Annotated in this window: 50 protein-coding genes and 3 pseudogenes (1 of these 53 running past the window's edge); 37 read left to right on the top strand and 16 right to left on the bottom strand. The window is 66.3% G+C overall.

Annotated elements, in window-relative coordinates; translation table 11 throughout:
- Positions 1–338: 338 nt before the first annotated feature.
- Positions 339–1,460, bottom strand: coding sequence for a mechanosensitive ion channel family protein (locus BGI51_RS17880; protein ID WP_187979191.1), 1,122 nt, complete (start codon positions 1,458–1,460; stop codon positions 339–341).
- Between the two features lie 334 nt (positions 1,461–1,794).
- On the opposite strand from BGI51_RS17880, the gene BGI51_RS17885 reads away from it, so the two are divergent.
- Positions 1,795–2,166 (top strand): response regulator, encoded by a 372-nt coding sequence (locus BGI51_RS17885; RefSeq protein ID WP_027599241.1) that lies wholly within the window; start codon positions 1,795–1,797, stop codon positions 2,164–2,166.
- Between the two features lie 200 nt (positions 2,167–2,366).
- Here the strand turns inward: BGI51_RS17885 and BGI51_RS23800 are convergent, their stop codons facing one another.
- On the bottom strand, positions 2,367–2,501 hold the full coding sequence (locus BGI51_RS23800; RefSeq protein ID WP_256664572.1) for a hypothetical protein: 135 nt from the start codon (positions 2,499–2,501) through the stop codon (positions 2,367–2,369).
- A 102-nt stretch (positions 2,502–2,603) separates the two neighbouring features.
- The gene (locus BGI51_RS17890; RefSeq protein WP_187979192.1) at positions 2,604–3,827 is read right to left on the bottom strand and encodes an acyl-CoA dehydrogenase family protein; all 1,224 of its coding nucleotides are present in this window, start codon (positions 3,825–3,827) and stop codon (positions 2,604–2,606) included.
- 676 nt (positions 3,828–4,503) lie between these two features.
- Between BGI51_RS17890 and BGI51_RS17895 the strand changes: the two genes are divergently transcribed.
- The gene (locus tag BGI51_RS17895) at positions 4,504–5,499 is read left to right on the top strand and encodes a fatty acid desaturase (protein WP_187979193.1); all 996 of its coding nucleotides are present in this window, start codon (positions 4,504–4,506) and stop codon (positions 5,497–5,499) included.
- A 212-nt stretch (positions 5,500–5,711) separates the two neighbouring features.
- Here the strand turns inward: BGI51_RS17895 and BGI51_RS17900 are convergent, their stop codons facing one another.
- Positions 5,712–6,626 carry a LysR substrate-binding domain-containing protein gene (locus tag BGI51_RS17900; RefSeq protein ID WP_187979194.1) on the bottom strand — a complete coding sequence of 305 codons (915 nt, stop codon included), beginning with the start codon at positions 6,624–6,626 and terminating at the stop codon, positions 5,712–5,714.
- Between the two features lie 124 nt (positions 6,627–6,750).
- On the opposite strand from BGI51_RS17900, the gene BGI51_RS17905 reads away from it, so the two are divergent.
- The 9 genes from BGI51_RS17905 to solA all read left to right on the top strand — a co-directional run bounded on the left by BGI51_RS17905 (position 6,751) and on the right by solA (position 16,752).
- Positions 6,751–7,578, top strand: coding sequence for an FAS1-like dehydratase domain-containing protein (locus BGI51_RS17905; protein ID WP_187979195.1), 828 nt, complete (start codon positions 6,751–6,753; stop codon positions 7,576–7,578).
- A gap of 35 nt (positions 7,579–7,613) precedes the next feature.
- Complete coding sequence (locus BGI51_RS17910) at positions 7,614–8,777, top strand: acyl-CoA dehydrogenase family protein (protein ID WP_405046425.1); 1,164 nt, start codon at positions 7,614–7,616, stop codon at positions 8,775–8,777.
- Between the two features lie 10 nt (positions 8,778–8,787).
- Positions 8,788–10,137 (top strand): MmgE/PrpD family protein, encoded by a 1,350-nt coding sequence (locus tag BGI51_RS17915; protein ID WP_187979196.1) that lies wholly within the window; start codon positions 8,788–8,790, stop codon positions 10,135–10,137.
- 16 nt (positions 10,138–10,153) lie between these two features.
- The gene (locus BGI51_RS17920) at positions 10,154–11,353 is read left to right on the top strand and encodes a CaiB/BaiF CoA transferase family protein (RefSeq protein WP_187979197.1); all 1,200 of its coding nucleotides are present in this window, start codon (positions 10,154–10,156) and stop codon (positions 11,351–11,353) included.
- Positions 11,354–11,370: 17 nt separating this feature from the next.
- The gene (locus tag BGI51_RS17925) at positions 11,371–12,231 is read left to right on the top strand and encodes an HpcH/HpaI aldolase/citrate lyase family protein (RefSeq protein WP_187979198.1); all 861 of its coding nucleotides are present in this window, start codon (positions 11,371–11,373) and stop codon (positions 12,229–12,231) included.
- Between the two features lie 72 nt (positions 12,232–12,303).
- Positions 12,304–13,305 carry a TRAP transporter substrate-binding protein gene (locus BGI51_RS17930; RefSeq protein ID WP_187979199.1) on the top strand — a complete coding sequence of 334 codons (1,002 nt, stop codon included), beginning with the start codon at positions 12,304–12,306 and terminating at the stop codon, positions 13,303–13,305.
- Between the two features lie 56 nt (positions 13,306–13,361).
- The gene (locus BGI51_RS17935) at positions 13,362–14,003 is read left to right on the top strand and encodes a TRAP transporter small permease (RefSeq protein ID WP_187979200.1); all 642 of its coding nucleotides are present in this window, start codon (positions 13,362–13,364) and stop codon (positions 14,001–14,003) included.
- Entirely contained in the window at positions 14,000–15,283 is a 1,284-nt protein-coding gene (gene dctM, locus BGI51_RS17940; RefSeq protein ID WP_187979201.1) for a C4-dicarboxylate TRAP transporter large permease protein DctM, read from the top strand. Before BGI51_RS17935 ends, dctM begins: the two co-directional genes overlap by 4 nt.
- Positions 15,284–15,582: 299 nt before the next feature.
- The gene (gene solA, locus BGI51_RS17945) at positions 15,583–16,752 is read left to right on the top strand and encodes an N-methyl-L-tryptophan oxidase (RefSeq protein WP_187979202.1); all 1,170 of its coding nucleotides are present in this window, start codon (positions 15,583–15,585) and stop codon (positions 16,750–16,752) included.
- Here solA and BGI51_RS17950 read toward each other — a convergent pair.
- Together BGI51_RS17950 and BGI51_RS17955 are read right to left on the bottom strand one after the other, a co-directional pair.
- Complete coding sequence (locus BGI51_RS17950; protein ID WP_133861899.1) at positions 16,749–17,405, bottom strand: ion channel; 657 nt, start codon at positions 17,403–17,405, stop codon at positions 16,749–16,751. The two genes, solA and BGI51_RS17950, sit on opposite strands and share 4 nt — an antisense overlap.
- A gap of 89 nt (positions 17,406–17,494) precedes the next feature.
- Positions 17,495–18,727 carry an MFS transporter gene (locus BGI51_RS17955; RefSeq protein ID WP_411566975.1) on the bottom strand — a complete coding sequence of 411 codons (1,233 nt, stop codon included), beginning with the start codon at positions 18,725–18,727 and terminating at the stop codon, positions 17,495–17,497.
- A gap of 179 nt (positions 18,728–18,906) precedes the next feature.
- Here BGI51_RS17955 and BGI51_RS17960 point away from each other — a divergent pair.
- Together BGI51_RS17960 and BGI51_RS17965 are read left to right on the top strand one after the other, a co-directional pair.
- A pseudogene (locus tag BGI51_RS17960) lies at positions 18,907–19,358 on the top strand (MarR family winged helix-turn-helix transcriptional regulator).
- 50 nt (positions 19,359–19,408) lie between these two features.
- Positions 19,409–19,675 carry a hypothetical protein gene (locus tag BGI51_RS17965; protein WP_187979203.1) on the top strand — a complete coding sequence of 89 codons (267 nt, stop codon included), beginning with the start codon at positions 19,409–19,411 and terminating at the stop codon, positions 19,673–19,675.
- Here BGI51_RS17965 and BGI51_RS17970 read toward each other — a convergent pair.
- Positions 19,672–20,862 carry an MFS transporter gene (locus BGI51_RS17970; RefSeq protein ID WP_187979204.1) on the bottom strand — a complete coding sequence of 397 codons (1,191 nt, stop codon included), beginning with the start codon at positions 20,860–20,862 and terminating at the stop codon, positions 19,672–19,674. The two genes, BGI51_RS17965 and BGI51_RS17970, sit on opposite strands and share 4 nt — an antisense overlap.
- A gap of 162 nt (positions 20,863–21,024) precedes the next feature.
- On the opposite strand from BGI51_RS17970, the pseudogene BGI51_RS24130 reads away from it, so the two are divergent.
- Together BGI51_RS24130 and BGI51_RS24135 are read left to right on the top strand one after the other, a co-directional pair.
- Positions 21,025–21,840: pseudogene (locus BGI51_RS24130) on the top strand (MCP four helix bundle domain-containing protein); the annotation flags it as partial.
- A gap of 78 nt (positions 21,841–21,918) precedes the next feature.
- Entirely contained in the window at positions 21,919–22,695 is a 777-nt protein-coding gene (locus tag BGI51_RS24135) for a methyl-accepting chemotaxis protein (protein WP_405046471.1), read from the top strand.
- Positions 22,696–22,708: 13 nt separating this feature from the next.
- Here the strand turns inward: BGI51_RS24135 and BGI51_RS17980 are convergent, their stop codons facing one another.
- Both BGI51_RS17980 and BGI51_RS17985 read right to left on the bottom strand, forming a co-directional pair.
- Positions 22,709–23,740: a GGDEF domain-containing protein gene (locus BGI51_RS17980; RefSeq protein ID WP_187979206.1), complete on the bottom strand. Its 1,032-nt coding sequence runs from the start codon at positions 23,738–23,740 to the stop codon at positions 22,709–22,711.
- Positions 23,741–23,914: 174 nt separating this feature from the next.
- A complete protein-coding gene (locus BGI51_RS17985; RefSeq protein WP_187979207.1) occupies positions 23,915–24,688 on the bottom strand; it encodes an IclR family transcriptional regulator in 774 nt (257 codons plus the stop codon).
- A 129-nt stretch (positions 24,689–24,817) separates the two neighbouring features.
- Between BGI51_RS17985 and hmgA the strand changes: the two genes are divergently transcribed.
- The 7 genes from hmgA (at position 24,818) to BGI51_RS18020 (ending at position 32,272) form a co-directional block, all read left to right on the top strand.
- A complete protein-coding gene (gene hmgA, locus BGI51_RS17990; protein ID WP_187979208.1) occupies positions 24,818–26,110 on the top strand; it encodes a homogentisate 1,2-dioxygenase in 1,293 nt (430 codons plus the stop codon).
- On the top strand, positions 26,107–27,441 hold the full coding sequence (gene fahA, locus BGI51_RS17995; protein WP_187979209.1) for a fumarylacetoacetase: 1,335 nt from the start codon (positions 26,107–26,109) through the stop codon (positions 27,439–27,441). Before hmgA ends, fahA begins: the two co-directional genes overlap by 4 nt.
- A gap of 87 nt (positions 27,442–27,528) precedes the next feature.
- Complete coding sequence (maiA, locus tag BGI51_RS18000) at positions 27,529–28,167, top strand: maleylacetoacetate isomerase (RefSeq protein WP_187979210.1); 639 nt, start codon at positions 27,529–27,531, stop codon at positions 28,165–28,167.
- Positions 28,168–28,304: 137 nt separating this feature from the next.
- Positions 28,305–29,384, top strand: coding sequence for a 4-hydroxyphenylpyruvate dioxygenase (gene hppD, locus BGI51_RS18005; protein WP_187979211.1), 1,080 nt, complete (start codon positions 28,305–28,307; stop codon positions 29,382–29,384).
- Positions 29,385–29,478: 94 nt separating this feature from the next.
- On the top strand, positions 29,479–30,573 hold the full coding sequence (locus BGI51_RS18010) for a CdaR family transcriptional regulator (protein ID WP_187979212.1): 1,095 nt from the start codon (positions 29,479–29,481) through the stop codon (positions 30,571–30,573).
- An 81-nt stretch (positions 30,574–30,654) separates the two neighbouring features.
- Positions 30,655–31,791, top strand: a complete 1,137-nt coding sequence (locus tag BGI51_RS18015) for a glycerate kinase (protein WP_187979213.1) — start codon at positions 30,655–30,657, stop codon at positions 31,789–31,791.
- A gap of 76 nt (positions 31,792–31,867) precedes the next feature.
- Positions 31,868–32,272: a hypothetical protein gene (locus BGI51_RS18020; RefSeq protein WP_187979214.1), complete on the top strand. Its 405-nt coding sequence runs from the start codon at positions 31,868–31,870 to the stop codon at positions 32,270–32,272.
- A 94-nt stretch (positions 32,273–32,366) separates the two neighbouring features.
- Here BGI51_RS18020 and BGI51_RS18025 read toward each other — a convergent pair whose 3' ends face one another.
- Complete coding sequence (locus BGI51_RS18025) at positions 32,367–33,209, bottom strand: GNAT family N-acetyltransferase (RefSeq protein WP_187979215.1); 843 nt, start codon at positions 33,207–33,209, stop codon at positions 32,367–32,369.
- Between the two features lie 184 nt (positions 33,210–33,393).
- On the opposite strand from BGI51_RS18025, the gene BGI51_RS18030 reads away from it, so the two are divergent.
- The 11 genes from BGI51_RS18030 (at position 33,394) to argE (ending at position 47,055) form a co-directional block, all read left to right on the top strand.
- Positions 33,394–34,869 (top strand): aldehyde dehydrogenase family protein, encoded by a 1,476-nt coding sequence (locus tag BGI51_RS18030; protein WP_187979216.1) that lies wholly within the window; start codon positions 33,394–33,396, stop codon positions 34,867–34,869.
- 324 nt (positions 34,870–35,193) lie between these two features.
- On the top strand, positions 35,194–35,865 hold the full coding sequence (locus BGI51_RS18035) for a haloacid dehalogenase type II (protein ID WP_187979217.1): 672 nt from the start codon (positions 35,194–35,196) through the stop codon (positions 35,863–35,865).
- Positions 35,866–35,893: 28 nt separating this feature from the next.
- On the top strand, positions 35,894–37,186 hold the full coding sequence (locus tag BGI51_RS18040; protein WP_187979218.1) for an NAD(P)/FAD-dependent oxidoreductase: 1,293 nt from the start codon (positions 35,894–35,896) through the stop codon (positions 37,184–37,186).
- A gap of 450 nt (positions 37,187–37,636) precedes the next feature.
- Positions 37,637–39,274, top strand: a complete 1,638-nt coding sequence (locus BGI51_RS18045) for an ABC transporter substrate-binding protein (RefSeq protein ID WP_133861772.1) — start codon at positions 37,637–37,639, stop codon at positions 39,272–39,274.
- 72 nt (positions 39,275–39,346) lie between these two features.
- On the top strand, positions 39,347–40,303 hold the full coding sequence (locus tag BGI51_RS18050; RefSeq protein WP_187979219.1) for an ABC transporter permease: 957 nt from the start codon (positions 39,347–39,349) through the stop codon (positions 40,301–40,303).
- Positions 40,300–41,202, top strand: coding sequence for an ABC transporter permease (locus tag BGI51_RS18055; RefSeq protein ID WP_187979220.1), 903 nt, complete (start codon positions 40,300–40,302; stop codon positions 41,200–41,202). Before BGI51_RS18050 ends, BGI51_RS18055 begins: the two co-directional genes overlap by 4 nt.
- A gap of 1 nt (position 41,203) precedes the next feature.
- Positions 41,204–43,048: an ABC transporter ATP-binding protein gene (locus tag BGI51_RS18060; protein ID WP_187979221.1), complete on the top strand. Its 1,845-nt coding sequence runs from the start codon at positions 41,204–41,206 to the stop codon at positions 43,046–43,048.
- Positions 43,045–43,350: a (2Fe-2S)-binding protein gene (locus BGI51_RS18065; protein WP_133861768.1), complete on the top strand. Its 306-nt coding sequence runs from the start codon at positions 43,045–43,047 to the stop codon at positions 43,348–43,350. Before BGI51_RS18060 ends, BGI51_RS18065 begins: the two co-directional genes overlap by 4 nt.
- Positions 43,335–44,750 (top strand): NAD(P)/FAD-dependent oxidoreductase, encoded by a 1,416-nt coding sequence (locus BGI51_RS18070; protein ID WP_187979222.1) that lies wholly within the window; start codon positions 43,335–43,337, stop codon positions 44,748–44,750. Before BGI51_RS18065 ends, BGI51_RS18070 begins: the two co-directional genes overlap by 16 nt.
- Positions 44,747–45,907 (top strand): NAD(P)/FAD-dependent oxidoreductase, encoded by a 1,161-nt coding sequence (locus tag BGI51_RS18075; RefSeq protein ID WP_133861766.1) that lies wholly within the window; start codon positions 44,747–44,749, stop codon positions 45,905–45,907. The genes BGI51_RS18070 and BGI51_RS18075 overlap by 4 nt, the downstream gene beginning before the upstream one ends.
- Positions 45,904–47,055 (top strand): acetylornithine deacetylase, encoded by a 1,152-nt coding sequence (gene argE / locus BGI51_RS18080; protein WP_187979223.1) that lies wholly within the window; start codon positions 45,904–45,906, stop codon positions 47,053–47,055. Before BGI51_RS18075 ends, argE begins: the two co-directional genes overlap by 4 nt.
- 18 nt (positions 47,056–47,073) lie before the next feature.
- On the opposite strand, the gene BGI51_RS18085 is transcribed toward argE, so the two are convergent.
- A complete protein-coding gene (locus BGI51_RS18085) occupies positions 47,074–48,000 on the bottom strand; it encodes a 2-hydroxyacid dehydrogenase (RefSeq protein ID WP_187979224.1) in 927 nt (308 codons plus the stop codon).
- A gap of 232 nt (positions 48,001–48,232) precedes the next feature.
- Here BGI51_RS18085 and BGI51_RS18090 point away from each other — a divergent pair, with 232 nt between their 5' ends.
- Positions 48,233–48,946, top strand: a complete 714-nt coding sequence (locus BGI51_RS18090; RefSeq protein ID WP_187979225.1) for a cupin domain-containing protein — start codon at positions 48,233–48,235, stop codon at positions 48,944–48,946.
- 52 nt (positions 48,947–48,998) lie between these two features.
- Here the strand turns inward: BGI51_RS18090 and BGI51_RS18095 are convergent, their stop codons facing one another.
- From BGI51_RS18095 to BGI51_RS18115, 5 genes and pseudogenes are all read right to left on the bottom strand, one after another.
- Positions 48,999–49,490, bottom strand: a complete 492-nt coding sequence (locus BGI51_RS18095) for an Lrp/AsnC family transcriptional regulator (protein WP_007161776.1) — start codon at positions 49,488–49,490, stop codon at positions 48,999–49,001.
- Between the two features lie 29 nt (positions 49,491–49,519).
- Positions 49,520–50,209: a hypothetical protein gene (locus tag BGI51_RS18100; protein WP_187979226.1), complete on the bottom strand. Its 690-nt coding sequence runs from the start codon at positions 50,207–50,209 to the stop codon at positions 49,520–49,522.
- Between the two features lie 55 nt (positions 50,210–50,264).
- On the bottom strand, positions 50,265–51,554 hold the full coding sequence (gene gabT / locus BGI51_RS18105; protein WP_187979227.1) for a 4-aminobutyrate--2-oxoglutarate transaminase: 1,290 nt from the start codon (positions 51,552–51,554) through the stop codon (positions 50,265–50,267).
- Between the two features lie 302 nt (positions 51,555–51,856).
- A complete protein-coding gene (locus BGI51_RS18110) occupies positions 51,857–53,320 on the bottom strand; it encodes an NAD-dependent succinate-semialdehyde dehydrogenase (protein WP_187979228.1) in 1,464 nt (487 codons plus the stop codon).
- Positions 53,321–53,464: 144 nt separating this feature from the next.
- A pseudogene (locus BGI51_RS18115) lies at positions 53,465–54,372 on the bottom strand (LysR family transcriptional regulator).
- A gap of 95 nt (positions 54,373–54,467) precedes the next feature.
- Here BGI51_RS18115 and BGI51_RS18120 point away from each other — a divergent pair.
- The 3 genes in view from BGI51_RS18120 to BGI51_RS18130 are tightly spaced (at most 26 nt apart) and all read left to right on the top strand, a layout consistent with a single transcriptional unit that may run on beyond the window.
- Complete coding sequence (locus tag BGI51_RS18120; RefSeq protein ID WP_187979229.1) at positions 54,468–55,604, top strand: alanine racemase; 1,137 nt, start codon at positions 54,468–54,470, stop codon at positions 55,602–55,604.
- Positions 55,594–55,983 carry a RidA family protein gene (locus BGI51_RS18125; RefSeq protein ID WP_187979230.1) on the top strand — a complete coding sequence of 130 codons (390 nt, stop codon included), beginning with the start codon at positions 55,594–55,596 and terminating at the stop codon, positions 55,981–55,983. Before BGI51_RS18120 ends, BGI51_RS18125 begins: the two co-directional genes overlap by 11 nt.
- A gap of 26 nt (positions 55,984–56,009) precedes the next feature.
- A protein-coding gene (locus tag BGI51_RS18130; RefSeq protein ID WP_187979231.1) for a GNAT family N-acetyltransferase crosses the window boundary here: on the top strand, positions 56,010–56,565 show its 5' portion. The gene runs 293 nt beyond the window's last position; only the first 556 of its 849 coding nucleotides appear in the window; the start codon lies at positions 56,010–56,012; its stop codon lies beyond the right edge, outside the window.

The following is a 56,565-nucleotide window of genomic DNA, read 5'->3' on the forward strand; positions in this document are numbered from 1 at the left end:
CCCAATGCAGCAAGTTCGAGACTGAGGTTTACCTGATTGCTTCTTCCTGAAGCTCGATGCTCCTGGTTCAAAAACGCCTACAGCCGAGCTGCTACAGCCTTTTTGCCGGTCATCTCTTCTGAGATGTCTGGATTTGGGCGAGAACTGCTTCGCGGAATTCCAGATTGCTCTCGCACTGACTCTCGGACAACGTCACAAGTTTCCTGCTCGAATGTTGCGGTCCTGCTTCGTATTGCCAAATACATGCCCGAAAGCTGGCGCTCACTCTTGGTGCGCTAAGAAATAAGCTGCAGGTGAACCGCTTAATGGCTGCCTGATCGAGACAATTAGCCGATAAATCATACTTCTGGCTGGCGTACGACCGGGTCGTGCCTTTCGTCGGATTGTGGTGTGGGAAGCACATCGCGACGTCCCAGTTCGGTTCGCAGCTTGGGCAGGCAGAGGGGGAACTCACGATTGATGTAGGTGATCAGCCGTTCCCGCACGAAGCAGCGCAGGTCCCAGTTCTTCGAGGAATCGCCGGAGCTCACCAGCACCCGGATCTGGATCGAATCATGGGACGCATCGGTCACCTGCAGCACACAGACACGCTCGTCCCATAAATGGGGCACCTCGGCACAGGCGCGTTCCAATTCGGTGCGGATCGGCGCCAGGGGCAGGGAATAGTCAACCCATATGAAGACTGATCCGATCAGGCTGGAGGAGGAGCGCGTCCAGTTCTGGAAGGGGGTCTCGATGAAGTACTGCAGGGGAACCACCAGGCGACGGTCGTCCCAGATGCGGACCACCACATAGGTGCCGGTGATCTCTTCCACCCGGCCCCATTCCCCTTCGACGATGACCACGTCGTCGAGCCGGATCGGCTGCGTCACGGCGATCTGCAGACCGGCGATGAGATTGCCCAGTACCGGGCGTGCGGCGATACCCGCGACCAGGCCGGCGACACCAGCGGAGGCGAGCAGGCTCGCGCCCACCTGGCGAACCGCGGGAAAAGTCATCAGCATCAGGGCGATACCTACCAGCAGCACGACGAAGCTGAGGCTGCGTACCAGCACCCGATTCTGCGTCTGGATTCGCCGTGCCCGCAGGTTGTCCACCACATCCACGGGATTGCGCAGGGCGATGGTGGCTCCGACGGCCTTGACCGCCCTGAGACCCAGCCAGGTGAAGGCAGCGATGCTCAGCAGGCCGGTGAGATGCTGTACCGCACGCAACAGCGGCAGGGCATCGGGTGCGGAATTCCAGACACCTTGCAACACCACCAGAGGGACCGCCAGCCGCGCTGGCTTCTCGGCGTGCTTCACCAGGTTGCGCGCCAGCAAAAAGGGATTGGCCAGCCGGCGGATGGCCGCAAACGCCACTATCAGGAGGATGCTGCTGATCAGCAGGGCGACCCCCGCCGCGATCAGCGTGGTGATCCAGGGGGCGTTGAGCCAACCTGTCCAGTCGATGGCCGTCATACGCATTTCCTCAAGCAGACGGCTTCCCGGGATCCTGAAAAGCTGACGCGGAGGAATCGCGGGAAGCCTTTCGAGATACCTGTTTTCCGACTGAGGGGCTTCGCCACGGTTCCCCGAGGAAGCGGCAAAATACCCTGCCAATTAATACCACCCCTGTAGGAAAAAACCTGTTCCGCTCCCGGCAGGCTTTTCTGTCGATCAGTGGGGCAGGATGTCGCACCTCGCGTCTAAGCTTAGAGGAGAGTGCGCAGCGGACGCAGGATAGGAGTAGAATTCGCGCCCCAACGAGATACGTCCAGTCAGATGGCGGACCTGCGGAGATCGAGACGGATTTATGAAGCCAGTGGTAGTGGTTGTCGAAGACGAGAACATGTTGCTCGGGCTGATGGAAGAGGTGCTCGAAGGCGAAGGCTTTCAGGTGCACACCTTCGGTACCGCGGACCAAGCCTGGGAATACCTGTCGAGTGCGCGTCCGACGCCGGATCTGCTGATCACCGATGTCCGCATGCCGGGTGCCATCGACGGTCTGGAGCTGGCGCGTCGCGTCAAGCAGCAGCTGCCGGGTCTGCCCATCATCGTCTCCTCGGGTTATTTCGAAGAACTCCAGCCTGAACGCGCACCGGATATCTACTATCTGCCCAAGCCGTGGCGCTTCGATGATCTGCTGGCCGGCTGCTTCCGCTTCCTCAATCAGCGCAAAGGCTGATTGCTGTCCTCCGCGGCCTGGTTCCAGGCCGCTTTTCGCGCTTTTTGCAGTTCATACCTTCACCTGGCTTCCCGGCTCGCCAACCTGGCGCAAGGCCTCTGGCCCGGGAAAAGGATCCAGGTAATAGCCCCCACGGGCCGCGCCCCGCGCTGTGATGGCCCATCCCGTGGCAGGGATAGGCCAGCGTCTCAGCGTGGCGATCAGTTGCCCAGGACGTCGACCAACCCCAGGACGAAGAACAGCACGATGCACACCGCCGCCACGGCAACGGGGATGAAGCGCGGATCCTTGATAGCCTTCCATACGGCCTGACGATTGCTGCGCGACCTTTCCATGACACCGCTCCAGGAGGAAAGCCGGCGAGCTTAAAGCATCGCCGGGGGCGGCGAACAGCGGGGCAGGGCGGCTCTCGTCGGCATTTCCGGCGGCTTCGGCCCCTAGGCGACGCCGATCTTCCACTGCGGTGGGGGCGGCGTGCCGTTGACCGCGAAGTCGCCGACGATGCGATCCTTGTAGATGCGCGGATTATGGGAGGCGAGGGTACGGGCATTGCGCCAGAAGCGATCCAGTCCCTGCGGTCTCAGCGTGGCCGAGGCGCCCAGAGCGTCGAAGAGGCGTCCGGAGGCATCGATGATCAGGTCCGTAACCACATTGAGCGACTGGCAGACCTCCAGTTCGGCCAGTTCCACCGCGCGATCCTCGGCCGCCTGGTCATCCGCCTGCCTGAGGTCATGCACGCGCTGCAGCGCTTCGGCATTCTTCAGGGCGATCACCCCGGCGCAGTAGGCGGCGCTGCGCACCTGGCCTACCACTGCCAATACCTGTGGATCCTGGCTGACCCGGTCGGCATTACCAATGGTGAAGGTGCGGGTGCGAGCGGCGACCGCAGCCGCCACCTCGCTGCTCATGGCCCGCCCCATGCCCGCCAGGTTGGCGAGGTGGAAGACTTGGAAGAAGCCCGGCGAATAGCGGAAGCGCTCGCCTACCGTGACCACGTCCCCAGGCGCTACCCGCACGTTGGTAAAGGTGGCCGTGCCGCTGGCGGTCAGCGTCTGGCCGAAGCCATTCCAGTCATCCACCACCGCTACGCCGGGAGCGTCGCGGCGGATGGTCGCCATGACGCGATTGCCGGCGTCATCGGTGGCGCCCACGTCGATCCAGTCCGCATAGAGCGAACCCGTGGTATAGAACTTGGTGCCCGAAAGCAGCAGGGCGTCACCCTCCCGACGCACGCGGGTACTGAATTCGGCCCGCCGGGCATCGCCGACCTCGCTGGAGGCCGGACCCAGGGTTTCACCCGCGGCGATACGGGCGAACCAGCGGCTGCGGCGTGCCTGGTCATCGCTGTTGAGCAAGCCCTCGACAAAGCCCATGTGACCGCGCAACGCCTGCACCAGATTGGAATCGGCCTCGCCCAGTTCGATGAGCAGGGCAAACAATTCCGGCAGGGTGACGCCCGCACCGCCATGCTCGACCGGCAACCGCAAGGCGGTGAAACCGGCCGCCTTCAGCCAGGCCAATTCTTCGACCGGCAGTCGCCGCTGCACCTCGCGTTCTATGGCGCCCGCGCGAATACGCTGGAACAGCGGCAGAAAGCGGGCCGAGAGTTCGGCGTGACGCGCGGAAGGGCCGGCGCCCCAGCCTGCGGAAATGATGCTCATGGAAAAGAAAATCCTTCTGGTCGTGTCAGCAGAGAGTGGGGAAGCGCGAGCCCAAGACGAGCCAGCTCGGTATGGGCGGCTCGGGTGCAGCCGATCAGCACCATCGCCGCTACCAGTCGACGGCCGAGGGTGCCGACGAGGGATACCCGCGCTGTCGCACGGTATCGGATGCGCGTTGCCGCTTCGGCTCGATTCAGGGTCGGCAGCCGACGCAGCGGAGGGGGGCTGGACACGTCGCAGGCTGCCAGCTCGGCAACGAAATTCACCCTTGCAGTTCGCGCAGGCGCAGCAGGTAGAAGAGTTTTATCAGACAGCGGCATGGCAAACTTTGAAGTTCGTGAAAGTTGGCGGAAGTCTAGATGGGCGTTCAAGAGCGCCGCCAATCTTCAAAGCTGCTAAGGATATGTCTTTAACTGATTTTTAAATGCAGGTGTTGCTCACGAAACAGTTGAGCTGCCTGATCGGTTTTTGCTTATAAGCTTATGATTTTTTGAGCATTATGCTATGTAAGGTAAGACGTAAGAGATTGCTTAAACAAGGCGTTCAATCAGGCGAAGTTACAAGCAGCGAGGTGGTCGAATAACGTCTTTTCATGAGGTAATGCCTTAACGATATTTGGCTTCCCTCTTGTTTTTCCTTAGGGTCAGCGTTGATTTCTCGTTATCAGGACCCTGCGGTGACTGTCTATCTCGATGCGCGGCACCGCCGCCTGATCAAGCTGCTCCTGCATACCGCCACCGGTCGAAGTGAATGGCCAACCTGGGGGCTGATCGTCGGTGTCTACGCCGGCTGGCTGACGCTGGTCTGGGCGTGGCCGCTACTGGGTTTCTGGATCCTGCCGCCGCTGACGATCCTGGTGGTGCTGCATCAGTCCCTGCAACACGAGTTGATTCATGGACATCCAACTCGCTGGCCCGGGGTGAATGCCTTGCTCGCCTATCCGCCCCTCGGCCTCTGGTTTCCCTTTCCGCTCTATCGTGACAGCCACCTGGCGCACCATTGGCGCGAGAACCTCACCGATCCGACCCTCGATCCCGAGAGCCGTTATGTCGATGGCGAACTCTGGGAGCGGCGAGGGCAGGTCGGGCGTGCGTTGCTCTGGATGGACAAGACCCTGATCGGTCGGCTCCTGGTTGGCCCGATCCTGTCGCTTCACGGCATGCTCGATCTCGAAGTACGCCGCGGGTGGCGCGGGGAGCGGGGCGTGCTGCGCGTCTGGCTGATTCATCTGGCGCTGTGTGCAGGCTTGCTCCTGGCGATTCACTGGCTATCTGGCATGCCCCTGGAGGTCTATGTGCTGGGGGTAGCCTGGCCGGCGCTGGCCGTGGCGCTGATCCGATCTTTCTACGAGCATCGTCCGGCGCTGGACCCTGCGCAAAGATGCGTACTCAACGAAAGCGGTGGGGCGCTGCGCTGGCTATTTCTCAACAACACCCTGCACCTGGTTCACCACGATCTGCCGGGCTTGCCCTGGTATTTCATTCCGCGGGTCTATCGAGCCAGGCGCCGTGCCTACCAGGTTCGCAGTGGTGGTTTCCTGTTTTCCGGCTATCGCGACTTGGGCTGGCGTTTCGCCTGGCGACCCGTGGATGCGCCACTGCATCCTCAAGCGCAAGCAGCGGGTACGCCGGCTGGCAGACGGCCATGTGCCATAGTTCTTATCACTAAATAATACCACCCCTGTAAAGAGCTGATCAGTCTCCTTCGACTCCTCTGCTGCAGCACTCAACGGCGAAGGGACCAGCCACGATCGAGACGCCATGGTCGTCATGATTGAACCGAATACCGGCGTTGGACTGCAGACGAAGTGATGCGCAAATTGGGAGCGCTCCGGTTTCACTAGACAGGGGTGTAGTCGAAAGGATGACTTCCGGGATCGCCTCGTCAGGCGTGTTCCCGGTTTACTTCGCCTTTGGCTGATTGCTGCAACAGCCTGACCAAGGCACGGACGCTTTCCGGCAGCGCCTCCAGATCCCTGACCAGGATATTTCGCTCGCGCAGGGCCCAGGGCTCTTCGAGCCGTACCGTCTTGATGGCCATGCTTTTGCCGTGATGCTGGGCGGCGGATTCGGGCAGGATGCCGATGCCCACCTTGGCTTCGACCATGCGGCACACGGCCTCGAAACTGGAAAGCTGGATACGCAGATTCAGGGTGGCACCGAGACGCTCCACCTGATCCCGCAGGAAATTCAGCAGGCTGGTGCCCTCGCGCAGACAGATGTGCTGGTAGTCCAGGGTTTCACGCAAGGTGACCTGGGGCTCGCTCGCCAAGGCATGATCGGTCGGTACTACCAGCGTCAGGCGGTCCATGCTGTAGGGCAGGATCTGCAGATTGCTGGCCTCGATCAGCCCGGCGGTGATGCCCAGATCCGCTGCCCCGTCGATGACCCCCCTGACAATGTCACGATTGAGGCGCTCCTGCAGATCCACCGTCACGCCGGGGCGATCGGCGAGATAGCCGGCCAGCAGCCCCGGGAGGAACTCGGTAACCGCCGTGGTGTTGGCGAAGATACGGATATGCCCGCTGGCATCGCTGCGGTACTCGGTGAATTCACCTTTGAGAAAGTCGACTTGGCGCATAACCAGGCGGGCATGTTGCAGTAGACGCTGACCCGCTGGCGTGAGCTCTACGCCGCGGCTGTCACGGTATAGCAAGCGGATGCCGAATTGGCTTTCGAGGGCCTTTATCCGGGCGCTGGCAGCTGCCGGAGAGAGTGCGGCCCGGCGTGCGCCCTGGGTCAGGCTGGGCGATTCGGCGATATGGATGAAAAGCCGCAGGTCAGGCAGGTCGAAATGCATGCTCTTGTACTCGGTACGTCTTTCGGCGTTCAGCCTAGCCGAATGCCGGCTTACGCAAATGTAAATTCACAGAACGAAACAACTCCCCTCAAGCTGGTTGAGAGCCTAATGACGGGAGCCAGACATGAACACTACGCCGGCCGAAGCCTGGGTGGGGCGAACGCTCGAAACCCACGAGTTCCTGGGTCAACGCCAAGTCGCGCGTATCGCCCATACCTTCGACGAATCGCCGTTGGCTGCAGGCGAGGCGCTGCCGCCGCTCTGGCACTGGGCCTTCTTCGATAATCCCGTGGCAGGTGCCCAGCTCGGGCCCGATGGTCACGCGGCGCGGGGCACCTTCCTGCCGCCGGCGGAAGGGCGTAATCGCATGTGGGCAGGCGGACGCCTGGAGTTTCTCGGCGAACTGCGCGTTGACGAGCAGGCTCGTTGCCTTTCGACCCTGCTACGCGTCGAGGAGAAGGCGGGCCGCAGCGGCAGCCTGCTGTTCGTGACCGTCGAGCATCGCTATTTCCAGCGCGACGAACTGGTACTGTGCGAAGAGCAGGACCTGGTCTATCGCGAGCCCGGAGCGCCCAAGGCCGGCAGCGGCGAAGCCATCGCTCTCGGTGGCTGGGCGGAGTCGGTGGTGCCCGAGCCTACGTTGCTGTTTCGCTATTCGGCGGTGACCTTCAACGGTCATCGCATCCACTACGACTGGCCCTACGCGACCCAACAGGAAGGCTATGCCGGTCTGGTCGTCCATGGCCCGCTCATCGCGACCCTGTTGCTGCGCAGCTTTCGTCGCGCCCATCCCAACGCGCGGATACGGCAATTCAGTTATCGCGGCGTTCGTCCGCTGATCGCACCCGCTCCCTTCACGCTCAGTGGTCAGGTCATCGCGCCCGGGGAGGCGGAGCTGTGGGCCGGAAATGGCGCCGGTGTCGCCCAGATGGCTCAGTTGCATTTCGAGTGACAGCGGTGCCCCTATAACGACAAGAGAGAAACCCCATGCTGGACGAACGACAAGAAGAATTCGCCGCCATTCGCGATGGCGTCCGTGGCCTCTGCGCGGGCTTTCCGGCCGAATACTGGCGCCGAATCGATGAGCAGAAGGGTTTTCCCCAGGACTTCGTCCAGGCGATGACCGAGGCAGGCTGGCTGTCCGCGATGATTCCGGAAGCCTATGGTGGCTCGGGGCTGGGCCTGGCCGAGGCATCCATCATCCTGGAGGAGGTGAACCGCTGCGGGGGCAACTCCGGCACCATCCATGGGCAGATGTACAACATGTTCACCCTGCTGCGGAATGGCAGCGAAGAGCAGAAGAACAGCTATCTGCCACGGCTGGCCAGCGGCGAGCTGCGGCTGCAGTCCATGGGCGTCACCGAGCCCACCACCGGCACCGACACCACCAAGATCAAGACCACGGCGGTGCGCAAGGGCGATCGCTATGTGATCAATGGGCAGAAGGTGTGGATCTCCCGGGTGCAGCATTCCGATCTGATGATCCTGCTGGCGCGGACCACACCCCTGGAGGCCGTCCAGCGCAAATCCGAAGGTATGTCGATCTTTCTGGTGGATCTGCGTGAGGCCATTGGCAAGGGGCTCACGGTTCGGCCCATCCCCAACATGGTCAATCACGAGACCAACGAGCTGTTCTTCGACGAGCTGGAAATTCCCGCTAGCAACCTCATCGGGGAGGAGGGCAAGGGTTTCCGCTACATCCTTGATGGGCTCAATGCCGAACGCACCCTGATCGCCGCGGAATGCATTGGCGACGGCCGCTGGTTCGTCGAGAAGGCCAGTCACTATGCCCGCGACCGGGTGGTATTCGGTCGCCCCATCGGGCAGAACCAGGGCGTGCAGTTTCCCATCGCCGAGGCCCATATCGAGATCGAGGCAGCCGATCTGATGCGCTGGCACGCCTGCGATCTGTACGACCGCGGCGAAAACGCCGGCGCGGCGGCCAACATGGCCAAGTACCTGGCGGCCAAGGCCAGCTGGGAGGCGGCCAACGCCTGTTTGCAGACGCACGGTGGCTTTGGCTTCGCCACCGAGTACGACGTCGAGCGCAAGTTTCGCGAGACGCGCCTGTACCAGGTGGCGCCCATCTCCACCAACCTCATTCTTTCCTACGTGGCCGAGCACCTGCTCGAATTGCCGCGCTCGTTCTAGGGTGACTGCCATGACCCATACCGAACGTCTGGCGGCCTATCTCGGCGAGCTGGCCTATGCGGATCTGCCAGCCAGCGTCGTCACTCGGACCGAAGAGCTGTTTCTCGACTGGCTGGGCTCCGCACTGGCCAGCGATGGCAGCCATCCCATACCGCTGTTCCATGCCTATGCGCAGGCCATGGGCCCCCGCGAGGGGCGGGCCCGGGTACTCGTCGCGCCCTACGGCACCTCGCCCTACTTTGCCGCGCTGGTCAATGGCGCCGCCTCTCATCTGGTGGAGCAGGATGATCTGCACAACAGCTCGGTGCTGCATCCGGCGACGGTGGTCTTTTCCGCCGCACTGGCCGCCGCCCAGGACCTGGGAAAGAGCGGACAGGAGCTGATCGTCGCCGCGGTCGCCGGCTATGAGGCAGGCATCCGCATCGGTGAATTTCTCGGGCGCTCGCACTATCGGATCTTCCACACCACGGCCACCGTCGGCACCCTGGCCGCGGCGGTGGCGGTGGGCAAGTTGCTGGGCTTCGACCGGGAGCAGTTCATCCAGGTGCTTGGCAGCGCGGGCACCCAGGCGGCGGGGCTCTGGGAGTTCCTGCGTGACGCGGCGGATTCCAAGCAGCTGCATACCGCCAAGGCAGCGGGGGATGGACTGCTCGCAGCCTATCTCACGGCGCAAGGGCTGACCGGTGCGCGCAACATCCTGGAAGGCGAGCAGGGGATGGCTGCCGGCCTTTCCAGTGACGCCGACGCCCGCCGCCTGAGCGATCGCCTGGGGCAGCGCTGGGCCTTGCTGGAAACCTCCTTCAAGTTCCATGCGTCCTGTCGGCATACCCATCCTGCTGCCGATGCCCTGTTGGACCTGATGCAGCGCGAGTGCCTGGCGCCCGACGACATTGCCCGGGTAACAGCACGAGTTCACCAGGGCGCCCTGGACGTGCTCGGGCGCGTGGACGTGCCGCGGACCGTGCATCAGGCGAAGTTTTCCATGGGCACGGTGCTGGGTCTGATCGCCGTCCATGGCAAGGCGCAACTTGGCGAATTTGCGAATTCCGCGCTGAACGATCCCGCGGTCGCGGCCTTCCGCGCGCGCGTCGGCATGCGGCTGGACCCCGAGGTCGATGCCGCCTATCCCCAGCGTTGGCTGGGAAGGGTCGAGGTGACAACCCGCCAGGGCGCCGTTCTGCAGGGACGTATCGACGAGCCCAAGGGTGATCCCGGCAATACCCTCGACAGGGCCGAATTGGAAGACAAGTTCCGCCGGCTGGTCGCCTTCGCCGGCAAACGCCCACCCGCCGAGGCCGAGGCCCTGATCGCCCAGGCCTGGCGGCTGCACGAGTGCGTGGATCTCTATTGCTTCACCTGACCCGGAGTGAACCAAGATGGCTGTCGAAAAACCTCGTCCTCTGGATGGCATCACGGTCGTGAGTCTCGAACACGCGATCGCGGCCCCGTTCTGCTCCCGGCAGCTGGCCGACCTGGGCGCCCGGGTGATCAAGATCGAGCGGCCAGGCAGTGGCGATTTCGCTCGGGGCTACGACGAACGTGTCGCCGGACTCGCCTCCCACTTCGTCTGGACCAATCGTTCCAAGGAGAGCGTGGCTCTGGATCTCAAGCAGGATGATGCCCTGGCCGTGCTGGACAAGCTGCTCGCCGGGGCGGACGTCCTGTTGCAGAACCTGGCGCCGGGCGCGGCGAGTCGGCTGGGGCTGGGCTTCGAGGCGCTGCACGAGCGCTTTCCCCGGCTGATCGTCTGCGATGTGTCCGGCTATGGCGCAGGAGGTAGCTACGAGCGCAAGAAGGCCTATGATCTGCTGATTCAGAGCGAGGCGGGTTTTCTCTCGGTGACGGGTGGACCAGACGATGACCAGCTGGCCAAGGCGGGCTGCTCGATCGCTGATATCGCCGCGGGGATGTATGCCTACAGTGGCATCCTGTCGGCGCTGCTGTTGCGGGAGCGGACCGGGGAGGGCAGTCGCGTCGAGGTCAGCATGCTGGAGAGCCTTGTGGAGTGGATGGGCTATCCGCTGTATTACGCCTACGCCGGCATGCCGGCCCCCGCGCGTGCCGGCGCCGCCCACTCCACCATCTACCCCTACGGACCCTTTCCCGCAGGCGATGGCGGCACGGTGATGCTGGGCCTGCAGAATGAGCGGGAGTGGCAGCTCTTCTGTGAGCAGGTGCTGTTGCAGCCGGAACTGGTTACCGATCCGCGATTTTCCGCCAACTTCAAACGTTCGGCGAATCGCGGCGTGCTGCGCGACCTGATCGTCGAGGCGTTCGCCGAGCTCAAGACCGAAGAGGTCATCGCCCGCTTGGAGCGGGCGCAGATCGCCAATGCCCAGGTGAATGACATGGCGGCCGTCTGGGCGCATCCCCAGTTACGCGAGCGTGATCGCTGGCGTGAGGTCGGCAGTCCGGCCGGTCCCTTGCCCGCCTTGTTGCCACCGGCGAGCAACAGTGCCTTCGAGCCGCGGATGGATCCGGTCCCGGCGCTGGGCGAGCACACCGAAGCGGTATTGCAGGAGTTGGGCTATGACCACGCCGCGCTGGAGGCGCTGCGCCAGCGAGGTGCGCTATGACCCCTACCGCCAGCAGGATGGCTGCTGATCCTCGCTCGGCCCTGTTCGTCCCGGCGACTCGTCCGGAGCGAATCGCCAAGGCCGTGGCCAGCGGTGCCGATGTGGTGATCGTGGACCTGGAGGATGCGGTCGCTGAAGCCGCCAAGACCGCAGCACGCGGCGCCCTCGAACAGGCGTTGCTCGCCGCGCCTGCCTTACGGGTCTGGATACGGATCAACGCCGCCGCTCACTCGGCGCACGGCGACGACCTGGCGCTGTGCCAACGCCTGGGGCAGGTGCTCGGGGTCGTCCTGCCCAAGGCGGAAAGCGCCGCCCAGGTCGAGCGCGTCCATGCCGAGACGGGCAAGCCCGTCTGGCCGATCATCGAGAGCGCCCGGGGGCTGGATCGACTCAAGGAGGTCGCCGGGGCTGCCGGGGTGGAGCGCCTGGTGCTCGGTGGTCTGGATCTGGGCCTGGATCTCGGTCTGGAAAGCGGTACGGCGGCAGCCGAACGGCTGCTGGATCAGGCTCGCTTTCTACTCCTGCTGGAAGGCCGACTGGCCGGGCTGCCCGCACCGCTGGACAGCGTCTTTCCAGCCATCGATGACCTGGCCGGTCTGGCGACAGCCACCGCCAGTGCGCGTGACCAGGGCTTCGGCGGCCTGTTGTGCATCCATCCCCGCCAGGTCGCCGTGGTGCACGACAGCCTGCGGCCGACGCCAGCGGAAATCGATTGGGCACGGCAGGTGATCGCGGCGAGTCAGGGCGACGTGGGGGTCTTCGTCGTCGACGGGAAAATGATCGATGCACCGGTCATCGGGCGGGCCCAGCGACTGCTGAGGCGTCTGCAAACAGGTGCTCCGGTGTTAGGCAGAGCTGAAGGCCCTGTTGGGCAATGATGAATTCCACCCCACGGAGGGGGCGCGTTTAATAAACCCGACCTGATTACAAAAACAAGATGAGGTGTCGCCATGCCCACGTTGACTATCAAGACGCTGTTCTGTGCCGCCGTGTTTTCCTTCGCCGGTTCGCTTTACGCGGCAGATGAAGCTCCCATCACCATCAAGTTTGCCCATGTGGTCGCCGAGCACACGCCCAAAGGGCAGGGCGCGGTGCTGTTCAAGAAGCTGGCGGAAGAGCGCCTGCCCGGCCGGGTGAAGGTCGAGGTCTATCCCAACTCGTCGTTGTTTGGCGATGGCAAGGAGATGGAGGCTCTCTTGTTGGGCGATGTCCAGATGCTGGCGCCCTCGCTGGCCAAGTTCGAGCACTACGCCAAGGCGGTGCAGGTCTTCGATCTGCCCTTCCTGTTCGACAACATGGCCGCGGTCGATCGCTTCCAGGCCGGCCCCCAGGGCAAGGCGTTGCTGGCCAGCATGGAAGGCAAGGGCATCACCGGGCTGGCCTACTGGCACAACGGGCTCAAGGTGCTGTCGGCGAACAAGCCGCTGCGTGAACCCAAGGATGCCCGCGGCCTGAAATTCCGCGTCCAGGCCTCGGCGGTCCTCGATGAGCAATTCAAGGCACTGCGTGCCGTGCCGCGCAAGATGAGCTTCGCCGAGGTGTATCAGGGCTTGCAGACCGGGGTCGTCAACGGTACCGAGAACACCTGGTCCAACTACTACAGCCAGAAGGTCTATGAGGTTCAGCCTTACTTCACCGAGACCAACCACGGCCTGATCGACTACATGGTGATCACCAATACCAAGTTCTGGCAGGGGCTGCCGGAGGATGTTCGCAGCGAGCTGAGCAAGGTGATGGCCGAGGTCTCTGTCGAGGTGAACCGCCAGGCTCAGGCCCTCAACGACGAGGCGCGTAGCGCCATCGCCAAGGCCGGTACCAGCGAAATCATCGAGCTGACTCCCGCGCAACGCGAAGACTGGCGCAAGGCCATGCAGCCGGTATGGAAGCAGTTCGAGGGAGAGATTGGCAGCGAGGTGATCAAAGCGGCCGTCGACGCCAACAGGGCTAGCTAAAAAAGCCACGAGCGCTTCTTTCCTTCGCCCCCTGTCAGCTGTTGTCGGAGGTTCTTATGCCCGCCGTGACTCGTCTCTGGTGCCGGCTGGAGGAGGCGCTCGTCGCCTTCCTGCTGGCGGTCATGACCCTGATCACCTTCTTCTACGTGGTGGTCAACAACGTTTACGCCGTTTTCTATTATTTCGCCGATCTCCTTCCCTTTCTGGAAAAACCCCTCTTCGCCATCGGCGATGGCATTCTCTTCGTCTCCCAGGAAATGACCTGGAGCGTTGCCCTGGCCAAGGCCGTATTCGGCTGGCTGATCTTCATCGGTCTGGCCTGGGGCGTGCGCCTCGGCGCTCACCTGGGGGTCGATCTGCTGATCAAGACCTTTCCGCCAGCGCTGCGCAGGTCGGTTGCCTTGCTGGCGGTCGGTATCTGTATTTTCTATTGCGGACTGATGACCTATTCCAGTCAGCAATGGGTAGCGGCGCTTATGAACGCTAACATCGGTGCCGAGGATCTCGACCGCTTCGGTCTGCGTCAGTGGCATATCGTCATGATCGTGCCAATCGGCTTCGGTCTCATGCTTATCCGCTTCGTCGAGGTGTTCCTGCGCATCCTGCGCAACGAGCAGAGCGGGTTCGGTGGACACAGTGAAGCCGAGGATGCTCTCAAGCTCGTCGACGGACACCAGGGCACGGAGCGCCAGCCATGACTATCACCTTTCTGTTCCTGGCGCTTTTCGTCCTGATGTTCATCGGCATTCCGGTTGCCATTTCCCTGGGGCTTTCCGGCGCGCTCACCATCCTGCTGTTCAGCAACGACTCGGTGCGCTCGCTGGCCATCAAGCTGTTCGAGACCAGCGAGCACTACACCCTGATGGCCATTCCGTTCTTTCTGCTGGCCGGAGCCTTCATGACCACGGGCGGGGTGGCTCATCGGCTGATCGAGTTCGCCAACGCCTGCGTCGGCCATATCAGGGGTGGATTGGCCATCGCCGCGATCCTGGCCTGCATGCTGTTCGCCGCCCTCTGCGGATCGTCGCCAGCCACCGTTGCCGCGGTAGGCTCCATCGTCATCGCCGGCATGGTCCGCTCGGGCTACAAGCGCGAATTCGCGGCCGGCATCGTCTGCAATGCCGGCACCCTGGGGATTCTCATCCCGCCCTCCATCGTCATGGTGGTCTATGCGACGGCCACCGAATCCTCGGTGGGCAAGCTGTTCATGGCGGGGGTGGTGCCGGGGTTGCTGCTGGGGCTGGTGCTGATGGTGACCATCTACGTCATCGCCCGGATCAAGAATATCCCGGCACTGCCACGCGCGTCCTTCAAGGAGGTGTTGCGCACCGGTCGCCGTGCCATCTGGGGCCTCATGCTCATCGTGATCATCCTCGGCGGCATCTACTCGGGCATGTTCACCCCCACGGAAGCGGCGGCGGTATCGGCGATCTATGCAGCCATCGTCGCGGTCTTCGTGCACAAGGACATGAAGCTGAGAGAGTGCCACCGGGTGCTGATCGATGCAGGCAAGTTGACCGTGGTGCTGATGTTCATCATCGCCAACGCCATGCTGTTCGCTCATGTACTGACCACCGAGCAGATTCCCCAGTCGATCACGGGTTGGGTCGTGGCCCAGGGGTTCTCGCCGGTGGAGTTCCTGATCGTGGTGAACATCGTGCTGCTGATCGCGGGCACCTTCATGGAGCCTTCGGCGATCATCCTGATTCTTGCACCTATCCTCTTCCCAATCGCCGTGCAGCTCGGGATAGATCCGATCCATCTGGGGATCATCATGGTGGTCAACATGGAGATCGGACTGATCACACCGCCGACAGGACTCAATCTGTTCGTCACTTCAGCGGTGACCGGGATGCCGCTGACCACCACCATCAAGGCCGTTTCCCCCTGGCTGCTGGTGATGCTCGCCTTCCTCATCCTGGTGACCTACGTACCTTATCTGTCCCTGGCCTTGCCGAATTGGTTGGGCATGACCTAAGGCAGAGGAGGGTGACTGGGTGAAGCGTCCGACGACTTGCGACCGGACACTTCATCCAGTGGTTGAGGCGGCGCCATGAACAGAACGATCGGCCACGACCGTCGTTGTCGCTCCGCGGCTCCTGAATTGATCCCCGTCCAATACCACCCCTGTAAAAACCGAGCTGCCGCCCTTCGATTCCTCTTGCACGAACATGTCATGGAGACGATGACCACCCATCGCTGACTCCGCGCCTGGTCCTGGGCAGCTCGTCTTGCTAGCGTTCGCTGCTCAATAAGCGAAGAAGGCAGGGGGATAAGATGACCAACGCAACTCATGACGTCATTGTCCTGGGCCTGGGCGCCATGGGCGCCGCCACGCTTTACCAACTGGCCAGGCGTGGCGTGAAGGTCGCAGGCATCGATCGCTATGCGCCGCCCCATGAGCTGGGCTCCAGTCACGGCGCGACGCGCATTACTCGCCAGGCGGTGGGCGAGGGTGCAGCCTACGTGCCCTTGGCGATCCGCTCGCAGCAACTCTGGCGCGAGCTGGAGGCGGAGAGGAGCGTCCGGCTGTTCGAGCAATGCGGGGTACTGATCATGACCGCCACCGCGACGGCAACCTCCCATCACGGTCGCCCGGATTTCACCCAGGCCACCCTGGAGCTGGCGCGCCAGTACGGGATCCCTCATGAGGCCTGGGATGGCGCCGCCATTCGCCAGCGCTTTCCGCAATTCCAGGTAGCGGAAGACGCGCTGGGCTATTTCGAACCTGGTGGGGGTTACCTCTATCCGGAAGCCTGTATCCAGGCGCAACTGGACGGCGCGCGTGAGCGGGGTGCCCGGATCCATACCGATACCGTCATCGAACGGCTGGAGACGGACGAGCAGGGCGTACTGCTGCATTCGGCACAAGGTCGCTGGCGGGCGAAGCGGGTCATCGTCGCCGCCGGCATGTGGAGCGCTGAATTGCTGGGCGCACCTTTCGACCGGCTGCTGCGGGTCTGCCGTCAGACCCTGCACTGGTTCGAAGTCGCCAGGCCCGAACTGTTTCCGGCGGATTCACCGAGCTTCATCCTCGCCCATGGCAGTGGCGACAGCGATCTTTTCTACGGCTTTCCTCCTCTGCCTGGCGAAAATGCCGTGAAGGTCGCCACGGAACAATACCAGAATAATACCACCCCTAGTGGGATCGAGAGATCCCTTCATCCTGAAGAATCGAGCAGGCTGTTCAGTGATCAGGTGGGAAGGTGGGTTGACGGTCTTTCAGACCGGGCGGTACGCAGCGCGGTCTGCGCTTACACCGTGACGTCCGACTTCGGCTTCATCGTCGACGAGCATCCGGCGCTGCCGGGCGTGACCGTAGTGAGTGCCTGTTCGGGACATGGCTTCAAGCATTCGGCCGCGCTGGGCGAGGCGCTCGCCCAGCGCGTGACCACCGGGCGCAGCGACATCGATCTCGGCAGCTTCAGCCTGGCGCGATTCGGCTAGCGGCTGCGCACCGTCAGGGTGACCAGCCGGGTCACTACCAGGGCGATGTACATGACACCGGAGAACTGGCCGAGCATGACCAGCGAGCGCGCCATCGGCTTGATCGGGTAGATATCGCTCAGGCCGACGCCGGAGAGGATCGCGAAGCTGACGTAGAGCAGCTCGGTCCAGGTGCGTGCGGCCAGGGGATCGTTGGCGGCGGTGAAGCTGTTGGGCTGCAGGATCTGACAGGCCGAGTAGGCATGGGCGAAGGCCCAGGCCAGCAGGGTGAAGGTCGCACCCACGGCGAAGAGTTCATCGGTGGTCGCTCGCTGGTCTTCCATCATGTAGGCGATGAGACTGCCCGCGGCATAGAAGTAGAAGATCGCATCGAGGATGGCCAGGGATACCACCAGGTGGCGATTGCCCTGCCACTCCACCAGTACCGTGAGCACCAAGATGCAGCCGGCGAGAATGAACCCCAGCCACTGGATGGTCGGGCTCCGTCGCACCATGCGCAGGGCGGTGGCGAGGACGATGATGCCGAAGGCACCGATGATGGCGCGCCCATGTTCTTCCTGCTCCACGAAGGGGTAGAGCAGCAGCCCGAGCAACTGGATGAACAGCAGGTTGGCGGAGGGGTAACGGACCAGGTAGTGCAGCGGACTCTTCATCGCGACTCGGCGAAAGGCTCAGGGGCGGCCAGCGTAGCGGGTGGCGAAGCGCTTCGCCACGGGAGCCTCGTGCTCCCGTGGCGCGGACCTCAGGCCGCCTTGCGGCGAGTGGAGGGCAGCAGGATGGTCAGGACACCCAGCAGCGGCATGTAGGAGCACAGCTGGTAGACGTATTCGATGCCGCGATGGTCAGCGAGATTGCCCAGCCCCGCGGCGGCAATGGCGCTGACGCCGAACATCAGGCCGAAGAAGATCCCGGCGATCATGCCCACGTTGCCCGGTACCAGCTCCTGGGCATAGACCACGATGGCCGAGAAGGCCGAAGCCAGGATGAAGCCGATGATGACGCTGAGCACACTGGTCCAGAACAGGTCGACATAGGGCAGGGCGAGGGTGAAGGGCGCCGCGCCCAGGATCGAGAACCAGATGACCGCCTTGCGGCCGATGCGATCGCCGATGGGGCCACCGAAGAAGGTTCCGGCCGCGACCGCACCCAGGAAGAGAAAGAGGTGCAGCTGGGAGCTGGCCACCGAGAGGCCGAAACGCTCGATGAGATAGAAGGTGAAGTAGCTGGTGATGCTGGCCATGTAGATGTACTTGGAGAACACCAGCAGCGCCAGCACGATCAGCGCGAAGGTCACCTGGCCGCGCGACAGGCCGTGGCTGACTGCGGCGGCCTTGCGACCCTTGGCGCTACGCAGGTGGTTGCGATACCAGCGCGACAGTCCGTACTGCACGCCGATGGCGAACAGCGCGAAGAGCGCGAACCAGGCGACATGAGTCTGACCGTAGGGAATGACGATGGCTGCCGCCAGCAGGGGGCCGATGGCGGTGCCGGCGTTGCCGCCGACCTGGAAGGTGGATTGCGCCAGGCCGAAGCGTCCCCCCGACGCCAGGCGGGCTACCCGCGAGGTTTCCGGGTGAAAGGTCGAGGAACCGACGCCGATCAGCGCCGAAGCGGCCAGGATCGCGGGAAAACTGCCGACAAAGGCGAGCAGCAGTACGCCAATCAGGGTACAGACCATGCCGGCGGGCAGCAGATAGGGTTTAGGATGGCGGTCGGTATGGAAGCCGATCCAGGGTTGCAGCAGGGAGGCGGTGATCTGGAAAGCCAGGGTGATCAGGCCGATCTGGGTAAAAGTAAGACCATAACTGTCCTTGAGCATTGGATAGATCGAGGGCAGGACGGATTGGATCAGGTCGTTGATGAGGTGGGCCAGCGCACAGGAGGCCAGGATCCCCGCGACCATCGGCGAGGCGCCGGCCAGGGCGGCGGGGGAATTTTCGCCAGGAACGGCTGGCGTGGCAGAGGAAACGGCCATGCAGGTATTACCCTTATTATTTATGTCCAGCCGCTCACTGTGGCATCCTGTGGTATCGGAATCCAGTGCCAGTTACCGGATGTTTCCGGCAACCGACCCCACGTCACCCGGGTGCTTGACCTGGCTGGGGATAGATCGCACCTTCCACTCTTTTCACGCTTTTTGTAATGGCAGATCCCATGACAGCCAAAGATCCACTGCTCCTCGACCAGCAACTCTGCTTTTCCCTGTACTCGGCTTCGCTGGCGATGACGCAACTCTACAAGCCCCTGCTGGAGAGCATGGGCCTGACCTTCCCGCAGTACCTGATCATGCTGGTGCTCTGGGAGCATGACGGCCTCACGCTCAAGGAATTGTCCAATCGGCTGCGGCAGGATTCCGGTGCCCTGACCCCGTGGTCAAGCGCCTCGAGGCCGCCGGGCTGGTCACGCGCCGTCGCAGTGCCGAAGACGAGCGCAACCTGTCGATAGAACTGACGCCCGCGGGTCGCGCGCTGCGCGATCAGGCCAATGGGGTCAACAGCCGGGTGCGGCAGGTCTGCGCCCTGGGCGATGCGGGCCTGGATGATCTGCGCGAGACCCTGGTCATGCTGCGCACTCGTCTGGACGAGGAAGGCAACCCGACGTCCTGAACCAACCGGGTACGAGCGGTTCCCATGGCTACAGTCGCCGGGGAATTCGCATGACCTTCAAGTACCAGCCTGACCAGGATTATCTGCTCGTGGATCTCACCAGCGGGCGCACTGCGGGCAAGCTGCTGCAGGGCGAATTGCATATCGCCGAAAGCTGCCAGGGGGAAGATCCCCGGACCTATGCCCAGTTGCTCGACGAAAAAACGCTGCGCAGCACCCTGGGCGACGAGGTCGGGCAGCGTGAGGGCGATATCCTTACCCTGCGTCGCACCGGCATCAGGTTGCGCCTGGTACCCCTGGAAATTGCCTGCGACTAGGCGTCGCGACGGCTGAGGATCGCCCTGAACAACCAGGCGACCAGTGCCACGTTGATCAGCGCCAGCAGGCAGAGCAGACCCAGCACCGCCTGGGGGCCATGGTGTTCCAGGACATAGCCACAGAGCAGGGGCGTGGCGGCCTGGCCGAGCAATGCCGGGCGCGCCATGCGGCCGAGGATGGTGGCGTATTCCGCCGGACTCCAGAGCGCCAGCGGCAGGGCGCCACGAATGATGGCCCTCAGGCCATTGCCTGCGCCGAAGATCACCAGACCCACGACCGTCACCCAGACCAGGCTGGGCCCCAGGGTGACCAGCAGCAGGCCGGCGGCCGTGCAGACCACCGAGGCCAGGGCCGTCCACAGCGGATGGCCGTTGCGGTTGAGCAGGTCGATGATCCGTGAGGCGACCTGACTTGGCCCCAGGCAGGCGCTCAGCGCCACGGCGCTGGCCAGGCTGTAGCCGATCCCCTGCAGCAGGGTAATCAGCTGGACGGAGATGGCTGTCATCAGCACCGCGCCCAGGGTGAAGAGGGCAGTGAGTACGATGTACAGGGTGCGATCAACCGGTACTGCCGGTGCCGTCTGGTTGGGCCGCGGCGCTTGGGTGGCGAGGACCGGCGCGGGCAGGGCGCGTCGATACAGGGGCCAGATCGTCAGCAACAGGACTGCCGCATAGACCAGGCAGGCACCGCGCCAGCCCAGATGACTCACCATGAAGGCGGCGACGGGCCAGGTAATGGCGGTGCAGAAGCCGGAGACCAGGGTGATGCCGCTGATCGCCGAGCGGGCCTGGGTGCCGTAGCAGGTGCCCAGGGTCGCGAACAATGCATCGTACAGACCCGCGGCCATGCCGATTCCCATCACCACCCAGGCGAGCAGGAACAGCGGCAGATGCTGGGCGCTGGCCATCAGGGTCAGCCCGGCGGCCACCCCCAGACCGCTCAGCGACAGCAGCGTGCGGCCGCCCTGGCGGGCGATCAGGCGGCCACACGCCGGTGCGAGCAGGCCGGAGACCAGGACGCCGAGCGAAAGACCGCCATAGACCCATTGCCGGGACCAGCCGGTCTCCTGTACCACCGGATCGGCCAGCACCGCGAGAATGAAAAAGGAGCCACCCCAGACGAGGATCTGGGCGATGCCGAGCAGCAGGATCTGTAAAGGCGAAGCCTTGGCGACAGGGGTAGTCATGACAGCGTCGGACAGGATGGCGAATAGATGGGGCGGACCTTAGCCCCAGTTTCCTTTCGCCGCAATCGTCTGATTTTTTCGGGCAATGGCATTTTGTAATCAGCTCGACATCTGGCTTGCCTAGGCTGCTGTGCTTGACCGTCTTCCTGCAGTGACGCCTCCATGCTTCGGATCCTCGCGCCCCTTCGCCGCCTTTCCCGCCGTTCCTGGTTGAGAGCTCTCAAGACCGGCCCGCGGATGCTGTTCTCCTTTACCTTCGCCGCCGTGCTGCTCGCCGGATTGGGCAGTTTTTCGCTATGGGAGATGCAGCAGCTGCGCCGTCAGGCCCTGAGCATGGAGCAGGACTGGTTACCCAGTATCGCCATCGCCGATTCCCTGGCGATCAACCTCGGCAAGTTGCGCAACCAGGCCTCGGTGGTGCTGCTCAATGCTGAGGATCCAGGCGCCGTGGCCATGAGCCGGGTCACCCTGGAGCAACTGGTCAACGAAACCGATCAGCTGTTCCGGGACTATGCGCCGGTCGTCACCGATGCGACCGAAGGGGATTCGATCAAGGCCCTGCACGAAGCCTATCTGCCTTTCGTGGAAGGCCTGCGCGAAGAGGTGCGCCTGATCGAGCAGCAGCAGATCCCGGCCGCGCGGATGCAACTGGATACCGTGGTGGGCCTCAAGGGCGATCTGATGGACATGCAAGTGCAACTGCTGCGCGAATTGAACAAGCAGGGCGCGGCCCAGGCCAAGGAGGTGGCGAACGTCCAGTTCCTGCAGGCCCGCGCCATCGTCTGGTCGGTCATTGGCGGCGCCATTCTGCTGCTGCTGCTCCTGGCCTGGCGACTGACCCGTAGCGTGGTGCAGCCGCTGCGCCAGGCGCTGGACATCTCCGGCGGCATCGCCGCGGGTGATCTGCGGCAGAACATCCAGCCCCAGGGGCGCGACGAGGCAGCCATGCTGCTGCTGGCGCTGGAGCGTATGCAGGGCAATCTGCGCGAGGTGCTGGCCCATACCGGCAATGCCTCGGAGCAACTGGCCTCGGCCTCGACCCAGGTGAGTGCCGTGATGGATGAAAGCTGCCGCAATCTGGAGCAGCAGACGACCGATATCCAGCATGCGGCCAATGCCGTCACCCAGCTCAATCAGGCGGTCCAGGCGGTATGCGAGCACGCGACTTCCACCTCCGCCGAATCGCAGCGCTGCGTCGATCAGGCCAAGCAGGGGCAGACGCAGGTCCGCCAGACGCTGGCCGCCATCACCCAGCTGGTGGGCAACGTGGACGAGGCGGCCAACCAGGCTGGCCAGCTGGCCGAGCAATCCAAGGGCATCGGCAAGATGCTCGATGTCATCCGCAACGTCGCCGAGCAGACCAACCTGCTGGCGCTCAACGCCGCCATCGAGGCAGCCCGTGCCGGGGATGCCGGACGCGGCTTCGCCGTGGTGGCCGACGAGGTGCGGGGCCTGGCCCGCCGCACGGGCGACTCCACCCGTGAGATCGAAGGCCTGATCGATGGCATGCAGCAGGTCAGCGAGAAGACGGTGACTGCCCTGGATCAGAGTCGACTCCAGGCCAGCCATACCCGCGACCAAGCCCAGGCGACCTGGCAGGTGCTGGAAGGCATCACTCAGGCCATCACCGCCATCGGCCAGCGCAACGACGCCATCGCCGCGGCCACCGAAGAGCAGACGGCCACCACGGCGGCGGTCGATCGCAACCTGACGCTGATCCGCGACGCGGCGACCCAGACCGCCGCCGGCGCCCAGCAGACCAGTGCCAGCAGCCAGCAGCTTTCCGCCCTGGCCGCCGATCTGCACGGCGCCCTGCAGCGCTTCGTGGTCTAGGACGGGCGGGATCTCAGGCCGCCAGCATCACCCGATCGCGACCTTCCTGCTTGCCACGGTAGAGCGCCTGGTCGGCGCGCTCCAAGGCGCTGGCGAAGGCTTCGCAATCGCGAATCTCGCACACCGCCAGGGTCGCCGTGACCCGCGCGGGACCACGTTCGAGGGACTGGGTGACATCGGTCAGGCGCTGGCGGATGCGTTCCGCCACGCCCCAGGCCACTTCGGTCCGCGCCTGGGGCAGCAGCACCAGGAATTCCTCGCCGCCCCAGCGCGCCGCCAGATCCGAATGGCGCACCTCGCGGCGGATGACGTCGGCGATGCCCTGCAGCACCAGATCGCCGCAATCGTGGCCGAAGCGATCGTTGATGTGCTTGAAGTGATCCACGTCGAAGAGGATGAGGCTGCCGGTCACGCCACTGTGCTGGTCGGCCTGGTCGAGAATCCGCCGGCGGTTGTAGAGGTTGGTGAGGCTGTCGTGGCTGGCGGAATGCAGCAGGTCCAGCTGCATCTTGGTGCTGTGGTGGAAGGAGGCGCCGGTGCCGTAGAGCAGCAACCCCAGGGCGCTGATGATATTGATCGTGCCGAACAGCTTCATCGCCAGGGGCGCGAGGGTAGCGGGTGGGTGCAACAGATAGCCGCCCGCCAGGGTCACCAGGATGCCGGTGACCAGCACCAGATGACGGATCGGCGCGGTGCGGTAGTTGTAGATGACGATCGGCAGGATGCACAGCACGTAGTAGTGGAAGTTGCTGTCCCAACCGAGTTGCCAGGTGGCGAGCCAGGCGTGGGCGACGATCTCGCAACTCATGGTCAGGCTGGCGATGCGATAACGGCGCTGGCGCAGGGCGGCCAGGCAGCCCAAGTAGGCCGCGATGCTGAGCACGTTGGCCCAGGCCATCAGGATCTGGTCGAGCAGGACGAAAATGACCAGCAGCGCCACATGAATGGCCATGGCCGCCTGAACCACGGGTTTGGCGACTTGCCAGAATTTGCCCAGGGAGTCGTTGAGAGCCTGGTTGCGATCACGATAGGAAAGAGCAGTCATGAAGAGGTCACCAGAAAGCAGTGCGCCAATGATAAACGCGCTAACAGTAAGCTTAATGGCAAACGGCCAGTCCGGGTGATCCTTTAGCCGAATGGAGGCTGGAACGGATCGAGTGGAGCGCTGCCGCGACCATCGGCGCTCCCGACTGCGATGCTGTGCCCGGATTCGTCCGCGCTATCCGCCCAGCCGCCTGCTGATGGCCTGGGCGGCGGTGTGCAGACGGCTCGCCGCGGCGCCTCCGACCTCGGCCTGGAAGCCTGGCGCGGCGCCGACCAGGGTCAGCACCCCGGCCAGCCGGCCACCGGCTCCAAACAGCGGTGCGGACAGCGCATTGACGCCCGCCATCAGCAAGCCATGCACCGGTTGGATATGGGTCTCCCGCAGCTGGCGTGCACCTTCCGCCAGCTCCGCCACGCTGGGCGCGTCCGGCCGGTGCAATTCTTCCGCGCGCAATGCCGCCGTCTCGACCTCCGGCAGGAAGGTATTGAACACCAGGCCCGTAGACGAGCCCAGCAGCGGCAGCACCGAGCCGACCTGGGTCACCAGGGTGACGGCGCGCAGCGCCTGTTCCACCAGCACCACGGTCGGCCCCCTGTTGCCCCAGACCGCCAGAAAGCTGGTTTCGCCGACCTCGTCGCGCAGATCGGCCAGCACCGGCGCCGCCAGCTTCACCACATCCAGCCGACCCAGGGCCGCCAGGCCAACGAAAAGGGCGGCCTGACCGAGTCCGTAGTGATTGGTCCGCGGGTCCTGCTCGGCGAATCCGCTGGCGATCAGCGCCTGCAGGTAGCGGTGCACCTTGCTGGCGGGCATGTCCAGATGGCTGGCCAGGCGCGACAAGGACGTCGACGGCGCCAGCTCGGCGAGGGCCTTGAGGATGTCGGTGCCGACCTCGGCCGCCTGCACCTTCTGGCGTCGTGGGGGTGCTGCTTCGGGGGTGTTCGTCATCGCTTCGATCGCGTGGGTAAAGGCAGCGTTATAGCTTGACGCTCTCCTGGGTTCAATTTACTTTTTGCGTAAACCTATTACGCATAATGGGTGGCCCAGGTGGACAGACAAGAACAAGCAACAACGCCAGTGACCTACCAATCCGGCTTTGGCAATCACTTCAGCGCCGAGGCCCTGCCGGGTGCCTTGCCGATCGGGCAGAACTCGCCGCAACGCGCGCCCTTCGGCCTCTATGCCGAGCAACTCTCCGGGACGGCCTTTACCGTCCCGCGCCACGAGACTCGGCGCTCCTGGCTGTATCGGCTCAGGCCTTCGGCCGCCCATGGCCGCTTTCAGCGCTGCGCGCTGCAGTTGACCGGCGCGGAGCTGGGCGCGCCCACACCCAATCGCCTGCGCTGGAATCCCTTGCCGCTGCCGGCCGCCGCCACCGATTTCCTCGCCGGGCTGGAACGGCTCGTCGCCACCGACCCGGGTGACCAGGCCGAGGGCGTCAGCCTCTATCGCTATGCCGCCAATGCCAGCATGACCGGCGTCTTCTGCGATGCCGACGGAGAATTGCTGATCGTGCCGGAGCGGGGGCGGCTGGACCTGGTTACCGAGCTAGGTCTGTTGCGCATCGAGCCGCTGGAGATCGCGGTGATTCCACGCGGCATGAAATTCCGGGTGGAGGTGGTGAAGGGCGAGCCGGTACGGGGTTACGTCTGCGAAAACCACGGGCGCTCCCTGCGGCTGCCCGAGCTGGGTCCGATCGGCAGCAACGGCCTGGCCAATCCGCGGGATTTCCAGGCGCCCGTGGCCCGCTTCGAGGATCGGGAGGCACCCACCCGGCTGGTGCAGAAATTCCTCGGCGAACTCTGGGAAACCGAGCTGGATCACTCGCCGCTCGACGTGGTCGCCTGGCATGGCAACAACGTGCCCTACAAATACGACCTGCGTCGCTTCAATACCCTGGGCACCGTGAGTTTCGATCATCCCGATCCATCGATCTTCACCGTGCTGACCGCACCCGGAACCAGCGAAGGGGTGGCCAACATCGACTTCGTGATCTTTCCGCCCCGCTGGATGGTCGCGGAAAACACCTTCAGACCACCCTGGTTCCACCGCAATCTGATGAACGAATTCATGGGTCTGATCCAGGGCGCCTACGACGCCAAGGCCGATGGCTTCGCGCCGGGTGGGGCCTCCCTGCACGGCTGCATGAGCGCCCACGGCCCGGATCAGGTTTCCACCCAGAACGCCATCGCCGCCGACCTGCGGCCGCACCGGATCGAGAACACCATGGCCTTCATGTTCGAAACCGGGCGCGTCCTGCGGCCGACCCGTCACGCCCTGGCATCGCCGCTGCTGCAGCCCGACTACGATGCCTGCTGGGCGGGCCTCACCAAGACCTTTGTCGCGCCTGGCGCAGGAGCATCGGCATGACCGACGAATTGCCCAGCTGGGTCGCCTCGGCCAATGGCCATGCGGATTTTTCCCTGCACAACCTGCCCCTGGGCGTGTTCAGCCGCGGCGAGGAGAGGCCCCGCGGGGGCGTGGCGGTGGGTGACTTCATCCTCGATCTGGGCTTCGCTCTCGAAGCAGGTCTGTTCCGCGGCGCGGCCCAGCGCGCCGCCGAACTGGCCGCTCAGGAAACGCTCAATGCCTTCTTCGCCGCCGGCGGGCCGGCGCGGGTTGCCTTGCGCCAGGCCCTGCAGGCGCTGCTGCGTGCCGATCATCCGCAGCGCGAGCAACTCGAGGAGCTGGCCGAGTATCTGCTGGTACCCCAGAGCGCCTGCCGGATGCACCTGCCGGCGCGGGTCGGCGACTACACCGACTTCTATGTCGGCATCCACCATGCCACCCAGATCGGTCGGCTATTCCGCCCGGACAATCCGCTGCTGCCCAACTACAAGCACGTGCCCATCGCCTATCACGGCCGCGCCTCGACCCTCGGGGTCTCTGGCGAGGCGTTCAAGCGACCCAAGGGTCAGACGCTCCCGCCCGGGCAGGAGGCGCCCGTATTCGGGCCTTGCCGCCGGCTGGACTACGAGCTGGAGCTGGGGATCTGGATCGGCCCGGGCAATGCCCAGGGCGAGTCCATCGCCATCGGCAACGCGGCGGAGCACATCGCCGGTTTCTGCCTGCTCAACGACTGGTCGGCGCGGGACATCCAGGCCTGGGAATACCAGCCGCTGGGCCCCTTCCTGTCGAAGAGTTTCGCCAGCACCCTGTCGCCCTGGGTAGTGACCGCGGAAGCCCTAGCACCCTATCGCCAGGCGCAGCCAGCGCGGCCTGCCGGGGATCCCCAGCCCCTCGCCTATCTGTACGACGAGCGGGACCAGGCCCAGGGCGCGCTGGACATCGAACTGGAAGTGCTGCTGTGCACGCCGCACATGCTGGAGCAGGGGTTGCCCGCCCAGCGGATCGCCCTGAGCAATACCCTGAACATGTACTGGACGGTGGCGCAGATGGTGACCCATCACACCGTCAATGGCTGTGCCCTCCAACCCGGCGACTTCTTTGGTTCGGGCACCCTGTCCGGGCCGGATGCCGGCAGTTGCGGCAGTCTGCTGGAGCTCACCCAGGGCGGCAAGCAGCCGCTGCAACTGCCAGGCGGCGAGACCCGTACCTTTCTGGAAGACGGTGACGAGGTCATCCTCAGGGCGCGCTGTCAGCGGCCTGGACTGCCCACGATCGGCTTCGGCGAATGTCGCGGCCAGGTGCTGGCCGCGGGTAGGGCAGCGCGGATTGGCCAACGACCCGAGTGCCGTTGACAAGGCCTCCGGGCAGGCGCAGATTCCTTTTAACGTAATGAACTTACGCATAATAAGAAGCCGGCAGGCAATCGCGGGGCAGTGTCGATGGACCTCTTCACCTATTACCGTTCGACCTCGGCCTATCGGGTCCGTCTGGCCCTGGCGCTGAAGGGATTGGACTACCAGGCCGTGCCGGTCAATCTGCTGGCCGGCGAGCAGCGCCAGCCGGTCTATCGCACGCTCAATGCCCAGGGCCGACTGCCCAGCCTGCGCCTCGACAGCGGCGAGGTGCTGATCCAGTCGCCCGCCATCCTCGAATACCTGGAAGAGCGCTATCCAGCGGTGCCCTTACTGCCGGCCGAGCCGCTGCTGCGCGCCCGGCATCGGGGGGTCGCCGCCCTGATCGCCTGCGATGTCCATCCGCTGCACAACGTCTCGGTGCTCAACCGCCTGCGCGGTCTGGGCCTGGAAGAACCGGCCATCCTCAACTGGATTTCGCACTGGATCGGCGAGGGCCTGGCGGCGGTGGAGGCGCAGATCGGGTCCAGTGGTTTCTGTTTCGGCGACGTGGGGCTGGCGGACGTCTATCTGCTGCCCCAGCTCTATGCAGCGCGGCGTTTCCAGGTGGACCTGTCGCCCTATCCGCGCCTCCTGCGGGTGGAGGCCCTGGCCGCCGCGCATCCGGCTTTCCAGCAGGCGCGCCCCGAGGCTCAGCCGGATACCCCGGCACAGGTGGCCTCGTGAAACGCCTGGGCTGTCAGCTCCTCCTGGGCGATTTCCTCGCCCGCAGCGTGCGCGGCATTTCCTGCGCGCCGCCCCTGACGGGGTGCTAGCCCGCGTTACCGACAACGTCCGTCACGTTACCCGTCAAGGAGCCAGTCATGGCCGATCTGTTTGAAAATCCCATGGGCCTCATGGGTTTCGAGTTCATCGAATTCGCTTCGCCTACGCCCAACGTCATCGAACCCGTACTGGAAAGCCTTGGCTTCAGCCACGTCGCCAACCACCGATCCAAGGACGTGGTGCTGTTCCGCCAGGGCGACATCAACGCCATCGTCAATCGCGAGAAGACCGGCCATGCGGCCTATTTCGCCGCCGAGCACGGACCTTCGGTCTGCGGCATGGCCTTTCGTTGCCGCGACTCCCACCACGCCTACGCCAAGGCGCTGGAGCTGGGCGCCCAGGCGGTGGACATGCCTACCGGCCCGATGGAACTGCGGCTGCCGGCGATCAGGGGCATCGGCGGTGCGCCGCTGTACCTCATCGATCGCTACGAGGAGGGCAGCTCGATCTACGACATCGATTTCGTGTTTCTTGAGGGAGTCGAGCGCAAGCCGGTGGGCGCCGGCCTCAAGGTCATCGACCACCTGACCCACAACGTCTATCGCGGGCGCATGGCCTACTGGGCCGACTTCTACGAGCGGCTGTTCAACTTCCGCGAGCTGCGCTACTTCGACATCAAGGGCGAGTACACCGGTCTGACTTCCAAGGCCATGGCGGCGCCGGACGGCCTGGTGCGCATCCCGCTCAACGAGGAGTCCTCCAAGGGGGCTGGGCAGATCGAGGAATTCCTCATGCAGTTCAACGGCGAGGGCATCCAGCACGTGGCCTTTCTCACCGACGATCTGATCGCCACCTGGGATCGGCTCAAGGCCTACGGCACGCGTTTCATGACCGCGCCGCCGGAGACCTACTACGAGATGCTCGAAGGGCGGGTGCCCAACCATGGCGAACCGGTGGAGCAGCTGAAAGCCCGCGGCATCCTCCTCGACGGTACTTCCGAAGGTGGCGAGCGGCGCCTGCTGCTGCAGATCTTCTCCCAGACCCTGCTGGGACCGGTGTTCTTCGAATTCATCCAGCGCAAGGGCGACACCGGTTTCGGCGAGGGCAACTTCAAGGCGCTATTCGAATCCATCGAGCGCGACCAGGTGCGGCGTGGAGTGCTGAGCACCTCGGCGTAACGGCCTCCGGCCTCCTGGAGGCTTGCCCGGCGGCAGGCGACGCCTCTAAGGTGACGGCGCGTCGCAAGGACGCGCGCCAACCTTGGAGGTGGCCATGGAGCTGAGCCAGACCCTGGCGCAGGAAATTGTCGAACGCGCCATGCGCATCCTGCCGGGCAACGTCAATGTCATGGATGCCTCCGGGCTGATTATCGGCTCGGGCGATCCGGCGCGACTGTTCACCCGCCATGCCGGCGCGCGCCAGGTCATCGCCGAAGGCCGTGCGGTGGCGCTGGATGCCGTCGCCGCCGCACGGCTGGCTGGCGCCCAGGCAGGTATCAACCTGCCGTTGTATCGCGCGGGCGAGCTGGTCGGGGTCCTTGGCGTGTCCGGCGCGGACGCCGAGCACTCGCGCCTGCCCGCCGAGCTCCTGCGCCTTACCGCGGAAATGCTCATCGAGCAGGCCGCCGGGCAGCCGCCCGTGACCAGCCGCATGACCGCCCCCCTGCTGCGGCAGCTGCTCGCACCGGGCGCCGCGCCCGAAGTGGGTCGCCATGCCAGTCTGCTCGGCTTGCGGCCAGAGCTGCCGCGGGACGTGCTGCTGCTCGAATTTGCCGTGCCTGCACCGGGCTTCGGCGACTGGGCTCAGCAGCGGCTGACCCACAGCTGGTGCCTGCCGCGCGAAGAGGGGCAGTGGCTCTGGTACCGACCCGGCGCGCAAGCGCCTGAGGCGCTGCTGGGGGAGCTGCCGGGGCAGGGCTGGGCGTTGCAGCGCAGTGCCTGGATCCCGGAAGCCCGACCCTGGTCGGGGTTGGCCGAGACGACTCAGCGGGTCCTGGATCTGCTGACGGTGGCCAGGCGCCTGCGACCTGACCTCGTCCGGGTGACGCAGGACGACCTGGCCCTGCCCACCTGGCTCCAGGGTCAGGCCGAGCGCTCGCACGGCGCCTGGTTGCTGGAGCCGTTGCTGCGCTTGCGCCAGGCCGACCGGGACGGCCAACTGCTGGCGACGCTGCGCAGCTGGTTCGCCCAGGACGCCAGCCCCCAGGCCTGCGCCGAGACACTGGGGCTGCATCGCAATGGCCTGCGGCATCGGCTGGAGCGGATCCAGGTGCTGACCGGACGGGATCCGCGGCGTTTCGCCGAGGCCGCCGAGTTGTACTGCGCGCTGCTGCTGCTGGATCAGGACTGGGCGAATTCACAGTCCTGACTTCACTGTTTTGTGCTTTTGTCCTGTTGTGGCGCCGGCCGAACCGGGAAACACTCGGCGCATAACAACGGAGAATCGCCCATGAAAATCGTCGTCGCCCCTGATTCCTTCAAGGAAAGCCTGTCCGCTGCCGGTGTCGCCCGCGCCCTGGCCCGTGGCCTGCGTCAGGCCCTGCCCGCGGCTGAGGTCATCGAGTGCCCCCTGGGCGATGGCGGCGAGGGCACCCTGGATGCCGTACTGGCCGCAACCGGCGGCGAGGTGCGCGAGGCGCGGGTGACCGGTCCGCTGGGCGAGCCGGTGACCGCCCGCTGGGGCTGGCTGGCCGAGCAGCGCACCGCCTTCGTCGAGATGGCCAGCGCCAGCGGTCTGGAGCTGGTCCCCAGGAGCCGGCGCGACGTGCTGGTCGCCACCTCCCGCGGTACGGGCGAGCTCCTCCACGCCGCGCTGGACGCCGGCGCCGAGCGCCTGGTGCTGGCCATCGGCGGCAGTGCCACCAATGACGGCGGCGCAGGGCTGCTGCAAGCGCTGGGTGTGCGCCTTTTGGACAGGCAGGGCCAGTCGCTGGGGCCGGGCGGGGCAGCCCTCGCGATGTTGGCCAGCCTGGACGTGACCGCGCTGCACCCACGGCTGGCGGAGGTGGAGGTGGTCATTGCCGCCGACGTCGATAATCCGCTCTGTGGTCCCCAGGGCGCCAGCCAGATCTTCGGTCCGCAAAAGGGCGCTTCGCCCGAGCAAGTTCGCCAGCTCGACGCGGCCCTCGCGCATTTCGCCACCGTTACCGCCGCGACCCTGGGTCGTGATGTCCGGGAGCAACCGGGTGCCGGCGCCGCCGGTGGCGTCGGCTTTGCGGCCCTGGCCTTTCTCCAGGCGACCTTCCGCCCCGGCATCGAGGTGGTGGCGGAACTGGTCGGTCTGGACGACGCCCTGATCGACGCCGATCTGGCGGTGACCGGCGAAGGGCGCTTGGACGGCCAGACCCTGAGGGGCAAGACCCCGGCGGGTGTATTGCGCCTGGCCCGGCGCCACGGCGTGCCGGTGGTGGCCGTGGCCGGTTCGCTGGGCGAGGGCTATGACGCCCTCTATGAGCAGGGTCTCGCCGCCGCCTTCAGCCTGGTGCCGGGTCCGCTGAGTCTGGAAGAAGCCCTGGCTCAGGCCGAGGTATTGCTGGAGCGGACCGCTCGCGATATCGGGCGGCTGTGGCGGACGGCGAAAGGCTGACGCCAGAGCCTGCCTGGCTGGCGAGCCGCGGGGATTTGCCTCATGCTGGGCGTCCCGCTGCCAACCGACTGCCGCGATGACCTCGTCTGCGATCCTGCGTACCGGCCTGCTTACCGCGGCCCTGCTGCTGACTGTGCCCGCCGTCCAGGCGGCCATTCCCAGTCTCAAACCGGCCGACACCTGCGTGCGCAGCGCCTTCGTGCTGCGCTGTCAGGACGGGCAGGGCGGTTGGTACGGGGTGGCGGTGCAGGGCAACGATACCCTGATGCGTGGCTATGATCCGGTATCGGGCCGCTCCTGGGCCCAGACCAGTACGCGGCTGGGACGGCTGCAGTTCTTCAGCGGCCTGACCAGCGACGGCACCCTCTGGCTGGGCCGCACCCGCCAGTTGGGCTGGAACGTCATCAGTCGCTTCTCCACGTCCCAGGGCGACCGCGCCCGCACCAGCTGCAACCGCGTGGCGGGGTGCGAGTGGCGTTAGGTGAACCGGCCGATCGGCTCACTACATGAGCTGATCGGCCGGTTTATTCGGCTCAGCCGTGACGCCCAATTCGAGTTGATATCCGATTGCCTGTTCAACCTAGCGCCTGGGTCAGCAGCGCGAACTGATCCACCCCTTCGCGGGACCGCGGCGCCGCGCCCCTGGCCATCTGCTCGACTTCATCGACCTGGGGGACGCCGATTTCAATCAGCCAGGGATTGAGACCGCTGCGGGCCGTCACGTCGAATCTCAGGTAGCGCCCTTCGGCGTGGCGCAGCAGGGCGAGCACCAGGGCCTTGGCCTGGTCGGTGGATTCAGCGATCACCGGGCCGACCGACAGGCCGCGACCATAGGGGCGTAGCAGGGCGAAGCCGTGTAGCTGGCCTTCCAGCTCCAAGCCGACGATACGCTCGGCCTGGGGCACCAGTTCGCGGAGCAGGGCGCTGCGGTCCAGGCCGGTAGCCGCCTGGGCGAGGGCCTCCAGCTGCGGCGCCGCTGCCGGATTCAACGCGCGGACCTGGCCTTCCAGCGGATGGCGTTCCCCCATGGCCGGCAGACGCGCCACCTGGTGCTGATAGATGCGCTCATAGGATTCGAAGCCCTGGCTGCGGTAGAGAGGGGCACCGCGCACCGTTGCGACCAGCAGCGGCGTGCGGTTGCCGGCCAGTTGCAGCAGGCCGTCCATGAGCCGGCGGCCATGGCCCTGGCCCTGGTGGCTGTCGGCGACGATCACCAGGCCGATGGTGGCGTAGTCGCCCTGGGGCACGCAGAAGCCGGTGCCAAACACGCCCTGGTCGTCTTCCAGCACCAGGCCTTCGCCAGTGTGGAACAGGCACTGCCAGTCTTCCAGGCGATGGGGCCAGTGCAGCGCCTGGGACAGCTGGTGGGCGGTGGCGAGGTCGGTTTCGCGCAGGGGTCTCAAGGTGGCGTGGGACACGGCAGGGCTCCGGTTCGGGTCTGGCTGATTCAGGCGTCAGCCTAGCAAGCCGCGACGGCAGATTCGGTTGCCGGTGGGTGGATGCGCCACTGCGAGGCACCGAAGGCCCCTTCCAGTTCGGCAAAAGATGGCGGCCCGGCGGCCTAGCATTGGGGCCAAGCCCACAGCCCTAGCGGAGCGCGCCATGGCCTCGTTCGACCCCAGAGCAATAGCGGTTCGTTGTGCCCACTTCATCGGCGGTCGCACCTGCGATGCCCGCGCCGAACTGGAGGTGTTTCGGCCGTCCGATGGTGGCTTCCAGAGCGGCCTGCCGTGCGCCTCGTCGGATCTGGTGGACGAGGTGGTGGAGGGCACCTGGCGCGCCTGGAAGGCCAGCGACTGGGCCAGTCGGCCGCCGCGCGAACGCGCGCGGGTGATGCGCCGCTGGGCCGATCTGGTGGAGGCCGATGGCGAGATCCTCGGTCCGTTGGAGGCGGTGGGTTCGACCCGTCCGCTGCGCGAGGTGCTGGCCTGGGACATTCCCTATGTCGCCGAGGGCATTCGCTTCTTCGCCGAATTCGCCGACAAGCACGGCGGCGAGGTGGCGGCCACCGCCACCAGCCACCTGGGCCTGCAGATCACCGAGCCCTATGGCGTGGTGGGCGCCATCGCTCCCTGGAATTTCCCCCTGAGCATGGCCGGCTGGAAGATGGCGCCGGCGCTCGCCGCCGGCAATGCGGTGGTCATCAAGCCTTCGGAGCTGACGCCCTTTTCCATCCTGCGCCTGGCGGAACTGGCCGTGCTGGCGGGACTGCCGGCCGGCATCCTCAGCGTGGTCCAGGGCGATGGTCGGACCACCGGCGACGCCCTGTGTCGCCATCCGCGCATCGGCAAGGTCACCTTTACCGGCTCCACCGGGACCGGCACCGCCATCATGGTCGCCTGCGCCGAGAGCGGGCCCAAGCCGGTGACCCTGGAGCTGGGCGGCAAGAGTCCGCAACTGGTGTTCGCCGACGCTCCGGATCTGGCCCGTACCGCCCGCAGCGTGGCGGCCGCCATCACCGGCAACGCCGGCCAGGTGTGCGTCTCGGGTTCGCGACTGCTGGTCCAGCGCGCCGCTCTGGAGCCGATGCTGGAAGGCATCCGCGCGGCCTTCGCCGCCTTGCGCCCGGGGCCGACCTGGGCGGCGGAGGCTACCCTGGCGCCGATCATTTCCCACCGCCAGGGGCAGCGCATCCAGGACATCGTCTCCCGCAGCCGGGCAGCCGGCGCGGAGATCCTGGTCGGTGGCGCCCTGGAGGAGGGCATGGGTGGTGCCTACTATCAGCCGACGCTGATTACCGGGGTCGACGCGGCCAACCCCGCGGTGCACGAAGAGATCTTTGGCCCGGTGTTGACCGTGCAGGTGTTCGACGACGAAGCCGAGGCCCTGGCCCTGGCCGACCACCCCACCTATGGCCTGGCCGCCGGGGTGCACACCGCCGACCTTGGCCGGGCGTTGCGGCTGACCCGGGCGCTGGAAGCCGGTACCGTCTGGGTCAATCGCTATGGCCGCAGCCACGACTGGATCATTCCCACCGGCGGCTACAAGAGGTCCGGCATCGGCAAGGACCTGGGCCGCGCCGCCTATGAGGCGACCCTGCGCAGCAAGAGCGTGCTGATCGACCTGGAACACTCCTGAGGCTTGGCTGAAAAGTCGCTGAGCGATGGTCAGGCAAGGCAAAAATCAGCGAGGAAGCGGATCGGACTCGCGCTCGAGTTTACGAATGGTAAATGAGCATTCCGAGATGATTTTTAACGCAGCATGGCCGAGCGCAGGCACTTTTCAGCCAAAGCCTGAGGTCGCCGCAAACAATGCTGGGCCCTACCGCTAAAACGGTTTTTTCTGTCTCCCGCGGTGCCTGAAAGCGGACAACTGTCAGGCCCGCCGGTGCTGTAATGCTTGCCAGGGACGCCACCGGCGTCCCGGCCTCTCACTCATGACCCCTGTCAAAGGACCCTTGCCATGACCGCCTTTCGGCCCAAGTACATCACCTTCGACTGCTACGGCACCCTGACCCGTTTCCGCATGTCCGACATGGCCCGCGAGATGTTCGCCGACCGCATTCCCGCCGAGGCGATGGACCAGTTCTGCAAGGACTTCAACGGCTATCGCTTCGACGAGGTGCTCGGCGCCTGGAAGCCCTATTCGGAGGTGCTGTATTCGGCGGTGGAGCGCACCTGCAAGCGCTGGGGCATCTCCTTCACCGACGCCGAGGCCAACGCCTACTACGAGGCGGTGCCGAGCTGGGGACCGCATCCGGACGTGACCGCGGGCCTGGCCAAGATCGCCGACAAGATCCCGCTGGTGATCTATTCCAACGCCGCCGACGAGCAGATCATGTCCAACGTCGACAAGCTGGGCGTGCCCTTCCACCGGGTCTTCACCGCCGAGCAGGGCCAGGCCTACAAGCCGCGCCTGCAGGCCTTCGAATACATGCTGGACACCCTCGGCTGCGGTCCGGAAGACGTGCTGCATGTGTCGTCGAGCTTCCGCTACGACCTCATCCCGGCCGACTACATGAACATCAAGAACAAGGTGTTCGTGAATCGCGGCCATGAGCCGAGTACGCCGTTCTACACCAACACCGAGATCAAGGACATCGGCGGCCTAGCCGCGGTGGTCGGTCTCGAATAACCCCCCTGAGCTGCCGGAGCGCCCGCCCATGAGTCTTGGCCCAGCATCGTCCGATTCCTACTGGCTCGCGACCGCGCCGGGCTTTACCGGGGCTACCCTCGGGCCGGTGGCGGGCGAGGTGGATGTCGCCGTCATCGGCGGCGGCTTCACCGGGCTCTCCGCGGCCGTGGCGCTACGCCAGCGCGGTGCCAGCGTGGCGGTGCTGGAGGCTGGCCGGGTGATCGGCGAAGCCTCCGGACGCAACGGCGGCCACTGCAACACCGGGGTCGCCCAGGATTACGCGGCCCTGCACGCCAGCCTGGGCGCGGAAAAGGCCCGGGCGTTCTACCAGGCCTATGCCGATGCGGTCGCCAGCGTCGAGGCGGTGATCGCCGAGGAGGGCATCGCCTGCGACTTCCACAAGGCCGGCAAGCTCAAGCTGGCGGCCAAGCCGCAGCACTATGACAACCTCGCGCGCACCTGCGAACTGATCCGCCAGGAGGTGGACCCGCAGGTCGAACTGCTCGACGCCGCCCAGGTGTGCGCTGAGGTAGCGTCCGACGATTTCCATGGCGGTCTGCTGCAGCACAACGGCGCCCAGATGCACATGGGGCGCTTCGGCGTCGGGCTGGCGGAGGCGGCCGTGCGGCGGGGCGCCCAGGTATTCGAAGGCGCGGCGGTCAGCGATCTGCAGCGACTGCCCGATGGCAGTTTTCGCGTGATCAGCGCCAGGGGCGAGTTGCGCGCCCGCCAGGTGCTGGTGGCCACGGGCAACGCCAGCGTCGGCCCCTTCCAGTGGTTTCGCCGGCGCATCGCCTCGGTGGGCAGTTTCATCATCGCCACCGCGCCCCTGCCCAAGGCGCAGCTGGACGGATTGCTGCCCAATCGGCGCACCTATGTCACCAGCCGCATCATCGGCAACTATTTCCGCACCACCCCGGATCACCGGCTGATCTTCGGCGGACGGGCGCGTTTCGCCCTGTCCGATCCCCGCCAGGACGCCAAGAGCGGCGCCGTGCTGCGCGCCGCGCTGGGTCAACTCTTTCCCAGCCTGGTCCAGACGCCCATCGACTATTGCTGGGGCGGCCTGGTGGACATGACCGCCGATCGCCTGCCCCGCGCCGGCGAGCAGGACGGCCTGTTCTACGCCATGGGCTACAGCGGCCATGGCGTGCAGATGTCGGTGCACATGGGCCGGGTGATGGCCGAGGTGCTGGAAGGTCGCGGCCAGGCCAATCCCTGGCGGGTGCTGGACTGGCCGGCGATTCCCGGGCATTTCGGCAAGCCCTGGTTCCTGCCACTGGTAGGACTCTACTACCGCGTTCAGGATCGCCTGCACTAGCCCCGATCCCGCCACCGCCACCGCCACCGCCAGTCCAGGCCCTGCCACGCAGCGCCCGGCTTGGCGGTTTTTTCGTTTCCGCAGCCTGTCGCAGCGCTGACCGGCACCGCTGCGCAGAACCTGCTGTCGCTGCGGGCTTTTTGCGATCGTCCAGCCTCCCGTCGCGGTCCGCACCGCGCTCCGTCAAGCCAAGCGAAACGCCGCACCAGCGCGCCAAAGGCGGGCATGACGGGCCCCGACGCGCCGTCGCGACGCACACCGCAAACAATGCTGAGCGGCTCGGTCAAAACGGTCTTTTCTGTCTCGCCGCGGGGGCAATTCGACGGTAATCGACGAGGGGCGGGTGCTGTAATGAACCTGGCCGCACGACAAGGCGGCCAAGAGGACAGCTTCGTGCGCCCGGGGAGGGGTGCGCGGACTGGCGACCGAGTCCCCAACGAGCGAGCCGACATGACCGAGAAAAAGACTGGAAGTCCCCTGATAGGAGCTGCTGAAAGCGTTCGGGCCTTCGAGGCCCTGCATCGGGGGGTGTCGCGGCGCGATGCGCTGCGCCTGCTGGGCGCCGCCGGATTGCTGGCGACCGGGGTGGGCAGTCTGCTCGGTCGGGATGGCCAGGCCTTCGCCGCAGAAGATGCGGTCACTGGCACCCCGCGTCGCGGCGGTCGGGTGCGTGCCGCAGCGGCGGGTTCCTCCACCGCCGATACCCTCGATCCGGCCAAGGGCTCTTTCTCGGGCGACTATGCCCGCCAGTACTTCTTCTACAACGGCCTGACCGTCTTCGACAGCCATCTGGAACCCCAGATGGCCCTGGCCACCAGCGTGGAGACCCAGGATGCCCTGACCTGGACGATCAAGCTGCGCCAGGGCGTGCAATTCCACAATGGCAAGACCTTGGACAGCGCCGATGTCGTCTACTCGCTGCTGCGCCACAAGGACCCGGCGGTGGGTTCCAAGGTCAAGGCCCTGGCCGATCAGTTCGCCGAAGTCACCGCGGTGGCGCCCGACGAGGTGCGCATCCGCCTGGTGTCGCCGAACTCCGAGCTGCCCGCGGTGCTGGCCATCTCACCGTTCCTGATCATCGCCGACGGCACCAAGGATTTCTCCACCGCCAACGGTACCGGGCCCTTCAAGGTCAAGGAATTCAAGCCGGGCGTGCGCACCGTGGGCGTGCGCAACGAAAACTACTGGAAGTCCGGCAAGCCCTATCTGGACGAGATCGAGCTGATCGGCATCGGCGACGAGCCTTCGCGGGTCAATGCCCTGCTGGCCGGGGACGTCCAGCTCACCGTGTCGGTGGATCCCCGTTCGGCGGATCGGCTCAAGCAGGGCGGCAAGCTCAAGATCGTCGCCAACAATTCCGGTAGCTACACCGATCTCATCATGAGAATCCCCAATCGTCCCTTCAACGATCCCAACGTGGTGGAGGGCATGAAGCTGCTGTTCGACCGCGAGCAGATTCTCAAGTCGGTATTCCTTGGCTACGGCGTCATCGGCAACGACCAGCCGATCATGCCCGGGACACCCTATTATGCCGCGGACCTGCCCCAGCGGCCCTATGATCCGGACAAGGCCAAGTTCCTGTTCCAGAAGGCTGGCATCGCCGGGGCGAAGCTGCCCCTGGTGACCTCAACCGCCGCCGACAACGCCAACGAGATGGCCCTGGTGCTGCAGCAGTCGGCGCGCCAGGCGGGGCTCAACCTGATGGTCAACCGGGTCAGTGCCGATGGCTACTGGAACAGCCACTGGATGAAGGACCCGCTGGGTTTCGGCAACATCAACGCCCGGCCCACGGCCAATATCCTGCTGTCGCAATTCTTCAAGTCCGATGCGCCCTTCAACGAGTCGGGCTGGAAGAACGAGCAGTTCGACCAGTTGCTGGTGACCTCCCGTGGCGAGACGGACATCGCCAAGCGCAAGCAGATGTACGCCGACATGCAGCTGCTGATCCACCAGCATTGCGGCATCGGCCTGCCGATCTTCACCAGCTCCATCGATGCCCATTCGCCCAAGCTCGGTGGCTACGGGATCATCCCCATCGGTGGCTTCATGGGCTACATGTTCGCCGAGCACGTCTGGCTGGAGGCCTGACGCCCGGTGCCTGCCGGCGAGTCTGTCCGCAGGGGCCCGGCTCGCCGCTCCACGCTCAAGCAGGAGGTGGCTTTGGACCTTTCCGTTTTCACGCTCATCGCCAGACGCCTCGGGGGCGGGTTGCTGACCCTGCTCATCGTCTCGTTGCTGGTGTTCTTCGTCTCCGCGCTGTTGCCGGGCGATGCCGCCCAGCAGGCGCTGGGCCAGTTCGCGCTGCCCGAGCAGGTCGCGGCCCTGCGTGCCCAGATGGGTCTCGACCAGCCCGCGTTGCTGCGCTACGTCCACTGGCTGAGCGGTCTCCTGCACGGCGATCTCGGCCAGTCGCTGGCGAGCCAGATGCCCATCACCAGCATGATCGGCGATCGGCTCGGCAGCTCGCTGATGCTGGCCGGGGTCACCGCCCTGGTGTCGGTGCCCCTGGCGCTGGGCCTGGGCATCGTCTCGGCGATGAATGCCGGCGGCCGCCTGGACCGGGCCCTCAACGTCTTTACCCTGGGCATCGTCGCGGTACCGGAATTCCTGGTGGCGACCCTGGCGGTGCTGGTCTTCGCCGTGCACCTGCAGTGGACCTCGGCGCTGACCTTCGCCCATGACATCGGCGGCCCCCTGGATTTCCTGCGCGCCTATGCGCTGCCGGTGGGCACCCTGTGCTGCGTGATCGTGGCGCAGATGGCGCGGATGACCCGCGCAGCCCTGGTGGAGCAGTTGCAGAGTTCCTATGTGGAGATGGCGCGGCTCAAGGGCGTCGGTCCGGTCCGCGCCGTGCTGCGCCATGCCTTGCCCAATGCCGTGGGCCCCATCGCCAACTCCATTGCCCTGAGTCTTTCCTACCTGATGGGCGGGGTGGTGATCGTCGAGACCATCTTCAACTACCCGGGCATCGCCCAGCTGATGGTGGACGGCGTCGCCAGTCGCGACCTGCCGCTGATCCAGGCCTGCGCCATGCTGTTCTGCTGCGCCTATCTGGTCCTCATGACCCTGGCGGATCTCTGCGCCATCCTGTCCAATCCGAGGCTGAGAACGCTATGACCCGACCCGTGACTCCCGTACGTGCCGCGTCCGTCCTGCCGGTGGATGGCAAGACCCTCGACGCCCAGTTGTCACCCCCCCGTACCCGGCGGCGGGCCCGCTGGTCGCTGACCGGCATTTGCGGCGGCGTGCTGGTGGCCTTCTGGCTGTTCATCGCCATGTTCGGCGCCTGGCTGACCCCCTATGACCCGGGCGCCCTGGGCGATAGCGCGGTGCTGGCCGGTTACAGTCAGGCGCACCTGCTGGGCACCGACTACCTGGGACGCGATGTCCTCAGTCGCATCCTCGACGGCGCCCGATTCACCGTCGGCCTTGCGCTGGTCGCCGCCGTGCTCTCCTGCGTGCTGGGCACCGGGCTCGGTCTACTGGCGGCGCTGTCCGGCCGCTGGGTGGACGAGCCGCTGTCACGGCTGATCGATGCGCTGATCTCGCTGCCGAGCAAGATGCTGGCGCTGGTCATGGTCTCGGCCTTCGGCTCCTCGGTGCCGCTGCTGATCGTCATGGCGGTGGTGGGCTATGCCCCCGGCTGCTATCGCATCGCCCGCAGCCTGGCGATGAACCTCACCGAGCTGGAGTACGTCCAGGTCGCCCGCACCCGCGGCGAGGGCCGGTTCTACATCGCCCTGCGGGAGATGCTGCCCAACATGCGCCTGCCGCTGCTCACCGATCTGGGGCTTAGATTCGTCTATATCGTGCTGCTGCTCAGCGGCATGAGCTTTCTCGGTCTCGGCGTGCAACCGCCGAATGCCGACCTGGGCTCCCTGGTCCGGGAAAACATCGGCGGTCTGGCCGACGGGGCCCCGGCGGTGCTGATGCCGGCGCTGGCCATCGGCACCCTGACCGTGGGTGTCAACCTGCTCATCGACCGGTTCGGCGCGCGACGCCGGGGAGGGCGCTGAGATGGAATTGCTGGTAGAGGTCAAGGACCTGCGGGTGGTCGCCCAGGGCGACGACGGCAGTGAAACCACCATCGTCAAGGACGTCGGCTTCAGCCTGGCCAAGGGCGAGGTGCTGGCGCTGATCGGTGAATCGGGCTCGGGCAAGACCACCATCGCCCTGTCGTTGCTCGGCTATGCCCGGGCGGGCTGTCGGTTGGCCGGTGGCTCGATCCGTGTCGGCGACACCCAGGTGCTGGAGCTGGACGCCGCTGGCCTGCGGCGCCTGCGCGGTCGCACCGTCGCCTACATTGCCCAGAGCGCGGCGGCGGCCTTCAATCCGGCGCGGCGGCTCATGGAGCAGATCATCGAGAGCGCGCTGATCCATGGCGTGTTGAACCGCCGGGAAGCCGAGGCGCGGGCGCTGCAACTGTTCAAGGAGCTGGCGCTGCCGGACCCCGAGCACATCGGCCAGCGCTATCCGCACCAGGTCTCGGGCGGTCAGTTGCAGCGGTTGATGGCCGCCATGGCGCTGATCACCGATCCGACCCTGGTGATCCTCGATGAACCCACCACGGCCTTGGACGTCACCACCCAGATCGAGGTGCTGCGGGTGTTCAAGCAGGTGGTGCGCGAGCGCGGCGTGACCGCCATCTACGTCTCCCACGACCTGGCGGTGGTGGCCCAGATGGCCGATCGCATCCTGGTGCTCAATGGTGGCGAAGTCTATGAGAATCGCCGCACCGAGCGGCTGCTGGCCAGTGCCCGGCATCCCTATACCCGCAGCCTGTTGGCCGCGGCCCGGCCGGAACCCCTGGCGGAGCGTGGCCTGCCCACCGTGGAGACCACGGCACCGATCCTGGAGGTCAGGGATCTGGTGGCGGGCTATGGTTCCCTCGGCGCCGATGGCCTGCCGCACTACCGGGTGCTGGAAGGCATCGACCTGAGCATCGCCAAGGGCCAGGCCCTGGGTGTGATCGGCGAATCCGGTTCGGGCAAGTCGACCCTGGCGCGGGTGATCGCCGGCCTGCTGCCGCCGGCCCAGGGCAGCGTGCGCCTGGGCGGCGAACTGTTGCCGCCAGGCCTGGAAGGTCGCACCCGTGAGCAGTTCCGCCGGGTGCAACTGGTCTATCAGAACGCCGACACGGCGCTCAACCCGTCCCACAGCGTGGAACGCATCCTCATGCGCCCGCTGGAGACCTATCACGCCTTTGACAAGGCGACCCGCCAGCGCAAGGTCCGCGAATTGCTCGACCGCGTGCAGCTGCCGGCCAGCCTCGCCAGTCGGCGTCCGGGCGAACTGTCCGGTGGTCAGAAGCAGCGGGTCAACCTGGCCCGGGCACTGGCGGCCGAACCCGAGCTGATCCTCTGCGACGAGGTCACCTCGGCGCTGGATACCGTGGTCGGCGCCGCCATCCTCGACCTGCTCGCCGAACTGCGCCGCGAACTGGGGCTGGCCTATCTGTTCATCAGCCATGACATCTCCACGGTGCGCAGCCTGTGCGACGAGGTGCTGGTGCTCTATGCCGGACAGCCGGTGGAAGTGGGCACGCCGGCCACCTTGCAGCATCCGCCGCTGCATCCCTACACCGACCTGCTCACCGCCTCGGTGCCCGAGCTGCGTCAGGGCTGGCTGGAAGAACAGCCGATCCGTACGCCGCTGCCCTGGGTCCCGTCAGCAGCCGCCAGTGGCCGACTCTGCAGCTTCCTGCAACGTTGCCCGGTACGCATTGACGGGCGCTGCGACCGGGTACCGCCGCAGCCTCGGATGCTGGCCGGTGGCAATCGCATCCTCTGTCATCACGACGGTGACGCCCTGCAACGACTGCAGGGCGGTACCGTGCTGCACACCCAAGGAGTTCGCGCATGACTACCCGCTTCCAGCGTCTCGGCGAAACCGGCCGACCGCAGGTCAGCCTCAGTGTCGATGGCCTGCCGGTCACCGCCCTGGCCGGCGACACCCTGATGGTCGCCTTGCTCACCAACGGCCCGGCGCTGCGCCGCTCCGAATTCGGCGACGAACGTCGCGCCGGCTTCTGCCTGATGGGCGCCTGCCAGGATTGCTGGGTCTGGACGGCCGAGGGCGAACGCCTGCGCGCCTGCGGCACCGAGGTACGCGAAGGCCTGCAGATCCTGACCACGCAACCGGAGGCCGTATGGAATCTGGCCTAGTTCAACAGGGCGCGAACCCGCCGCGGGTGGTCATCGTCGGCGCGGGTCCGGCTGGCGTGCGCTGTGCGGAAACCCTGCTTTCCGCGGGTATCGCCCCGGTGGTGATCGACGAGAATCGCCGCGATGGCGGCCAGATCTATCGCCGTCAGCCCGAGGGTTTCCAGCGGCCCTACGCCACCCTCTATGGCAGCGAGGCAGGCAAGGCCGAGGCCTTGCACCGCACCTTCGACAGCCTGCGTGGGCGCCTCGACTACCGCCCGGATACCCTGGCCTGGCACCTGCACGAGCGCACTCTCTATACGGCGCAGGGCAATCGCCAGCGCACCCTGGAGTTCGACGCCCTGGTACTCTGTACCGGTGCCGGCGATCGGCTGCTGCCGGTGCCGGGCTGGAATCTGGCCGGCACCTATACCCTGGGTGGCGCCCAGATCGCCCTCAAGGCCCAGGCGGTGTCCATCGGCCGCCGGGTGATCTTCATGGGCAGCGGGCCCTTGCTCTATCTCGTCGCCGCCCAGTACCAGCAGGCCGGCGCCACGGTGGCGGCGGTACTCGACACCGCGCCGCTGCGCCTGCGTGCCCTGGCGACGCCCAAGCTGCTGGCCCGCCCGGGGGTGGCCTGGAAGGGCGTGCAGCTCATGGCCGCGCTCAAGCGCGCGGGTGTGCCGCTGCATTTCGGCGTCACCTCGCTGGAAATCCTCGGCGATGCCGAGCAGGGGGTTGCCGGTGTGGCCTTCGCCGATGCCCGTGGCTTGCGCCAGGAGGTAGCAGGTGACGCCGTGGGCCTGGGGTATCACCTGCGCCCGGAAACCCAGCTGGGCGACCTGGCCCGCTGCGCCTTCGAATTCGAGCAGGCGACCGGCCAGTGGGTGCTGCAACTGGACGGCGACGGCCGCACCTCCACGCCCGGCGTCTATGCCGCCGGGGATGGGGCGCGGGTACGGGGCGCCGACGGCGCCGAGTTGGCCGGGCAACTGGCCGCCTGCGCGGTCCTGACCGATCTCGGCCGCACGGCGCCCGGCGGCCTCGCCGAGCGCTGCCGCGAGGCGCTGGCGGTGCAGGAGCGCTTTCGCCTGGGCCTGGCCGAGGCCTTTCCCTGGCCGGCCAGGCAGATGGCCAGTCTGCCGGACACCGCGGTGGTCTGCCGTTGCGAAGGCATCACCGCCGGTGAACTGCGCGCCGTGGTGCGTGAAAAGGGCGCCCGTGAAGCCAACCGCGCCAAGGCCTTCAGCCGGGTCGGCATGGGCCGGTGCCAGGGTCGCTATTGCGCCCAGGCCGGGGCCGAGATCATCGCCGCCGAATCGGGGGTGCCGGTGGAAACCGTCGGCCGCCTGCGTGGCCAGGCGCCGATCCGGCCATTGCCGCTGGGCATCGTGACCAGCGAAGAGGAGGTTTCATCATGAGTCAACAGGCCGCCAACCGGGCCGATGTCATCATCGTCGGCGCCGGCATCATGGGCAGCGCCAGCGCGTTTTTCCTGCGTCGCCGGGGCTTGTCGGTGCTCCTGCTGGAACGTGACCAGGTCGGGCGCTTCGCCAGTGGCACCAATTTCGGCAATGTCCGCCGTCAGGGCCGCTACCTGAGTCAGGTCGCGCTGGCCACGCGGTCGCGGGGGATCTGGGGTCGCCTGCCGGAGCTTATCGGTGACGATCTGGAATTCATTCCAGGCGGTCATCTGCGGGTGGTCTACGATCCGGCGCGCATCGCCATGCTGCACGAGTATGCACGGGCGCCGGAGACCGCCGCCCTGGAACTTCAGGTACTTGAAGGCGCGGCGCTGCACGAGAAGTTTCCCTATCTGGGCCCCGAGGTGGTGGCCGGCTCCTATGCGCCCCACGATGGCCACGCCAATCCGCGCCTGGCCGCCCCGGCATTCGCCCGCGCCGCGGTGCGCGAAGGCGTCGATCTCCAGGAAGGGGTCGAGATCACCCAGGTCACAAAGCCGGGCGGTGACTTCCTGGTGCAGGCCGCCGATGGCCGGCGCTATCAGGCGCCACGGCTGCTGATCACCGCCGGTGCCTGGGGCAGCCGGTTGTCGAGCCAGTTCGGCGAGCCGGTGCCCATCGAGACCCACGGCCCGCAGATGGGGGTCACCGAGCCCTTGCCCTATGTCTTCCGCGAGACCGTGGGCGTGTCTTCGCCGCTGGTGAGCGAGACCATCTATTTCCGCCAGATCCCCCGGGGCAACGTCATCTTTGGCGGCTGCTTCCGCACCCGACCGGACCTGGATACCCGCCTGGCCCGGGCCGAGCCCCATGGCATGCTCAACCAACTGGCCCAGCTGCGCCGCCTGGCGCCGGCGCTGGGGCGGATCAACGTGATCCGTACCTGGAGCGGGGTCGAGGGCTATATCGTCGATGACCTGCCGATCATGGGGCCCAGCAGTCAGGTGGACGGCCTCTACTACGCCTTCGGCTTCTGTGGCGCCGGCTTCCAGCTCGGCCCGGGCGTGGGCGATACCATGGCCGAGCTGATCGCCACCGGGCGTACCGAGACGCCCCTGGCGGCCTTCGACATCGGCCGCTTCGCGCAACCGCGCAGCGAGAGCCTCGCCGGATGAACAGCCAGGACCTGCTGCGCACCCTGATCGGCTTTCCCACCGTCTCCGCCGACTCCAACCTGGCGCTGATACAGTATGTGCAGGGCCTGCTGGAAGGCGCCGGTATCGCCTGCCGCCTGGTGCTCGACGAGAGCGGGCGCAAGGCCAATCTCTTCGCCAGCGTCGGCCCAGGCGACGTGCCCGGCGTGCTGCTCTCCGGGCATACGGACGTGGTGCCCGTGGCCGGCCAGGCCTGGACGCTGCCGCCATTCGAGGGGACCCTCAAGGAGGGCCGGATCCATGGCCGCGGCGCCTGCGACATGAAGGGCTTCGTCGCCTGTGCGGTGGTGGCGCTGCTGGACGCCGCTCGCGGTGAACCGCTGAAACGACCCTTGCAGCTCGCGCTCTCCCACGACGAGGAGATCGGCTGCGTCGGTGTACGGCGACTGCTGGATGTGCTGGAAATGGCACCCGTGCGACCTTTCCTCTGCATCGTCGGCGAACCCACGAACATGCAGGTCGCCCTCGGCCACAAGGGCAAGGCCGCGTTGCGCGCCCACTGCCATGGCCAGGAAGGTCATTCCTCCCTGGCGCCGCGGCACGTCAACGCCATCCACCTGGCCAGCGACCTGGTCGGCGCCCTGCGCGCCAGCCAGCGGCGGCTGGCGGAAGAGGGCGCGCACGACGCGGCCTACGATATTCCCTATACCACCCTGCATGTCGGGCGGATCGACGGCGGCAAGGCGCTGAACATCGTGCCCAACCTCTGCACCCTGGACTTCGAGATTCGCCATCTGCCGGCGGACGATCCCGCCAGCCTGGTCGCCGCGCTGCAGGAAACGGCGGACAGCCTGGTCAGGGAGGCACAACAGACCTCAGCCAAGGCCGCCATCGAAATCGAGACGGTCAACGCCTATCCCGGACTGGATACCCATCCCAGCGTCGAGGCCGTGCGCTTCCTGCAGACCCTGGTCGAGCCGGGGACGGCGCAGCTCAAGGTGGCCTTCGGCACCGAGGGCGGCCTCTTCGCCAATCGGCTGGACACCCCGGTGGTGGTCTGCGGGCCCGGCAGCATCGAACAGGCGCACAAGCCCGATGAATACGTCGAGATCAGCCAGCTGGAAGCCTGCGATGCCTTGCTCGGACGGTTGCGAGTGGCCTTGGGCTAAGGCCACCCGGAGCCTCGGCTAATACCCCCGCTGCCGATCCACCAAACCCTGCATCGGCTCACCGCGCTGGTGGCGGCGGATGTTGTCCAGCAGCACGGTGAAGGCCGTTTCCGGCACCGTCATGGCGCCCACGTGGGGTGTCAGCCAGATACGCGGGTGCTGCCAGAAGGGATGGTCGGCCGTGGGCGGTTCTGGTTCCACCACATCCAGTATCGCCTGGCTCAGCTGACCGCTGTCCAGGGCCGCCAGCAGATCGGCCTCCACCAGCTGGGCGCCACGTCCCAGGTTGATCAGGCTGGCGCCACGAGGCAGGGCGGCGAACAGTTCGGCAGCGAGAATTCCACGCGTCTCCCGGGTCAGCGGCAGCAAACAGATGAGAATCTCGCAGTCGGCGAGAAAGGCGGGCAGCTGATCGGGGCCGGCATGACAGCGTACCCCTGGCAGCTCATGGGGCGATCGTGACCAGCCCGACAGCGCGAAGCCAAAGCTCGTCAGGCGCTCCAGCACCGCCTGGCCGATCTGGCCAAGGCCGAGCACCCCGACGCGTCTGTTCTCCGCCGTCACCAGGGCATGTTCCTGCCAGCGCCCCGCACCTTGCTGGTCGAGGTAGCGCGGCAGCTGGCGATGCAGGGCCAGGACCATGAGCGTCGCGTACTCCACCATGCCGGCGACGATGCCGGGATCGAGCATGCGCACCACCGGCAGGTCGGCAGGCAGCAGGCTCAGGTCGAACTGATCGACCCCGGCCGAGGTGGCGAACAACACCTCCAGGTTGGGAAAGCGGCTGGCGAGGTCTTCTGGTGGTTGCCAGCAGGCCAGGTAGCGGACCTCGTCGGCGTTGCCCACCTCTGGCCACTGGCGAAATTCGATATCGGGCGCGCGTTCCTGGAACAGGCGGCGCCAGGCCTGGCCGCGTTCGGGGTCGGCCTTGTAGAGCAGCGTCATGGGAAAGGTCTCCGGCAAAGCCCAAGGATGGCGCAACGGGGCGGTAGTTTGTCCTGAAATCCCTGGCATCGCCGTCATGATCGGTGGTGCGGTGGAAACTGCGCCGCTTCTGGGAAAAACGGTAGCTTCTGTGCTGGTCCGGGGCGCAAACGCCATAACCCAGGCGCCTTGGCGGTCGATACTGGCCAGGTCCGCGGCACGCCCGCCGCGCCTCTGGTCCTGAGGATTCGCCATGCCCTTGCTGCACTACTGCCAACCGCCCAATGACCGCCAGCTGCCCCGCGCGCTGCAACCGCTGCACGCTGATCCCCTGGCCGCCGGCCGGGAACCGCACCTGCACGATGGCCGCCTGGGCTATGTGATGGGCAGCGCCGTTGCTCATTCCGCCGACTGCCAGCTGGACGACTACCCCTGGGTGGAAGTCAGCCTCATCGAGGCCGGAGCGCTGCAGCTGGAATGGGACGGAAAGGTCCTGCAGCTGGAGGCCGGCGATGCCTTCATCCTGCCGCGGGGTCTGACTTGTCGCTGGCGTCATAGCGGCGAGTTGCGGCGCCTGTTCATGGCCTTTCCCGGCCGGGCCAGCGAGGGGCCCATGCCGCAGGGACCCGTGCTGCTGGATCCCGCGGCCCCGCGCGAGCCCTCGCCGCCGCCGGCGGCCAGCGTCCTGCTCAGTCCTGAGCCCACGGCCACCGGCTGCGATCTGTTCGAAAGCGGTGGCGGCGCCCTGCGGATCGGGATGTGGGAATGCACGGCCTACCGGCGCAAGGCGGTGAGCAATCCCCACTGCGAGCTGATGCTGCTTCATGCCGGCGCCGTGACCCTTGAGGTCGAAGGGGAAGCGGCCTGCACCGTCAAGGCGGGCGAGGCGGTGCTGGTACCGGCGGAAACGCCCATGGCCTGGGACAGCCGGGAGAGCGTGCGCAAGCTGTATTGCATCCTGCGCTGAGAAGAGGACGCTCCGGCAGCGGGATGCTGGTGGAGCGTCGCGGCGAGGGTGGTCAGCCCGCCTTGATCAGGCTGCGCAGCGGCAGGGCGTTCTTGACCACCGGCGACTTGATGACGATGTAGCTGAAGTACTTCTCGATGCCGACGTTGCGGTCGAGGATGGATTCCATCAGCTCCTGGTAATGGCCGATGCTGCTGCACATGAACCGCAGCAGGTAGTCGTAGCCGCCGCTGATGAGGTGGCATTCGAGGATCTCGTCGACACCGCGGATGAAGGACTCGAACTTCACGAAGTCGGCGCGCTTGTGGTCGGAGAGGGTGACCTCGGTGAAGACCGTCACCGAGTTGGCGATCTTGGCGAGATTGACGTGGGCTTCGTAGCCGCTGATGTAGCCGGCCGCCTCCAGGCGCTTGACGCGCTGCAGGCAGGGGCTGGGCGAGAGGCCCACGGCTTCGGCGAGACTGACATTGGTCATCCGGCCATCCTTCTGCAGTTGCACCAGGATGTTGATGTCGATGCGGTCCAGTTTTGTTGCGGCGTCCATCGTCGTTCCTCGCAGTCGTGAACGTCAGGCTAGGCACGCAGGGCGGTCTGATGCGCATGCACCAGGTCGGCGAGACTCGCGTACTCGCACCGCGTGCCATCCAGGGCCTGCCGTGAAAGGTTCCAGGGCCGCGAGCGATCACGGCGCAAGGTACACAGCGGAAAATCCACCAGGGGGTTCCAGGGGTCGTCCGGTTCGCTGCCCCTTACCGGCAGCAGATCCCCGCGCGCCAGGCCAAGCTCTTCCAGGGTGTTGTCCAGCGCCAGGCGCAGATCGCCGCCGCGGTTGGGGATCACGGCGGCGAACACCTCGGGCAAGCGTGCCGTGACCGCCGCGGCCTCGCCGTCATCGGGCGAGGCCAGCAACACCAATCGATAGAACTTGCTCAGGTACTGCAGCGCGCCCGGCGCATCCTCGAACACCGGCCAGCACGTCGTGGCGTTTCCAAAGGCCACGCTGGCATCCAGATCGTCTTCCTGCTGCAACTCTTGCGCCAGACGCTGGTGGATACGCAGGTGCAGGCTGGTCTGGCTGGCGTTGGGCGTGGCCTGGCGCAGCTCGCGGGCCAGGCGGTGATAGCTGCCGAGCAGCCAGTCGGGATGGGTGCTGAGGCCCGCCTGCGCCACAAGGGGGCGCAGGGCTTCGAGGATGCCCCCTTCGCGGTCGACGAGGGTGCCGTAGCAGGAAAAGCCTATGGCCTGGTAACGCGTGATTCTCATGGTCGGTTTCCCCTTGGCGCCGCTCTGCCGATATCAGGCGGCGTTACGTTCGACCTCAGGCACCGGCCTGGGCGAGGGCTTGGCCGAACATGTGCAAGGCTTCGGCCAGTTGTGCCTCGGTGGTCACCAGCGGTGCCAGGAAGCGGATGACGTTGCGTTCGACACCGCACTTGATCACCAGCAGGCCCGCCTGGCGGGCGCCGTCGATGACCTGCTGGGCGAGGGCGGCGTCCGGGCTTTGGCCATCGGCGCCGACCATTTCCACCGCCAGCATGAAGCCGCGGCCGCGCACCTCGCCGATGCGTGGATGCCGCCGCTGCAGCTCGAGCAGACCGTTGCGCAGCTGCTCGCCGAGGGCGACGCCACGGGCGACCAGATCTTCTTCCGCGAACACGTCCAGCACCGCCAGGGCCGCGGCGCAGGCCAGGGCGTTGCCGCCGTAGGTACCGCCGAGGCCGCCGGGCAGGGGCGCATCCATGATGGCGGCGCGACCGACCACCCCGGAGAGCGGCAGGCCACCGGCCAGGCTCTTGGCCACCGTCACCAGGTCGGGCTGGACGCCGGTCTGCTGGAAGGCGAAGAGGCTGCCGGTCCGGCCGAAACCGGTCTGGATCTCGTCGGCGATCAGCACGATGCCGTGCTGGTCGCAGAGGGCGCGTAGCGCCTGGAGGAATTCCACCGGCGCCGGGCGGAAGCCGCCGTCGCCCTGCACCGGTTCGATCAGGAGGGCAGCCACCTGGTCGGGCGCGATCTGGGTGGCGAAGACTTCGCGCAAGCCGGCCAGGGCCTGCTGGCTATCCACCCCGCGGAAGGCATCGGGGTAGGGCGCGTGGTAGATGTCGCCGGGGAAGGGGCCGAAGTTCTGCTTGTAGGGCTGGGCGAAGCCGGTGAGGGTCACGCCGAGCAGGGTGCGGCCATGGAAGCCGCCGCGAAAGGCGATCACCCCGGGGCGCCGGGTGTGGGCGCGGGCGATCTTGATGGCGTTCTCCACGGCTTCGGCGCCGGAGGTCAGCAGCAGCGTCTTGTAGGCTTCGCCGTCGCCGATGAGGGTATTGAGCCGGCTGGCCAGCTCCAGGTAGGGCTCGTAGGCCATCACCTGGAAGCTGGCATGGGAGATCTCTCCGACCTGGCGGCGTACGGCCTCCACCACCCGTGGATGGTTGTGACCGACGTTGAGCACGCCGATGCCGCCGACGAAATCGAGGTAGCGACGCCCGTCCACGTCCCAGACTTCGCTGCCCTGGGCGCGGGCCACCACGACGGGATGGGCGGTGATGATGCCGCGGGGCACGCCTTGTTCGCGAAGACCCAGCAGGCGGTCGGTGGCTTTGGCAGCGGAATTCATGCAGCGATACTCCAGGCAGGGGCGAGAGTTCCAGCCTACGCAGGCCGCAGGGTCGGTAACGCTGAAGTTGCCAGCCCCGGCATCGTGATCGGCTGTTTTGCTTGGGGGCGGCGGCATTTTCGGTTGCCTGCCGCCAAAAGCGTTCATAGGCTTTTCTGAAAAGTTGCCGAGGGAAGGTCAGGCAAGGCGAAAATCAGTGAGGAAGCGGAGTTTACGAGTGGTAAATGAGCATCCCGATCGGACTGGCGACCCAGCTGATTTTCAACGCAGCATGGCCGAGCGCAGGCAGTTTTCAGATAAGCCTAGGCGAGGCCGCCGAGGTGCCAGGCCTTGACCTCCAGGTACTCGTCCAGCCCCAGGTGCGAGCCCTCGCGGCCCAGGCCGGATTGCTTCACGCCGCCAAAGGGGGCGACCTCCATCGACAGGGTGCCGGTGTTGAGCGCCACCATGCCGAATTCCAGCTGTTCGCCGACGCGCCAGGCGCGGCGCAGGTCCTGGGTGTAGTAGTAGGCACCCAGGCCGTAGGGCGTGGCATTGGCCAGCGCCAGGGCCTCGGCTTCGTCGCGGAAGCGGAACAGCGGTGCCACCGGGCCGAAGGTCTCCTCGCGGGCCAGCAGCATGTCCGCCGTGGCGCCGGTCAGGACCGTGGGCGCGACGAACTGGTCGCGGCCGCCGGGCGGTCCGCCGAACAGTGCCTTGGCGCCCTGGGTCAGGGCGTCGTCGACATGGCGCGCCACCTTGTCCACCGCCAGGCGATTGATCAGCGGCCCGAGGGTCACGCCGGCCTCCAGGCCGTTGCCCACCTTGAATTTGGCCACCTCGGCGACCAGCCGCTCGGCGAAGCGGTCGTGGATGCCGTCCTGCACCAGGATGCGGTTGGCGCAGACGCAGGTCTGGCCGGCGTTGCGGAATTTGCTCTGCAGCACCCCGGCGATGGCCAGGTCCAGATCGGCGTCGTCGAAGACGATGAAGGGCGCATTGCCGCCCAGTTCCATGCTGGTGCGCTTCACCGTGGCCGCGCACTGGGCCAGCAGCAGCTGACCGATGCGCGTGGAGCCGGTAAAGGACAGCTTGCGCACCGCGGGGTTGCCGGTCAGTTCGCTGCCGATGCCGGCGGGCATCCCGGTGAGCACGTTGAATACGCCGGGCGGAAAGCCGGCGCGCTCGGCCAATTCGGCCAGCGCCAGGGCCGACAGCGGGGTGAGGTCCGAGGGCTTGATCACCACCGGGCAACCGGCGGCCAGCGCCGGCGCGGCCTTGCGGGTGATCATGGCGTTGGGGAAATTCCAGGGGGTGATGGCGGCGGCGACCCCCACCGGTTGCCGCAGCACCAGCACCCGGCGATCCCGGGCGGGGGCGGGCAGGATGTCGCCAAAGCTGCGCCGGGCTTCCTCGGCGAACCATTTGACGAAGCTGGCGCCATAGGCGATCTCGCCGCGCGCCTCGGCCAGGGGCTTGCCCTGTTCCAGGGTCATCAGCAGGGCCAGGTCTTCCTGATGCTCCAGCATCAGCGCGTGCCAGCGCTCCAGCAGGACCGCGCGCTCGGCTGCCGGACGCTCGCGCCAGGCCGGCCAGGCCGCTTCCGCGGCGGCGATGGCGCGGGCGGTTTCCGTCGCCTCCAGTGCCGCCACCTGGGCGATGACGGCGCCGGTGGCAGGATTTTCCACGGCGAAGGTAGCGCCGTTGTCGGCGGCTATCCAGCGACCGTCGACATAGGCGGATTCCTTGAACAGGCGTGGGTCTCGCAGATCGGGGTGCAGTGGCATGGTGGCGCTCCCAGTGGCAGGTCAGTCCCTGAGTCTAGGGAGCGGCCACGGTGGCGAATGCCGAAATGCAGGGTGCCGGAGCGCTGCCCGCGGTGTTCCTCACCGCCTCGCCGCAGTTTCTGCGGCGGCCCTCGGGCGCTGCCTTTATTGCGCGTCGGTGTCCGCCTCCAGCCCCTTCACCGCCCGGTCGAGAAAGCGCGCCAGCGCCTGGAGCCGGGCGCTGCGCTGCTTTCGCGCGGGGACCAGCAGGGTGATGGGCGCACGATCGAAACGCCAGTCCGGCAGCAACCGGACCAGCGCGCCGCGGGCGATGGCGTCGGCCACGTCCCATTCGGAGCGCAGCACGATGCCCTGGCCCTGTTCCGCCCAGCGTCGGGCCACGCTGCCGTCGTTGGTCAGCAGCGCAGGTTCGATGCGCAGTGTCCGGCGCTCCTCAGCGTGGCGGAGCTGCCAGAGCGTCACGTCCTCGTCGTTCTCGCGGATGCAGATGCAACGGTGCCGCAGCAGGTCCTGCGGCTCCCGGGGCACGCCGTGCTCGGCCAGGTAGGCGGGGCTGGCGCACAGCCAGCGCTCGTTGTGCGCCAGGGGCTTGGCGATCCAGGAGCTGTCCTCGATAGCGCCGATATGGATGACCGCGTCGCTGTCGTGTCGATCGGGCCAGGGCGTCTCGCGCAGGTCCAGTTGCAGGCGCACGCCTGGATGCAGGCTGGCGAAGCGGGCCAGCAGCGGAGCGATGCGCTGGCGACCATAGCCGAAGGGTGCCGCCAGGCGCAGGGTACCCACCAATGGCTGGTCGTGGCGGGCGAACGCCTCGGGCAGGGCGTCCAGGCGTTCGAGCAGCTCGGCGCATTCCTGGGCCAGGCGTTCGCCATCGGGGTGAGGCTCAGCCGCCGAGCATCGCGATTGGCCAGGGCCACGCCGAGCCGCGCCTCCAGCCTGCGCAGCCGAGTGGAGAGGGCGGGCGGCGAGACGTTCAGGGCGCGCGCCGCCGCGCTCAAGGAATCGGAACGGGCCAGCAGCACCATCAGGCGCAGGTCTTCGATGGCGATCATTAATCTGAGCTGAAGGAATGAGTCAATTGAATTGAAGCACAGGTTCAGGCTGGCTGGGTACAGTCGAGCCAACGCCCATTGGTCGAGTCCCTGCCATGACCCCGTCCCTGCTCACCCTCGACACCCCCGCCGCGCTCATCGACGAGACGCGGATGACCCGCAACATCCAGCTCATGCAAGCACGCATGGACGCCCTCGGCGTACGCCTGCGGCCCCACGTGAAGACCAGCAAGAGCGAGGCGGTGATGCGCCGGCAACTGGACGCGGGCGCCGAGGGCGTGACCGTTTCCACGCTGCAGGAGGCCGAGGCCTGCTTCGCCCTGGGCATCACCGACGTGCTCTATGCCGTGGCCATCGCCCCGGCGCGGCTGGAGCAGGTGCGGGCGCTGCGGCGGCGGGGCTGCCGGCTCGGCATTCTCACCGACAGCCTGGCGGGGGCGCGCGCCATCGTCGAAGCCGGACAGCGCCATGCCGAAGCCTTCGACGTCTGGCTGGAGATCGACTGCGACGGTCATCGCGCCGGCCTGCAGCCGGACGATCCCAAACTGCTGCAGGTCGCCGAGGTGCTGCGGGCCGGCGGTATGACTCTCGTGGGCGTGCTCACCCACGCCGGCTCCAGCTACGAGTTGCACGAGCCCACGGCCTTGCAGGCGCTGGCCGAGCAGGAGCGCGCCCTCTGCGTGGCGGCCGCCGAGCGGCTGCGGGCCCAGGGCTTCGCCTGTCCGCAGGTGAGTATCGGCTCGACACCCACGGCGCTGTCGGCCCTGGACCTGACCGGCGTCACCGAGGTGCGTGCCGGGGTCTATGTCTTCCAGGACCTGGTGATGCTCAACGTCGGCATCTGCCGCGCCGACGACCTGGCGCTGAGTGTCCTCACCACGGTGATCGGCCACCAGCCGGAAAAGGGCTGGGTACTGGTGGACGCCGGCTGGATGGCGCTGAGTCGCGACCGCGGTACCCAGCGACAGCAACGCGATTTCGGTTACGGCCAGGTCTGCGACCTGGACGGGACCTGGCTCGAAGGCGCGCTCCTGTCCGGCGCCAATCAGGAGCACGGCATGATCAGCTTCGCGGGAGGGGCGCCCGCCGATCTGGAGCAGCGCTTCCCCGTGGGCAGTCGCCTCCGCGTCCTGCCCAATCACGCCTGCGCCACCGGTGGCCAGTTCGATCATTATCACGCCGTGGACGCCACCGGCGCCCTCACTGCCTGGAGCCGTCTGCATGGCCGTTGATCCCGAATTCATCCAGACCGCCACCGCCGCGCCACCTGGTGGGCATTACAGCCAGGCGGTGGCCTACCAGGGGCTGCTGTATGTCTCCGGGCAACTGCCGGTGCGGCCCGATGGCAGTCACAGCATGGCGGCGAGCTTCGCCGATCAGGCGTGCATCGCCCTGGACAACCTCTGCGCCATCCTGACCGCCGCCGGGCGTGGGCCGCAGGATCTGCTCAAGGTGACCGTCTATGTGGTGGGTGTCGAGCATTGGCCCACCTTCGACCGCCTCTATGCCGGGTACCTGGGCGACCATCGCCCGGCGCGGGCGGTGGTGCCCGTGCCGCACCTGCACCATGGTTATCTCGTCGAGATCGAGGCGCTGGCCCGCGCCTGCTGATCCCGGACATCCCACCAGGAGAGCTCATGAACGCCTCGACCTACAGCTATCGCCCCGCCACCGCCCGGGACCTGCCGGCCGCCCATGCGCTGTCGCAACGGCTGCGCTGGCCGCATCGGGAAGCCGATTGGGCCCTGGTCCAGCGCACCGCTGACGGGTTCGTCGCCGAACACGAGGGGCAACTGGTGGGCATCGCCTTCGCCTGCCACCAGGGCGACTTTTCGTCCATCGGCCTGGTGATCGTCAGCGATGAGCAGCAGGGCAAGGGGATCGGCCGGCGCTTGATGCAGCTGTGCCTGGACGCCACGGCGCCGCGCACGCCCATCCTCAATGCCACCGAGGCGGGCGCCCCGCTGTACGCTAGCCTGGGTTTCGCGACCTTCGACCATATCCAGCAGCACCAGGGCTGCCTGGCCAGTGCGCCCGCCGCGCCGGTGCTCGCCGAGTCGCGCTGCCGCCGCCTGGCGCCGGCCGACTATCCGCAGGCAATCGCCCTGGCCAACGCCGCCAGCGGTCTGCAGCGTACTCGGCTGCTGGATGAGCTGCTGCCCGAGGCGTTGCAGGTGCTGGGGCTGGAGCGGG

The organism is Pseudomonas oryzihabitans, assembly GCF_014522265.1.
GTDB classification, from domain to species: Bacteria; Pseudomonadota; Gammaproteobacteria; order Pseudomonadales; family Pseudomonadaceae; genus Chryseomonas; species Chryseomonas aestiva.

Coding starts and splice junctions, on each gene's coding strand:
- BGI51_RS17880 (WP_187979191.1), bottom strand. CDS start 1,460: ATGACGGCCATCGACTGGACAGGTTGGCTCAACGCCCCCTGGATCACC.
- BGI51_RS17885 (WP_027599241.1), top strand. CDS start 1,795: ATGAAGCCAGTGGTAGTGGTTGTCGAAGACGAGAACATGTTGCTCGGG.
- BGI51_RS23800 (WP_256664572.1), bottom strand. CDS start 2,501: ATGGAAAGGTCGCGCAGCAATCGTCAGGCCGTATGGAAGGCTATCAAG.
- BGI51_RS17890 (WP_187979192.1), bottom strand. CDS start 3,827: ATGAGCATCATTTCCGCAGGCTGGGGCGCCGGCCCTTCCGCGCGTCAC.
- BGI51_RS17900 (WP_187979194.1), bottom strand. CDS start 6,626: ATGCATTTCGACCTGCCTGACCTGCGGCTTTTCATCCATATCGCCGAA.
- BGI51_RS17905 (WP_187979195.1), top strand. CDS start 6,751: ATGAACACTACGCCGGCCGAAGCCTGGGTGGGGCGAACGCTCGAAACC.
- BGI51_RS17910 (WP_405046425.1), top strand. CDS start 7,614: ATGCTGGACGAACGACAAGAAGAATTCGCCGCCATTCGCGATGGCGTC.
- BGI51_RS17915 (WP_187979196.1), top strand. CDS start 8,788: ATGACCCATACCGAACGTCTGGCGGCCTATCTCGGCGAGCTGGCCTAT.
- BGI51_RS17920 (WP_187979197.1), top strand. CDS start 10,154: ATGGCTGTCGAAAAACCTCGTCCTCTGGATGGCATCACGGTCGTGAGT.
- BGI51_RS17925 (WP_187979198.1), top strand. CDS start 11,371: ATGGCTGCTGATCCTCGCTCGGCCCTGTTCGTCCCGGCGACTCGTCCG.
- BGI51_RS17930 (WP_187979199.1), top strand. CDS start 12,304: ATGCCCACGTTGACTATCAAGACGCTGTTCTGTGCCGCCGTGTTTTCC.
- BGI51_RS17935 (WP_187979200.1), top strand. CDS start 13,362: ATGCCCGCCGTGACTCGTCTCTGGTGCCGGCTGGAGGAGGCGCTCGTC.
- dctM (WP_187979201.1), top strand. CDS start 14,000: ATGACTATCACCTTTCTGTTCCTGGCGCTTTTCGTCCTGATGTTCATC.
- solA (WP_187979202.1), top strand. CDS start 15,583: ATGACCAACGCAACTCATGACGTCATTGTCCTGGGCCTGGGCGCCATG.
- BGI51_RS17950 (WP_133861899.1), bottom strand. CDS start 17,405: ATGAAGAGTCCGCTGCACTACCTGGTCCGTTACCCCTCCGCCAACCTG.
- BGI51_RS17955 (WP_411566975.1), bottom strand. CDS start 18,727: ATGGCCGTTTCCTCTGCCACGCCAGCCGTTCCTGGCGAAAATTCCCCC.
- BGI51_RS17965 (WP_187979203.1), top strand. CDS start 19,409: ATGACCTTCAAGTACCAGCCTGACCAGGATTATCTGCTCGTGGATCTC.
- BGI51_RS17970 (WP_187979204.1), bottom strand. CDS start 20,862: ATGACTACCCCTGTCGCCAAGGCTTCGCCTTTACAGATCCTGCTGCTC.
- BGI51_RS24135 (WP_405046471.1), top strand. CDS start 21,919: ATGGATGAAAGCTGCCGCAATCTGGAGCAGCAGACGACCGATATCCAG.
- BGI51_RS17980 (WP_187979206.1), bottom strand. CDS start 23,740: ATGACTGCTCTTTCCTATCGTGATCGCAACCAGGCTCTCAACGACTCC.
- BGI51_RS17985 (WP_187979207.1), bottom strand. CDS start 24,688: ATGACGAACACCCCCGAAGCAGCACCCCCACGACGCCAGAAGGTGCAG.
- fahA (WP_187979209.1), top strand. CDS start 26,107: ATGACCGACGAATTGCCCAGCTGGGTCGCCTCGGCCAATGGCCATGCG.
- maiA (WP_187979210.1), top strand. CDS start 27,529: ATGGACCTCTTCACCTATTACCGTTCGACCTCGGCCTATCGGGTCCGT.
- hppD (WP_187979211.1), top strand. CDS start 28,305: ATGGCCGATCTGTTTGAAAATCCCATGGGCCTCATGGGTTTCGAGTTC.
- BGI51_RS18010 (WP_187979212.1), top strand. CDS start 29,479: ATGGAGCTGAGCCAGACCCTGGCGCAGGAAATTGTCGAACGCGCCATG.
- BGI51_RS18015 (WP_187979213.1), top strand. CDS start 30,655: ATGAAAATCGTCGTCGCCCCTGATTCCTTCAAGGAAAGCCTGTCCGCT.
- BGI51_RS18020 (WP_187979214.1), top strand. CDS start 31,868: ATGACCTCGTCTGCGATCCTGCGTACCGGCCTGCTTACCGCGGCCCTG.
- BGI51_RS18030 (WP_187979216.1), top strand. CDS start 33,394: ATGGCCTCGTTCGACCCCAGAGCAATAGCGGTTCGTTGTGCCCACTTC.
- BGI51_RS18035 (WP_187979217.1), top strand. CDS start 35,194: ATGACCGCCTTTCGGCCCAAGTACATCACCTTCGACTGCTACGGCACC.
- BGI51_RS18040 (WP_187979218.1), top strand. CDS start 35,894: ATGAGTCTTGGCCCAGCATCGTCCGATTCCTACTGGCTCGCGACCGCG.
- BGI51_RS18045 (WP_133861772.1), top strand. CDS start 37,637: ATGACCGAGAAAAAGACTGGAAGTCCCCTGATAGGAGCTGCTGAAAGC.
- BGI51_RS18055 (WP_187979220.1), top strand. CDS start 40,300: ATGACCCGACCCGTGACTCCCGTACGTGCCGCGTCCGTCCTGCCGGTG.
- BGI51_RS18060 (WP_187979221.1), top strand. CDS start 41,204: ATGGAATTGCTGGTAGAGGTCAAGGACCTGCGGGTGGTCGCCCAGGGC.
- BGI51_RS18065 (WP_133861768.1), top strand. CDS start 43,045: ATGACTACCCGCTTCCAGCGTCTCGGCGAAACCGGCCGACCGCAGGTC.
- BGI51_RS18070 (WP_187979222.1), top strand. CDS start 43,335: ATGGAATCTGGCCTAGTTCAACAGGGCGCGAACCCGCCGCGGGTGGTC.
- BGI51_RS18075 (WP_133861766.1), top strand. CDS start 44,747: ATGAGTCAACAGGCCGCCAACCGGGCCGATGTCATCATCGTCGGCGCC.
- argE (WP_187979223.1), top strand. CDS start 45,904: ATGAACAGCCAGGACCTGCTGCGCACCCTGATCGGCTTTCCCACCGTC.
- BGI51_RS18085 (WP_187979224.1), bottom strand. CDS start 48,000: ATGACGCTGCTCTACAAGGCCGACCCCGAACGCGGCCAGGCCTGGCGC.
- BGI51_RS18090 (WP_187979225.1), top strand. CDS start 48,233: ATGCCCTTGCTGCACTACTGCCAACCGCCCAATGACCGCCAGCTGCCC.
- BGI51_RS18095 (WP_007161776.1), bottom strand. CDS start 49,490: ATGGACGCCGCAACAAAACTGGACCGCATCGACATCAACATCCTGGTG.
- BGI51_RS18100 (WP_187979226.1), bottom strand. CDS start 50,209: ATGAGAATCACGCGTTACCAGGCCATAGGCTTTTCCTGCTACGGCACC.
- gabT (WP_187979227.1), bottom strand. CDS start 51,554: ATGAATTCCGCTGCCAAAGCCACCGACCGCCTGCTGGGTCTTCGCGAA.
- BGI51_RS18110 (WP_187979228.1), bottom strand. CDS start 53,320: ATGCCACTGCACCCCGATCTGCGAGACCCACGCCTGTTCAAGGAATCC.
- BGI51_RS18120 (WP_187979229.1), top strand. CDS start 54,468: ATGACCCCGTCCCTGCTCACCCTCGACACCCCCGCCGCGCTCATCGAC.
- BGI51_RS18125 (WP_187979230.1), top strand. CDS start 55,594: ATGGCCGTTGATCCCGAATTCATCCAGACCGCCACCGCCGCGCCACCT.